30 protein-coding genes and 1 tRNA gene are annotated in these 41,828 nt (G+C 51.8%); 8 read left to right on the top strand and 23 right to left on the bottom strand.

Annotated elements, in window-relative coordinates:
• Nucleotides 1–1,112: 1,112 nt before the first annotated feature.
• On the top strand, nt 1,113–1,925 hold the full coding sequence (locus AC5FXY_RS20625) for a hypothetical protein (RefSeq protein WP_493558615.1): 813 nt from the start codon (nt 1,113–1,115) through the stop codon (nt 1,923–1,925).
• A 103-nt stretch (nt 1,926–2,028) separates the two neighbouring features.
• On the opposite strand, the gene AC5FXY_RS20620 is transcribed toward AC5FXY_RS20625, so the two are convergent.
• The 20 genes from AC5FXY_RS20620 to asnB all read right to left on the bottom strand — a co-directional run bounded on the left by AC5FXY_RS20620 (nt 2,029) and on the right by asnB (nt 25,546).
• The gene (locus AC5FXY_RS20620; protein ID WP_493558614.1) at nt 2,029–3,165 is read right to left on the bottom strand and encodes a glycosyltransferase family 61 protein; all 1,137 of its coding nucleotides are present in this window, start codon (nt 3,163–3,165) and stop codon (nt 2,029–2,031) included.
• Nucleotides 3,166–3,230: 65 nt separating this feature from the next.
• A complete protein-coding gene (locus AC5FXY_RS20615) occupies nt 3,231–4,349 on the bottom strand; it encodes a glycosyltransferase (RefSeq protein WP_493558613.1) in 1,119 nt (372 codons plus the stop codon).
• Nucleotides 4,350–4,376: 27 nt separating this feature from the next.
• Nucleotides 4,377–5,501: a glycosyltransferase family 4 protein gene (locus AC5FXY_RS20610; protein WP_493558612.1), complete on the bottom strand. Its 1,125-nt coding sequence runs from the start codon at nt 5,499–5,501 to the stop codon at nt 4,377–4,379.
• 36 nt (nt 5,502–5,537) lie between these two features.
• On the bottom strand, nt 5,538–6,299 hold the full coding sequence (locus AC5FXY_RS20605) for a glycosyltransferase family 2 protein (RefSeq protein WP_493558611.1): 762 nt from the start codon (nt 6,297–6,299) through the stop codon (nt 5,538–5,540).
• A 44-nt stretch (nt 6,300–6,343) separates the two neighbouring features.
• Complete coding sequence (locus AC5FXY_RS20600; protein ID WP_493558610.1) at nt 6,344–7,144, bottom strand: DUF5672 family protein; 801 nt, start codon at nt 7,142–7,144, stop codon at nt 6,344–6,346.
• 33 nt (nt 7,145–7,177) lie between these two features.
• Nucleotides 7,178–8,059: a glycosyltransferase gene (locus AC5FXY_RS20595; RefSeq protein ID WP_493558609.1), complete on the bottom strand. Its 882-nt coding sequence runs from the start codon at nt 8,057–8,059 to the stop codon at nt 7,178–7,180.
• A gap of 38 nt (nt 8,060–8,097) precedes the next feature.
• Nucleotides 8,098–8,694, bottom strand: coding sequence for a class I SAM-dependent methyltransferase (locus tag AC5FXY_RS20590; protein WP_493558608.1), 597 nt, complete (start codon nt 8,692–8,694; stop codon nt 8,098–8,100).
• Between the two features lie 36 nt (nt 8,695–8,730).
• Complete coding sequence (locus tag AC5FXY_RS20585; protein ID WP_493558607.1) at nt 8,731–9,963, bottom strand: ABC transporter ATP-binding protein; 1,233 nt, start codon at nt 9,961–9,963, stop codon at nt 8,731–8,733.
• 84 nt (nt 9,964–10,047) lie between these two features.
• Nucleotides 10,048–10,938, bottom strand: coding sequence for an ABC transporter permease (locus AC5FXY_RS20580; RefSeq protein WP_493558606.1), 891 nt, complete (start codon nt 10,936–10,938; stop codon nt 10,048–10,050).
• Between the two features lie 231 nt (nt 10,939–11,169).
• On the bottom strand, nt 11,170–12,123 hold the full coding sequence (fcl, locus tag AC5FXY_RS20575; protein WP_493558605.1) for a GDP-L-fucose synthase: 954 nt from the start codon (nt 12,121–12,123) through the stop codon (nt 11,170–11,172).
• A gap of 71 nt (nt 12,124–12,194) precedes the next feature.
• Nucleotides 12,195–13,172 (bottom strand): glycosyltransferase family 2 protein, encoded by a 978-nt coding sequence (locus tag AC5FXY_RS20570; protein WP_493558604.1) that lies wholly within the window; start codon nt 13,170–13,172, stop codon nt 12,195–12,197.
• Nucleotides 13,172–14,185 (bottom strand): STELLO glycosyltransferase family protein, encoded by a 1,014-nt coding sequence (locus AC5FXY_RS20565; RefSeq protein ID WP_493558603.1) that lies wholly within the window; start codon nt 14,183–14,185, stop codon nt 13,172–13,174. Before AC5FXY_RS20565 ends, AC5FXY_RS20570 begins: the two co-directional genes overlap by 1 nt.
• A gap of 100 nt (nt 14,186–14,285) precedes the next feature.
• A complete protein-coding gene (locus tag AC5FXY_RS20560) occupies nt 14,286–15,482 on the bottom strand; it encodes a glycosyltransferase (RefSeq protein ID WP_493558602.1) in 1,197 nt (398 codons plus the stop codon).
• Nucleotides 15,483–15,912: 430 nt separating this feature from the next.
• A complete protein-coding gene (locus tag AC5FXY_RS20555) occupies nt 15,913–17,931 on the bottom strand; it encodes a hypothetical protein (RefSeq protein ID WP_493558601.1) in 2,019 nt (672 codons plus the stop codon).
• Between the two features lie 46 nt (nt 17,932–17,977).
• Nucleotides 17,978–18,949 (bottom strand): glycosyltransferase family 2 protein, encoded by a 972-nt coding sequence (locus tag AC5FXY_RS20550; RefSeq protein ID WP_493558600.1) that lies wholly within the window; start codon nt 18,947–18,949, stop codon nt 17,978–17,980.
• Nucleotides 18,942–20,066, bottom strand: a complete 1,125-nt coding sequence (locus tag AC5FXY_RS20545; RefSeq protein WP_493558599.1) for a DegT/DnrJ/EryC1/StrS family aminotransferase — start codon at nt 20,064–20,066, stop codon at nt 18,942–18,944. Before AC5FXY_RS20545 ends, AC5FXY_RS20550 begins: the two co-directional genes overlap by 8 nt.
• 561 nt (nt 20,067–20,627) lie before the next feature.
• Entirely contained in the window at nt 20,628–21,038 is a 411-nt protein-coding gene (locus AC5FXY_RS20540) for a sugar 3,4-ketoisomerase (RefSeq protein WP_493558598.1), read from the bottom strand.
• A 221-nt stretch (nt 21,039–21,259) separates the two neighbouring features.
• Complete coding sequence (locus AC5FXY_RS20535; protein ID WP_493558597.1) at nt 21,260–22,201, bottom strand: UDP-glucuronic acid decarboxylase family protein; 942 nt, start codon at nt 22,199–22,201, stop codon at nt 21,260–21,262.
• Nucleotides 22,201–23,556 carry a UDP-glucose dehydrogenase family protein gene (locus AC5FXY_RS20530; protein WP_493558596.1) on the bottom strand — a complete coding sequence of 452 codons (1,356 nt, stop codon included), beginning with the start codon at nt 23,554–23,556 and terminating at the stop codon, nt 22,201–22,203. Before AC5FXY_RS20530 ends, AC5FXY_RS20535 begins: the two co-directional genes overlap by 1 nt.
• Before the next feature lie 28 nt (nt 23,557–23,584).
• Complete coding sequence (gene asnB / locus AC5FXY_RS20525; protein ID WP_493558595.1) at nt 23,585–25,546, bottom strand: asparagine synthase (glutamine-hydrolyzing); 1,962 nt, start codon at nt 25,544–25,546, stop codon at nt 23,585–23,587.
• A 148-nt stretch (nt 25,547–25,694) separates the two neighbouring features.
• Between asnB and AC5FXY_RS20520 the strand changes: the two genes are divergently transcribed.
• Nucleotides 25,695–26,222, top strand: a complete 528-nt coding sequence (locus AC5FXY_RS20520; RefSeq protein WP_493558594.1) for an acyl-CoA-binding protein — start codon at nt 25,695–25,697, stop codon at nt 26,220–26,222.
• 71 nt (nt 26,223–26,293) lie between these two features.
• Here AC5FXY_RS20520 and AC5FXY_RS20515 read toward each other — a convergent pair whose 3' ends face one another.
• Nucleotides 26,294–27,724, bottom strand: coding sequence for an FAD-binding oxidoreductase (locus AC5FXY_RS20515; protein ID WP_493558593.1), 1,431 nt, complete (start codon nt 27,722–27,724; stop codon nt 26,294–26,296).
• Between the two features lie 18 nt (nt 27,725–27,742).
• Here AC5FXY_RS20515 and AC5FXY_RS20510 point away from each other — a divergent pair, with 18 nt between their 5' ends.
• The 4 genes from AC5FXY_RS20510 to AC5FXY_RS20495 all read left to right on the top strand — a co-directional run bounded on the left by AC5FXY_RS20510 (nt 27,743) and on the right by AC5FXY_RS20495 (nt 36,066).
• Nucleotides 27,743–28,411, top strand: a complete 669-nt coding sequence (locus AC5FXY_RS20510) for a C40 family peptidase (RefSeq protein ID WP_493558592.1) — start codon at nt 27,743–27,745, stop codon at nt 28,409–28,411.
• Nucleotides 28,412–28,651: 240 nt separating this feature from the next.
• A complete protein-coding gene (locus AC5FXY_RS20505) occupies nt 28,652–32,080 on the top strand; it encodes a TonB-dependent receptor (protein WP_493558591.1) in 3,429 nt (1,142 codons plus the stop codon).
• Between the two features lie 229 nt (nt 32,081–32,309).
• Nucleotides 32,310–35,837 (top strand): TonB-dependent receptor, encoded by a 3,528-nt coding sequence (locus AC5FXY_RS20500; RefSeq protein ID WP_493558590.1) that lies wholly within the window; start codon nt 32,310–32,312, stop codon nt 35,835–35,837.
• Between the two features lie 155 nt (nt 35,838–35,992).
• Nucleotides 35,993–36,066: transfer RNA gene (locus AC5FXY_RS20495), tRNA-Ala, on the top strand.
• Between the two features lie 194 nt (nt 36,067–36,260).
• On the opposite strand, the gene cysK is transcribed toward AC5FXY_RS20495, so the two are convergent.
• The gene (gene cysK / locus AC5FXY_RS20490) at nt 36,261–37,181 is read right to left on the bottom strand and encodes a cysteine synthase A (RefSeq protein WP_493558589.1); all 921 of its coding nucleotides are present in this window, start codon (nt 37,179–37,181) and stop codon (nt 36,261–36,263) included.
• Nucleotides 37,182–37,275: 94 nt separating this feature from the next.
• The gene (epsC, locus tag AC5FXY_RS20485) at nt 37,276–38,106 is read right to left on the bottom strand and encodes a serine O-acetyltransferase EpsC (RefSeq protein WP_493558588.1); all 831 of its coding nucleotides are present in this window, start codon (nt 38,104–38,106) and stop codon (nt 37,276–37,278) included.
• A 161-nt stretch (nt 38,107–38,267) separates the two neighbouring features.
• On the opposite strand from epsC, the gene AC5FXY_RS20480 reads away from it, so the two are divergent.
• Complete coding sequence (locus AC5FXY_RS20480) at nt 38,268–38,606, top strand: cupin domain-containing protein (protein WP_493558587.1); 339 nt, start codon at nt 38,268–38,270, stop codon at nt 38,604–38,606.
• Nucleotides 38,607–38,868: 262 nt separating this feature from the next.
• Nucleotides 38,869–41,805 (top strand): right-handed parallel beta-helix repeat-containing protein, encoded by a 2,937-nt coding sequence (locus AC5FXY_RS20475; protein WP_493558586.1) that lies wholly within the window; start codon nt 38,869–38,871, stop codon nt 41,803–41,805.
• The last annotated feature ends 23 nt before the right edge of the window (nt 41,806–41,828 follow it).

Here is a 41,828-nt window from a genome sequence, read left to right as displayed (position 1 = left end):
AAGTTCGGCCAAATAGGCGCCGTCTTGACCGGTAATACCCGTGATAAGGGCTACTTTCATGAGTAAAAACGTTTGGTTGATGCTGTTCTTAAGCGACGTGGATAGACTTTCCTCTTGGGCTTAAGTAATTTTCAGCTTGCAAAGTACGGGTAAAAAGACAAGCCTTCCAACTGAGGTCCTTCGCCAACCTGATTGTACTGGTGATAACCGAAGAGCTTTCGGCCTCACGGTAACCGAGAATCCGCCCCTTCCAGCAACATATTACTTATCAATTGTTTACACAAAATTCATTAACAATTAGCATAGGGCTCATAATAGTTGAACCGGGCTTAGGCGTCAGCGGCGTCAAGACCATTTAAGGCGACTAAATCAACGCTTCCAGCATCTAATCCGCGCGGGGTCGGGCTTTGGTATATTAGTTTTCAGTATGCTTCGAGCTTGTTCAGCAGGGGTGAAACCCGGTGAGAGGTACAGCAAGAACAACACGTATACATTACCGGCAGCCAACACCTTGCGCAGCCTACCAAATTTGTGCACGAAAAGATTGTCCAGTTCCAGCAAGCTGCTTGAGCCTATCTGTTGGTCTAGAACCTGGCTCCCGTATTTAAGCAAGCTCCGCTTGCTCAGCGTCCGATCGAGCAGTTGCACGGCCGTCAGCCCGCGCACGTTCCGATCAATGTTAAGCCCCGCTCACGCCGCCCGCAGTGCCGGAGTAATGTAGGCATGAGCGCCTCTCATACGAAAAGTAAAACCAGCCCCTGATTTGCAGTGCGGTGGTTACGGAAGTCTATCTGGCTCAGTCTGACCGCTGTTGATTACTGCTTTGTCGGTTATAAATCTTCCTAACTTTGCAGCAACGCCTAAAACAGCGTTTCACTTTCATGAAGGTTTCAACTATTCTGACAAGTCGTGCTTTTGAAAAACACCCAAGTTTTCATTTGATCTACGAGTGGGAAGATGAATTAGCAAAGAGTCTAGGCGTACCCGTTATCGATGCGAAACCCCTGCATCGGAAGTTGCTGATTAACCGTCATACAAAAAAGGTATACAACGCGTTAGGCAAGAATGTATTCGAATCAGTAAACAATATTGTCGAGTCTAGTAACAAAGCCTTGCGTACTAGTGACGATTACAACCTCGTCTTTGAGTTGTACGTCGAATCGGAGCCCAATTTCACTACTTCGTCGCGGGCTATACCTTTGCTGATTGACTTCTGGAAGAACGATAACCTCCAAGATTTCTACCGCATCTATCGCAACTGCAAGCTGGTATTGATATCCAGCCTGGAAGCGTTTGAATACCTCAAGGCCAACAATTGCCCGCTCAATATTGAGCACTTGGGCCTGAGCCTCTCCGACAAATACCGGATGCACAGTGCTAACAGGTATGAGAAGAAATACGACGTCCTGCTTGCAGGCCGTCTGAATATCCGGACCAACCAGATTCTGCGGAATTACTTAGAAGAATTCGTGGCCAAGTACCCCGATGTGGAGTACTTGTATCAGCAGGAAATTGATGGCGAGTTTTACTACGCTTCCAGCAAAAGTGGTTTGGTAGGCAAGTTCCACTCTCGTGAGGACTACATTAATCTACTACGAGCCAGCAGAATATCTTTTTACAGCACCCCAGGCATAGATGGCGGGGAAAAACGCACCGGAGGCTTCAATCCCGTAACTCCTCGCTACTTGGAGTTGCTTAGCGCCCAGTGCCTGTTGTTGGGCAAATACCCCAAAAACGAGGAAACCGATTTCTACGAGTTGGAACGCGTTTGCCCCAATATCGTGAGCTACGAACATTTTGAGCAAACCATGTTGGGGTACCTGAACAATAGCACGCCGTCGTTCGACGTGCATCAGGAAATCCTAGACAAGCATTACACCTCGTGCCGGGCCACACAACTCACCCAGATTCTGCAGAAGTACTAACCTACGGTATGGCGTACCGCATCTTGGGCTCTTGAACACACAGCGGGGGCAAGCCGGCAGGTAATTCGCTGGCTTGCCCCCGCTGTGTGTTGCGCACTGATACTTATAGCAGCGCCAAGGCCTTCTCCAGACAACAAACGTCCACAGCTATGTCAGAGTAGTTGTCGGCTTGCCCCCCATCTGCATCAGGGCAGGGCACACACAGGTAGCGCTGCCCCAAAACCGCTGCCATACGGTAGTAGATAAAGTTTTCGAAGTCGCGGTTTTGGTGCTGCACAATCTTGTCTAGGTTCATGAGTTCGATTACCGTCGTGCCCGACTGCATAAACATGATGTTGGTAAGGTTGGCACCATGTACTCCTAGCAGTACGCTGGCTTCCTGTACCATTTTGATTTGCTGGGCAAAAGTTAACTCTTCGAAGTACACCGTCTCGAAGCCGTAAGCCTTCAACACGCCGGCAATCTGCTGCTCATTGCGCAGACGCCGGGAATTCTGGCGGCTTCTGGATACATATAAGCGGCGCCACGGGGTGGTCTTACCCGCCTCAGGTGCTACCGCTGCTACCACCTCAGCGCTGGCTTGACGCAACAATTTTCCGTGCTGAAAGCCAGGCGGAGTAATATGCTCTGGCACGACCAGTTGCTGGGCTTTCAGCACCTCTCGTTCCTTCAGCGGAAATAACCGGGTAAAGCCTAGCGCTGCGGCCGTGATGCGCACAAACTCAGGGGTAGGCTCCGGCATGAGCAGCAGGTAATCAGGATACTTCTGTCGCAGCACCAGCAGGCGGGGCAGTGAATCCACCATCCAGTGGTAATAGTTCTGCCGCGTCCATTGGTCATGCACCAAAGCTACGCCTGGCTCGTTGGGGGGCAAGCTTACACGCTGGCCAAACCACTGCTTCAGCAAGTAAGAATCGGTGAACTGATCTTTAACCCAAGCGTGCGAGAGACTGGGCAGAAAGATGCGCAGATTCTTCAGAATGGTAGTATGCCACGTAACCAAAGCATCCTTGAGTACAAAGACCCGGGTGCTAGGCAGACTGATGGTTTCGTGGAAGTAGCATGCCAACTCCGGGGGGAGTTGGTCAATATTGATAGGCAGCGCGGGTGAAAACGGCGCAGTGGCTTCCACTCCCTCGTGTGAAGGAGCATCTACCCACTGCGGCAACCACAGCGAAATTGCTTTGGTGGAAGAATCCGAAATGCGTTTTACCAACTGGTATAACGTACTAGCCTTCATGCGCTACCTACTCGTATTTGTAAAGACAAGGTATGTCGACAAACTCATATTACACCTTACTGTAGTTAATGCGATGGATAGTTTCCGATTTTGACCTTGAACTCAGCAACGGCTTGGTGGTACTGCTTGACTCGTCGGAAATTGATAACAAAGTCATAAATCACTAGAAACTGTCGCTTTCGCTCCATCAGCTGCAGGGTATCGCCCTGCCAGTGTGCCCGCAGGTACTGGGCCGAGAAGACCTGCCTTACAAATGCTCTGAGCATGTAGACCAAGTCTTTCAGCAAGTTGGTGGTGGCACCGTGATTTTTACCTGGCACGCCTTTCAGGGCGCTGCGGTAGGCGTTCAGGCGTGAAGCAGCCCACACCGTGGCATAAAAAAGTCGGTCGCGGTAGGCTTCGGTAAGCCGCCCGTTAGCCATATGGTGGTGCAGGTGCAACCGCGAGGAATACCAGATTTCGTAGCCGAGCATCTTGGCCACGTAGCACAACTCGTCGTCTTCGCCAGCAGTAAGATTCTTGGTGCCTTGTCGGCCACTAAAAAGGCTTTTGAAACCTACTTGGTGAAGCCTATGCCACACTTCCGTCCGCACAAACATACCCGCGCCCCACAGCACGTTGTAACCCACATTTCCGTCGGGTAAAGGCCGAAACTGCTGCCCTTCGTGGTCAATTTGCGGGCCTACGGCGTAGAGGTGCTGAAAGGCCGAAAACCACGCCGGCGGAGTCTGGTCGAATGTCCCGGTATTGGGACTGCCCAGCAGCGCTATCTTAGTATTGGTTTGGAGCAGGGCATAGCCCGTGCGGAGGTAATCCGGGGCGAGGCGGTTATCGTCATCAACGATGCAAGCGTAGGTGTAACGGGCTTGGCTGAAGGCTCGCTTCACGGCGAAGTTCTTGCCAGGCGTGGGCTCGAAGTGGATGTGCAGGGGCGCAGGGGCTCCCAGCTGCTCCCATTCCCGACGAGCCACTTCGGCTGTACCATCGGTGCAGGCATTATCGACGAGCACAATCTCCCACTGCACACCGGCTGGCACCTCCTGCCGGGCCAGGCAAGCCAGCGTTTCGCCAATGCGCTCCGCACTGTTGTAAGTACAGATCAGAAAGGATACACCAGCCACCGCAGAAGGAACCTTGGACGTGGAGCTTAGCGAATCAGGTGAGGGCGTGTTAACCAGCTGCATGGCGCATGCTTTACGGTGAGCCTAAGCCTATAGAGCTTCGATGGCTCTGAGTAGTGTTTGACCAGGATTGAAGTCGGTGATGCGGCTGGCGTGGGCAAAGGCCTCTTCCCCCATTGCCTGCAAGCGGTTCCGATTGGTCCATAGTCTTTCCAGCCCGGCCTCCAGACTTCGAATGGAACCTGGCTCAATGAGAAAGCCCGTTTGGCCTTCCAGCACGTAGCGACTGGAATCACCCACATCAGTAGCCAGCGCTGCCCGGCCGGCGAGCATGGCTTCCACCAACGCCAGCGGCGTGCCTTCGCTCAACGAAGGCAGCGCCAGCACGTGGTTGGTTTCCCAAATGCGGTCCACATCGGCCACGTGCCCTTCAATGGTCACCTTGCCCTGCAATTGATAGAGCCCGATGAGGTGCTGCAGGTGCCCGGCATGGGGACCTGCCCCGTACAGCTGCAGCTGAAAGTCCCGGGTAGCCCACTGGGGCTGGTGCAGCACCTGCAGTAGCAAGTCCTGGCCTTTGTAGTCGCAATCGAAGCGGGCTACGCAGGCCATCCGGAGCTGGCTTGTGGCCACTGGAAAGGGCTTAATTTCAGCTTGCTTGGTATTGATGGGGTTGCTGATGATGGTATGCTTCCCGATGCGGTGGGCCAGCTGGCGCTCGGCCGCTTCGTGGTTGCGCTTCGATACGAAGAAAAACTCCGCAGCGCGCTCGATGATGCCGATAGCAAATTGCCGAAACTCGTCGGCCACGATGTTACCGAACTCGAACCCATGCTGACTGATAAGCACATAAGGCCTGCCCGAGCCCACTATGGCCTCGATTACTTTCCAGTGCTGGAGAAAGTCCCACGTGGTACCGTTGGATATTACATACACATCGGCCGCCACGGCGGGTACCTCATCCAAGATGTAGGGCTTAAGCTTCAGCTTGATGGCCACGCGTTCGGCCAAGCTATACTGCCGCCGCTCGTAGAAGTACGTCTCGGCTCCCAGACTGGTCAACTCTGCTACACGGGCGGGCACGGCAGGCCAGCGTTGCGTGAGCGTGAGCACCGTGTGTCCCTGGCTTAGCGCCTGTTTGGCAGCTTGATACCATAGATCTTCGCTCCCGCCCCACGGAAATACACGCATCAGTGAAACGAAGGCAATCTTCATGGGTAGGCCAGGTTTAATAGAATTCAAAATGCGATATTACCAATATTTTTTTACCGCGTGATAAAGCCGCTTGGCCAGCAAGTAGGGCTGCGAATTCATCAGTTTGTAGTTTTGATTCTTAAGGGCACGTACCTCTTGGATATACCTAACTGCCAATTCCTTATATAAGGGGTCCTCAAAGGGCTTGCTGCTGGTACCAGACACGTTGTTGAACACCACAATGTCGCGCGGTACGTACTGGGTGCCGATGCCGGGGTGACGAAAGCAGCGAATATTCAGGTCCCAGTCGGCTAGCACTGGGTATTTGAGGTTGTACAGACCAATCTTCTCAAACACCGAGCGGCGGTAAAAAACGGCCTGGTGACAGAGGTTGCGCTCAGTATGCAGCGTTAGGACATCAAACTCGCCTCCGTAACGGCGGCCGTCGCTAAGTAGAATAGCATCGCCGTACACTACATCAGCGGTGGTGGTGGAGAGCACCTGAACTACGTCAGCAAGCACATTGGCATCGTGCAGGCAGTCATCGGCTCCCAGGAAAAGTAACCACTCCCCTTTGGCCAAGCCGATGCCTTTATTCATGGCATCGTAAATGCCTTGGTCTGGTTGGGAATGTATCCGAAAACGGCAATCCACCTTAGCAAAACGTTCTGCAATAGCGATGGTATCGTCTGCCGAACAATTGTCAATGCATATAACTTCCCAATCGGCAGACCGTTGCCCACCAATGCTTGCCAACGCAGCTTGCAGAGTACTGGCCGAAAAATAGGTTGGAATAATAATAGTAATGGATGTATTCATCTATTCACCAGCTACGACTAATACTTAGAACATTGACAACTTAGTTACTTCTCAATAAAATTGTTCCAGAATGCAGGGTCATATTTTTCCCAAGCATGAACTGCCATCGGAAGCTTTTTATCGTTTAAAGAGTAAAGCAAGCTTGGGTTTACTTCAAACGCAAATTTGATAGCATCTTCAACAGAAGCCAACTTAAACCATTTAAACAAATGTGGAATCACTAAGCACCAATATGAGTCCTCATACCTACTATTATACCAAGGCAGGCATGACTCAATATTATTACCTTTTTTTATCACCTCACGGTTTATTATTCTAAGAACAGATGGCAAGTTAGCCAATAACAAAGTCGTTTTGTTCAAGTTAACGTCTTTCAGTCTTAAAAACTGAAATATATCCAATATATTAATAAAAGATCTTATACTTCTTAAAGAAAAACCACCATTACCAATACCAATAATCTTGCTATTAATATTGGCAGTATCAAATCCATCAAACCATGGAGCACCAACGTAATCATATCCCTTGCCTATAAAATAATCTAGGTTATCATAAAACAAGTAAACATCAAGTTGACATACCAACATGTATTCATAATTGCTGAAGGCCTGATAAAACATCAAGCTCATTAATAACCTACTATAGCTGTTCTGATCAACGAAGTAATTCTTGTCGAATACTTTTTTTTCTATTTGTTTTTCAACTATTAGCCGATTGTAGGCATCAACATCGATTCCGCTGTGACAAGCAAATACTATATCATATTTACCAAGAATCTGACAGATACGGTGCAGAGCCAATAACTCTGAACTAGTAAGTTCAGTGCTCTGCTTGTAAACGGGCACGACAACAACTAACCTCTTCATCGCAGATTACCGCTACCCCAGCAATGCTTTTTTAATTAAAACAGCTTGAGCCATCGTAAATTTTTTGGTTCCTAGCAGATGCATAACTGTTTTGTTCATAATTTCTTTGATTAAGGCAACTGCTAGCAGACGATTATGCGATACTAAAGGCAATAAGTTATCAAAGGCAGCACGCTCTTCTATTTGTTGTTCGTTGATACAAAGCTCAGCGCGGTTAACGGGAAGCTTGTTACGCCATTTCTTATGTAGTTTAAAAGTTTCTTTCAACCAAGTTTGATCGAAGCTCCCCTCCGAAAAATGGTTAATTAATATTTCATAAGTAACAGCAACCTCATATTGTTGGTAGACACTTAACGAAAAATCAACATCATAGCAGTGAAATTTATTAAAAGTAACCTCGTCAAACTTTATTGAACTCGCTACAGGCTTCGTGGTACAAAACCAAACTCCGTCAACAGAGACCACACGAGACAACTTTTCACCACGCGGGTTATTGACATGATGAGCATTAGGCCGTTTGTCTTTGAACGATTGAACGATGTTAACATACATCGTTCTGCTGTTTGCAAGGGCAAATGACCAACCCGATGGCACAGCTGGCTTATAATCGCTGCCTGCTACGCCCAATAACCCTAACTCCTTATTGTTGCTGAATATTTCTAGCACTTTGCTCCCCCAGTGCTTCGTCAAAAAGCAAATATCTTCATGCAGGAAGCACAGAATATCATACTGAGCCCTACCAATGCCAATATTGTAAGCTTGACACAGGCTATACTGTCCGGAAGCATTATTGATGGCAATTACCTCATATTCGACGCCTATTGTTTCAGCCACATTTAACTGCAACTGATTAAGCATACTAGTACTGCGAGAGCAGACGATCAGTGAAATCATTGTCGTGTATGAACGAAGCTTAAGCGAAAGACTATGTCTTACACTATAATACCAAGCCCATAGTGCTCTGGATAATTATAAAATCGCTTATTTGTTTTCTTAGCAATATCTGCAACAGCTTTTTTCACATCAGGAAAGCTTTCTGTATCATGAAATATAGCACACTTGCTATGCATAGCACTCCAAAGTCCACATTTATATGTATCCTCATAAGTATGAACTATATCAACATGTATAAGATCATAATGATTTTTATCCTTCATAATCCATTCCTTGTAATCCATCTTCACCAGCTCAATATTAGCATAAGGAGACAAACGTTTAGATGTTTCTTGATAATGCTCTCCTTTATGATCGGTATGAATGTCACCAACGAATATATCTACGCCAGTCACTTTCTCGAAATAGTTTGAAAATACAACAGAGGAGTAACCAAATTCTACACCAAACTCTAAGCAGGACTTATTATCAATATCAAACCGCTCCATTATATCCTTTATCACCTTCTCATGTCCAGCCCATGCAGACACAATATCTGTAAGCATATTTTTAGGCTGGTAATAATTAGTGGGCACATAGTTGTGCACAGTGCCATACTTAAACTTGTCAAAAAGGGTGTTCAATGAGTTCTTCATATGAGAGGAATGAAAAGATTCATTCAGAGAAAAAAGTTACAACCAGGTGTATTTACCAAATACATTTCCATAATCATAGCCACCATGCTTTGCCATTATGGAACCAGAATCAATTACCTTAAAACTACACACATCCTCAGCAACATCAAGCTGCGCTACTTTAGGCAAGTTAACAAAAGCATGAATGGAATAATCTCCTCGTACTAAAAACTCCTTTTCAATCGACAGTGTCATTACCTCAGATATCGACACAGATTCACACGCAAACACAGGCCGTTTCCTAGAATCCAAAACCATAACAAACAAATTTTCATTTTTTATTTCAACGCTAATCTCGATTAGAAATTCTATTATTATATTATCAGTATAATTAAAATCACCAGAAACAACCCCATCAATATCCTTGACCCGTATTTCTTTTATGTATATTTTTTTTGTCCCAATAGGGCTAGGATTTACGTATACAGCAGCTTTCTTCCCGTAAGCCAGATAATTGGAAACTGCTTCGGAAGTACTCCCGTCGAAGGTGACTCCTCCCCTTTCAAGCATTAGACCATGTGTGCAAAGCTGAGATACAGCGTTTAGGTCGTGACTAACGAAGAGAACTGTGCGCCCGTCATTGACGCTAACATCCTTCATACGACCTAAACACTTCTTTTGGAACTCGGCGTCGCCCACGGCCAGCACTTCATCCACAATGAGTATTTCAGGCTCCAAAAACGCTGCCACTGCAAAAGCTAAGCGCACATACATGCCACTGCTGTAGCGCTTCACGGGAGTATCGATGTAGCGTTCGACGCCGGAGAAATCGACAATCTCATCAAACTTGCTACGTATCTCGGTTTTGCTCATCCCCAAGATGGCGCCGTTCAGGAAGATGTTTTCCCGCCCAGTCAATTCTGGGTGAAAGCCAGTGCCCACTTCCAGCAGTGAGGCTATGCGGCCTTTTACTTTGATGCGCCCCGTGGTGGGGGCCGTAACCTTGGAGAGGATCTTAAGCAGCGTAGACTTGCCGGCGCCGTTGCGGCCGATGATACCCAGTACTTCGCCTTGCTTAACCTCGAAGTTGATGTCTTTCAGCGACCAAACAAAGTCGCTGTTGCCCTTGGCGGTGCGGTCGTTGGCCTCCCCGACTTTGGCAAAAGGATCTTCTTTGCCGCGCATACGGGCCCACCACCGGTTCAGGTCCTGGCTCAGCGTACCTGTGCCTATCTCACCGAGGCGGTAGAGCTTGCCGAGTTCCTCTACTCTGATGGCTACGTCACTCATGAAGGAAAAAGAAAGAGAGAAAAGGCGGTTGGGGCAAGCAGATCAGCAGGCATGTTTACAAGCCAGGATGGCGCCGTTGCACGGCTATACTGTATCGGTAAAGCTTTTTTGCACCCGGTTGAAGGTGATGACTCCGGCAAACAGCACTACCAGAGTAATAGCAGCACTGTAGCCCAGGGCGGCCCAGCTAAACATGCCCGAGCCGAGGAAGGCGTAGCGGAACGACTCCACAATAGGTGCCATGGGATTAATTTGCACTATCCAGCGGTACTGCTCATCGATGCTCGACAGCGGATAAATAATAGGCGTGGCGTACATGAACAGTTGCACCCCAAAAGTCAGCAGGATTGACAAGTCGCGGTACTTCGTGGTCATGGCACTGAAGATCATTCCTAAGCCCAAAGAAAGCAGCCCCATAATCGCTACCAGCGCGGGCGTAAGCAGCATCACCCAATTGGGCTGCAGGCTGTTGCTGGTAAGCAGGTAGTACGCCCACACGGCCATAAACAAACCGAATTGGATGCCAAACCGCACTAAGTTGGAAATGACAATGGACAGCGGCATGGTCAGGCGGGGGAAATACACCTTGCCGAAAATGTGAGCATTGTCGCGAAAGACAGTTGCTGTAGCCGTTAGCGTCTGGGCGAAGTAATTCCAGACTGTAACGCCCGCCAAGTAAAACACCAGCATGGGCAGGCCATCGGTGGAAAGCTTGGCTACCCGCCCAAACACGACGAGAAAGGTAATGGTGGTGAGCAGCGGCTGGATAAAAAACCAGATGGGGCCCAACACGGTTTGCTTGTACGTAGACACGAAGTCGCGGCGCACAAATAGCATAACCAGGTCGCGGTAGCGCCAAACTTCGCCAAGACCCACTTCCAACAACCCCGTTCGCGGCTCGATAACTTCGGTCCACTCCTGCTCTGGTGCTACTACGCGTGGTGCAGGCACCTCCAATACTTCCGCTGTTTTCATGTGTTATTGTTTCCCGCTACGAGACGATCAGTCAGCGGCGGGGGCTAGCTACTTTAGCTCAAGCATTCTACCCCCGCAATATACTGCCGATTTAGCACTTAACTTCTGCGGAAGGTCGACTAGGGGCTACCAGCGTAAGTCTTTGAAGTCAGCTAAAGAGGCCATATCTGCTTGAAATAAGCAAATATGGCCTCCATAAGCGGAAATAATCAGTTGAGCAGGATGGCTGGCCTAGGCCGGCACCTTGCTCAAATTCTTCTGATCGTTAACGAGAAAGTCTTCGTACACTGCCTTCAAGCCGTCGGCCAGCTTGATGCGGTACCGCCACCCGAAGCTGGCAAGCTTGCTCACGTCCATGAGCTTGCGCGGGGTGCCGTCGGGATATTCGGAGTTGAAGCGAATGCTGCCTTCGTAACCCACGGTGCGGCTTACCAGTTCGGCCAGCTCGCCGATGCTCAGGTCCTCACCGGTGCCCACGTTTACCAAGCCCGGCTCGTTGTAGTTTTCCAGTAAGTAAAAGCAGGCATCGGCCAAATCATCTACGTGCAGAAACTCGCGTAGCGGCTTGCCCGTGCCCCACACTTCTACTTCTGGCGCCCCCTGCACTTTGGCCTCGTGAAACTTCCGAATCAGAGCAGGCAGTACATGAGAGTTTTTCAGGTCGTAGTTGTCGTGCGGGCCATAGAGGTTAGTAGGCATGGCCGAGATGAAATTGCAACCGTACTGGCTGCGGTAGGCATCGCACATTTTGATGCCCGCAATCTTGGCAATGGCATACGGTTCGTTGGTAGGCTCCAACAAGCCGGTGAGCAGCGCATCTTCCTTCAGCGGCTGAGGAGCCATTTTGGGATAGATGCACGACGAGCCTAGGAACAACAGCTTCTTCACGCCATTCGCATAGCTCTGATGAATCACGTTGTTCTGAATCATCAGGTTATCGTACAGAAACTCCGCCCGGTAGATGTTGTTGGCATTGATGCCGCCCACTTTGGCTGCAGCCAGCACCACGTAATCAGGCTTTTCTGCCGCGAAAAACTCCGCAACGGCAGCCTGGTTGCGCAGGTCTAGCTCTGCTGAGGTGCGTGTCACAATGTTGTGGACCCCAGCCTGCTGGAGGCGGCGTACCATGGCCGAGCCTACCATACCACGGTGCCCGGCTACATATACTTTGGCGTTCGTATCCATAGGAAAAGTGCCGTTGGGGGCACAGAAAGAAGCTAATTAGTAAGCGACAAAACGAGCTCTTCGCGAGCTGCTCAGTTTTTCCACCAGTTCAGGTCGACGTCAGGCGCGGCTGCCGGGGTGGCAGCTGCGGGCCGCAGCCGCTGCGTAAGGCCCGAGGGAAGCACGCTCTTAATGAGCGGGTTGATGGTAGCACCCATGATGACACGGCGCGTACGGGGGCTGTAGCTGAGCAGGCTTGGCAGCTTGCGCATGGCGATGGGCCGGGCCGCCGCCATATCGCGCTTACCAGTCCAGTTCACCTCCCAATACGTGTACAAGTCACGGCGCTCCTGTTCGTTGAGCCGGAACTGCTGACCGTAGTATGGGTGCTGCTCACAGGTTTCCACCATTTTCACCAGGTTGCTGTACCACTTCGGTGAAGTGGCCGTGCGCTGGTCGGGGTGCAGTTGGTACACCGCCAGAAAATCGGGAATGAATCGGCCGGGGGCGTAATGTGAGACGCGGTACCACAGGTCGATATCGGCGCACATATCAACTTCCACGCGCATTCCTTCCGTTTTCTCTAGCAACTCACGCTTCACGAAAGTGGCGTGCTGCGGCGGAATGTACTCAAAGAGAATGGAGCGAGGAGTAATACGGCCTTCGTTCGTGTTGGCGTAGATAATATTGTCCTGTAGATCAATACCATATTCTCCGCCCGACACGAAGCCTGCCTCGGGATACTGCTGAAAGGCAGCCGCCATCTTGCGGAAAGCGCCGGGCAAGTAATAATCGTCGCTGCTCTGGATGGCCAGAATCTCGCCCGTTGCCTTGGCCAGTCCTTTGGTTACGGCATCCACAAAGCCCTTATCCCGCGCCGACCACCACTCGATCCGGTCTTCGTATTTCTTAAGCACCTCCACGGTTTCATCCGTAGAGCCACCGTCTGAAACGATGACCTGAACCTTACCCGGATAATCCTGGCGCAAGATGCTCAGCAGCGTACGCTCGATAAAGCGGCCCTGGTTCCAGGACGGAATAACGATGGAAAGCGACGGAAATTCCTGCATTAGGCGTCCTGCTTAACGGTGGCGAGCTTCTCTACGTCCTGCAACCACAGGTTCAGCAGTTCCAGCTCTTGCGACGACACAATGCCCACTTCCTGCAAGCCTTCATAAGCACGGCGCAGATTTTCGCTCACGGTATTCTCCGAGCTGATGCGGCTCTTTACTACCTCAATCACCTTGTTTGGGTGCAGGTAGCAGGGAATCTCCGATTCGAAGTCCTTCACGTAATCGTGCGGGTTGCGCTCCTGGATTACCGTAGCTTCGGTGAAGCCCAAGCGGTAACCGTGCGCCCACATGATGGGCTGGGCTACCAAACCACGCAGAATATCGGTAAAGCGGAACGTTACATAAGCCGGCAGATACAGCAGCGGAAACAGCTCGCGACGCACAGCGGTGTTTTGCGAGTTGAAGGGGCACAGGGTGCCTTCGGCCAGTACGATGGGGCTGCGCTTATCGAAGTACACCTCGGTGTTGTCAACGAGGCGGTAGATGGCATCCACGTCCGGGTCGCTGTCGGCCAAGCCCTGCCAGATACCGATTTTGGCTGGCTGAGTGGTTAGCTCTTCTTCCTTGAGATTGTGCTCCTTGTTCAGGATGAGGTCCAGCGGATAGCCGCGGGGCCAAATGTGGTGGCTGGTGAAGTTCTTGTAGATGTTCACAAAGCCCTGATCAGCCGGCGAGGTTTGCCACTCACCTTCCATACCCGGGAACGTCCAGTCGTCGTACGGGATGTTGTCGTCGTCGGTGTCGATGATAACCTCGGCGCCTTGCTGCATGGCGTACAGGTAGCCCATCATCTTGCGACCATAGTGGTTGAAGGGCAGTTTATCGGCCATGCTCATGCCCATTTCCTCCTGCGCCTGCACCGAGAGGTAAACTACGTTATCGGCTTCCCACTGCGCTGGGGACTTCTTGTCGCCCGCTACAATGAGTTGATAATCGGGCAAACCCGCAAATTTGGTTACCGCCTTCGTGGGGGCGAAAATAGACGTGATGACAATGCAAGAAGTCGCCATGCTCAGGTTAAAGAGTACAAAAAAGGCCACCCATCCGGTTTGGAATAAGGCGGTGCAAAATTAAGAATAATTTGACAGCTACTGAGAAGTAGTACTGTGGCTACACAGCCAACTGATCCAACAGGCGCGAAAAACTAGCGGCATACGCTGGGCGCGTGTGCACTTGCTTGGCAAAGTCCATGGCTGCCACCGAACGCTCGCGCAGCTCAGTGGTGCTCAGGCCCATCAGATGCTGCACGTGCGTCTGAATTTGCGCAATGATTTCAAGGGGTTGAGTAGACTTTATTTCATAGCCCAAGTGGGCCCCCCTAATGGCTGTTGTTTCGGTAACAATGGGTACTAGCCCAAAATGCATTAGCTGAGCCACGGAGCCGCCACCGCCTTCAGAGGCACTGGGGTACACTTGCCCAATACAGTTGCGGGCAATCTTGCTAAACCCTGGGGATGCAACATCCACCCACCCTAAGTAATGCAGGTTGGGGTGCTTGGCCAGTAAGGGCTCCAACCAGCGCCAGAAGCGGGTTTCGCGTTCGATGTTGCCAGCAATGTACAAATGCGCGTTTGGCATCTTTACAAACGCCTCGACGGCCAGATCCAACCCCTTCAACAAGGCGCCACCGCTCCCCAACCATAGAAAGTTGGGCCGCGCCGAATCAACGTCCTTCAGGTGCGCAGCAGGCTCCTTGGCTACGGAAATATCAAGCTGATACTTGTGTGGTCGGGGGCTATAAAGCTTGGTTTGGAAAGATGCGCCGAAGTAGGTCATATAATCGGCGTACTCATCGGCAAAATTGAAGCGCGCTTGCCTCTCGGGCGCTACCCAGATACCGGAACGCTCTTGAAAAAACTGAATACGAGCTAATTCCGATGTACTTTGGAAATGCCAATAGTTCTCGGTGCAATAGAAGACCTTCTTGATGGCCAAGTCCTGCGGGCATGTTGTCAACCGGTTATTCTGCACGAATACGATATCGTACCGGGCCCAGTCGATATAATCCTTGGAATCCACATCGTAAAAGTCTACCACATAGCCCCTTTCATTGAGCTGCCGTACCATCTCGGCGGTTTCCCAATACATCGAATGCTCATTGAGCATCGGGCAGTCCGTGAGCTTGCCACTAACATAATAGGGAATGGCATAAACGATGTACACGATCAGGGCGCGTTTGCTTTTGGCACCGAGTCGCTCCTGCCCAATGTCAAATACTGTCTCTCCTTCCGGCGATACAAACAACCGGTTAGCGGTTGCATGTAAAGCCTTAGATAGGCGATACCGGACACCGCGAATTGTAGGCATGAAGTAAAGTTTAAGCAAAAAACTGAGCTAATTACCGCTTGCTCAGTCGAATGGAGTCATTGACGTGCTATTGAGGTCAGTCCTGTAGGCTGTACCCTCAGTGTCCTCACTGATGCAAAAGTAATTCAACTCATCGCAACGCTCCACATCATTTGAAAGTGGGCTGTATACGGCAAGTACCCCAAAAAGTTAATTTAACAGGAATAATTATATTAAACATAATATTGTTTCAACTAAACCCTTAACATCTCGCGTTATCAAGCTTTACCTTGTCAGTAGCACTGAGACAGAGGACAAGCCAGTATTTTCGCTTCAGGCAAGCGGAACACTGTTCCGCTTGCCTGAGTAATGCGTGAAGGCATATTTATTTAGTATGCCTCTGCAAAAAGGAAAGCACCCACTTACCTACGGCCGGCAAAATTTCCCCTTGTCACTCTTGCAACTCCGGTGTACTGCTGCTTCTAGGCATGGTGGAAGTGCCATCGGCTAAATTTGAGCGCATGACGTAGAGCTTTTCACCAGACAGCGCGTCTGTGTATGAAGCCGCAACAAGCTGCTCCAATGTCGGTGGCAACTCCCCCTTAGCCGAAACACAGATAAAGTGAATACCCTTATCCACTACGAAGTGATATTTGAGGCTATCCAAGCTTTTACCCAAGTTGTGTTTGCCATCCAACTGGGTGTAGCGGTAGAAAGAAGAGGTATGCAGCCTCTGTCTGGCTTGTGATGAGTCTCTTGCGTAGCGTGGATCGGTAGTGAGACTATCTACGTCGAGCGCCGATAAAGACGCGAAAGCATAGTTGTTTTTAAAATTGGAGACATAGGTACCCGCTGTGTACGTATCCTGAGACATCATGTAAGAATTGCCATAGTCCGTTTCGGCAAAGACGTAAGCGCCTTTGTTTCCTATACTCGGCAGCAAGGACTGCATTTGTCGAAGAAAGGGCTCCGAAAAACGCGTGGTAACATGCATTACATGGTTACCAGTTAATAATGGATAATGGTTGATAACGCTAAACACTAATAAACCAGCAGCAACAACTACCTTCTGCGTATTGCTAACAAATTTAAAAGCTACGCCCAGTAACAACGCTAAGAGAATTGGAATGAGTGGGGCATAAATATTGGACCCAAACTGAAAACCATCAATAAAGTGAGTGGCAGCCGTGCGTGCTGCAGCCGCAATTACTATTGTTACTGTTGCCCAAGTCAAAATATCAACAAGAGACCGGTAGTGCGCAAGGAACTCCCGTTTCCTAACTCCGAATGCTGCACTTAACCACAATGCAAAATAAGGGACATAATATAAAGCCAAAGTGAGAAATACTCCAATAAATATATTTATTAACGTTCGTGTTTCGCTTAATTTAGGCATTATCGACTGGATATTTCCTCCAGCATGAGGCAATTCATAAGCTTTGTGGCCTAGCACGTAAAACAACCCGATGTATATAGAAGCTAGCGTTACAGGTGCAGCAATAGCCAAAGCATTGCTTATAGATATGCGTTTGAATAATACCCCAATACTAGCTGTGACTACAATGCCTGCTGCAATAGATGGTGCAGTGGATACAAATACGAGGGGAAGAGCAGCCAGGGCCACGCCCGCAGCTACATACCTTTTGTGTAACATCATTAGGACGCCTAACTGCATAAAAATATACACAGGAGCCAGTTTGGGTTGAATCAGCAGCAAGCTGCTTGCTACCAGTTGCCCATTGAATGCAAAAGGAATTCGTTCAAAAAATGGCCAAAACAAACCATTAGTTGCCAATAACAATCCAGCAAGGCAAATGACCCAGCGCGTATTTATACCAAAATACGCCAGAATTGCTCTGAATCCGAAGAATACAACAACAACTTGCACTGTATAAGCGCTGAGATATAAGCACCAAACTGCTGGCCAGCCCGTCACCTTTACTTGTAATGCATTTAACCACAGCTCGTAGTAATGGTAAGGCTGTGGGCTTATAAAATTTGGATATAATACTTCTAAAGAATTAGTCTCTATCCCCATCTGATTTAGGGGCATACTGATTCTAGCATAGTATATATAATCTTGAAAGGGAGTTTGCAGAAAATTGGATTCAACATCATAAACCATCAAATACCGAATACCATAGACAAATAATGAAGCACTCAAGATCAATAACACCTCCTTTATGTAGATCTTATTAAAATGGTATGTATTGCTAGCAACATCCCGTTTCAACAAAACGACAATAAAACTCAATCCTAACAAAATTGGCAACAATACTGTCACCCCTTTTGTCAACATCATTGCATATCCAACCACCAATATACTTAAGCCAAATATTAATGACAAAAAAGTATTAAGTGGGGAAGAATTAATAGGAACTCTAAATATCCTGAGCAACAGGAGCCCTATGGTGTAAGAAAGAATTAGCGTTACTGCTGTTAGCAGAAAATACGAAAGAAAAAAAACCATGAAAAGGAAGTCAAGACTTTATTAGGCAGGCTTAAAAGTAACTTACTCAAGTCAAACTGTGCTCTTTCTTCACTTTTGTATGTATATCTGCTCCATACACTTCTTTAACAACGTATAGAGGACGATTGCGTGCCGCATCCAAGCTTCGCCAAACGTATTCTCCGATTACACCTAAGGCAATCATTTGAAAGGCAGCGACAAACAATATTACTACCATAAGCGCGGTCCATCCCTCAGGCTCTTCCGCACCAAACAAACGCAGCAACATTATGTATATACCGTATATAAGTGCGGCAAAACCAAATAGCAGACCGATTACCGAAATTGCACGAATTGGAAAGAAAGAGAAGGAAAGAAACGAATCAATAAAGAGCTTGATTTTTTTCTGCAAAGTCCAACGTGATTTTCCAATCTCCCTTTTCCTGCGGACATACGGGATATTTACGTAAGGGTAACCGAGCCACGCCATCAAATAAAATACATTACTATTCCTCTCCTTCATGCCCAAGACCGTGTCCATTACCTGTCGGTCGAAGAACACGAAGTCAAAGCCCCCGTCAGGAATGTTGGGCAAGGCAAAACGCTTCATCAGTGCATGAAAGGAGTTTGAAAAAAATTTCTGTAAAGCTCCTTCTTCCCGATCGTGCCGGTTGCCGATGACCAATCGAAAGCCCTGCTTCCAGTAGGCATACATCTGCTCAATCAACTCCGGCGGATCTTGTAAATCGGCAGTGAATACTACGGCACAATCCCCGGTAGCGTATTCCATGCCAGCAACAATAGCATTGTAAGATCCTACGTTGCCTGCCAACTCAAGCACGCGGACCCGCTTAGGATACATTTGCTGAAATGCCAGCAAGGTTTCGAGCGTTTTGTCCTTGGAACCATCATTCACGAGCACATATTCGACTTCCACATCTGCAGGCAACTTGCTTTCGTGCGAAATCAGCTCCTGAGTAGTTACGGGAATATTGTCCTCGTTGTAATAACAGGGAATGATGATGGAGAGCTTAGGCATGTGAAATAGTTTGGTCCGCAAAAAAAGTTCGGATGGCCTGACTTACCACTTCAACATTTGCCGACGTCATGCCCGGCCACATGGGCAGACTGAGACAGGTTTGAGCAAGCTCTTCCGCAATGGGAAATGCGCCGCTCTCGAAATTTAATGAAGCATAGGCTTGTTGCAGGTGCGGAGGTACTGGATAGTGTATCAGAGTACCGATGCCTTGTTCTGCCAGGAAGCCTTGCAGCGCATCACGCTCTGGTGTACGCACCACATAGAGGTGATATACATGAGTAGCTCCAGCCGCCACTTTGGGCAAAATTAGCTGCGGAATATCTCCCAATGCTTCGTTATAAAGCTTTGCTATCTGCCGCCGTTGTTCAGTCCACATCATCAGATATGGCAGTTTTACGCTAAGGATGGCAGCCTGAAGCTCATCGAGTCGCGAGTTGTACCCGATAACTTCATTATAATATTTTTTCTGTGAGCCGTAGTTACGCAGCGTGCGGGCTTTCTCACCTAGGGTAGCATCATCAGTAGTTATGGCCCCGGCATCTCCGAGTGCGCCTAGGTTTTTTCCTGGATAAAAACTGGTGCCATTTATATCCCCAAAACTACCCGTAGGCACATCCTCCCAAGTGGCACCTTGAGCCTGTGCATTGTCTTCAACAACGTAGATGCCATGCTTACGAGCAATAGCCATAATGGCCTGCATTTCGCAAGCCTGCCCGTACAAGTGCACGGGCATTATAACTTTCGTTTTATCGGTAATGGCCGCCTCAATATTTGCCGGATCGATGTTGTAAGTGTCTGGGTTTGGCTCCACGGGCACCGGAACTGCTCCCACGAAAGATGCAGCCAACCACGTAGCTATATAGGTGTTGGAAGGCACAATAATCTCATCGCCTTCTTTTATTCCCAACGCAAGTAAAGCTAAGTGAAGTGCGTCCAAACCATTGGCCACGCCCACGCATTCAGACACTTGATTGAAGGTGGCGTACTCTTCCTCAAATTGCTTAACAGCACTACCGAGGATGTACCATTGAGAGTCAAAAACACGCGCTACTGCTTCGAGTACGTTTGTGCGAATGAGTTCATTTTGTGGCTGAAACGAGAGGAAGGGAACTTTCATGGGCGAAAAGAATCAACAAGAGGCAGTGCCGCACCTGCCCATCAGGTCATTTATTATGCAAGAAACTTAAGCAAGTTACTACGAATGGAACCCAATGAGCCACTAAAGCCAACTCTTACAACAAATCCGAGGCTTTGTTGATAACAATTAATTGGATTGCACCGGCTGCTCAGAGGCCTCTCTTAGGGCAATTAACAAAGAGAAGCTTCTTATTGAAACTATCGTCATTATAGCTCCCTCAAACTTCGTAGGCTGCCTATCTGCTCAGTACCGGCGAAAAAACTTAGTTGCACACTATTGCTTGAGCAATCTGCATAAGTACATTACTAAGAGTTCATGAAAGTTGGGTTATTCGTACCTTAAGATTAATATCTTAGTAGGCTACGTTCTAAAAACCAAATTTATAGCATATACTAAACCTATTCATCTAAGTCTTTAAAGACTTTAATAAGTTTTAAATAACCAATCACAGATTCAAAACACAATTAATTACAGTTATAATAAGACTAGAACAACACTTGCTCTAATAAATTTATTCAAATACAAGAACTTACATCAACACTAAACATCACCCCATATTTTCTTAAAATCATCATAGCTTCTAATATAATCCGACTCATTATAAATTTGTGACGCAAACACTACCTGCACGGCTGTATGCGAGTATTGCATGGTATGCCATGCATTTGGGGGAATGTACACTCCGTGATGAGGATCCTCCAATTTAAATGTCATTATTTCACCATTGGGCATCTCAGTAGTGACAATGATACGTCCAGCGACAGCAACTAGAACCTGTTCAGTCTTATAATGAGCATGCCGACCTCTTACTATGCTTTCCGGGGTATAGTAAGTCCAAAATATCCTTTCTACTGAAAAAGGTAATACCCTAGCTTGTTCGACCACGGAGATGTAGCCAATCTCAGGTGCCCCTAATTTGGGAAATTCAATCAGGTGAGGCTTAAGCATCATACTTCGAGGTTGTCTGAATGAAAATACATAGCAAAATCTACACTGACTACTACAATATCGAGCCAACACGCTAGATCAAATAGCCTTGAGACTGTTGCGTTGTCATTACTTATGTTGATAAAGGATGCACATAACAAAACCGGTGAGTTCGCGCCGTTATATGCAGCACGAACTCACCAGTTTAATTGGAAGAACAGCAGTTTTTAACCTAGTGCGTAAGCTTATCTTACATGCTCTTGAAAGTACTCCAGCGTTCGGCGCAGGCCTTCGGCACGGTCTACCTTAGGTTCCCACCCAAGTATCTCCCGAGCTTTGGTGATATCTGGGCGGCGCTTCATGGGGTCATTCTCAGGTAGCGGGTGGAATGTTGGCTTGAATTCGACACCGGCCAGTTTAGCAATTTCTTCGCCGAATTCCCGGATGGTGATTTCCGCTGGGTTGCCAATGTTGACGGGTAAATGATAGTCCGACAGCAACAGGCGGTAAATGCCTTCCACAAGGTCGTCGACGTAGCAAAACGAACGCGTCTGGGAGCCATCGCCGAATACGGTGAGAGCCTCCCCTTTCAGGGCTTGGCTCAGGAAGGCGGGCAGTACGCGGCCGTCGTCGAGGCGCATACGTGGCCCGTAGGTGTTGAAGATGCGGATGATGCGCGTCTCCACGTTGTGCACGTTGTGGTAAGCCATGGTAATGGCTTCCTGGAAACGCTTAGCTTCATCGTAGCAGCCACGGGGGCCAACGGGATTTACATTGCCATGATACTCCTCCACCTGCGGGTGCACATCCGGGTCGCCGTATACCTCGGACGTACTCGCAATGAGCACGCGAGCTTTCTTGACGCGTGCCAAGCCCAGCAGATTGTGTGTACCTAGTGAGCCTACCTTCAAGGTTTGAATGGGAATCTTCAGGTAGTCGATGGGCGAAGCAGGCGAGGCAAAGTGCAGAATGTAATGGAGTTCACCCGGCACGTGCACGTACTTCGATACGTCGTGGTGATAAAACTCAAAGTCTTCTTTGCCAAAGAGGTGCTCAATGTTGGCGAGGTTGCCCGTCACCAAATTGTCCATGGCAATTACGTGGTAGCCTTCAGCCAAAAAACGGTCGCAGAGGTGCGAGCCCAGGAAGCCGGCACCACCGGTAATCAGTATGCGTTTTTTTTCCATTACACTTGAGCCGCTTTGGCTACTGGTTCGAGATGATTGGTACGGACGCCGATGCAGTGGTAGGCAAATCCCGCTTCTTCCATTTCCTGGGCATCGTAAATGTTACGCCCGTCGAAAACAACGCGCTGCTTCATCAGGCGGCTTACCACTTCGAAGTTAGGCGAGCGGAACTGGGGCCATTCCGTTACAACCAACAGGGCATCGGCATCGATCAGTGCCGCAAACTGATCCTTAGCGTACGCGATACGGTCGCCGAGAATGTGCTCGGCTTCTTTCATAGCAACCGGGTCATAGGCCGTGACAGTGCAGCCGGCATCCAGCAACTTATCGATAACCACGAGCGAGGGAGCCTCGCGCATGTCGTCGGTTTTAGGCTTGAATGAAAGGCCCCAAATGGCAATCTTCTTACCGCTTAGCTCACCGCCGAAGTGCTGCTGCACTTTGTTGAAGAGCACTGACTTCTGGTTGTCGTTGACGCTTTCCACGGCTTTGAGGACTTGCATCTCGTAGCCGTTTTCAGAAGCCGTTTTGATGAGCGCCTTTACATCCTTGGGGAAGCAGGAACCGCCGTAGCCAATGCCTGGGTAGATGAACTTGTTGCCGATGCGAGCATCCGAGCCAATGCCAAGGCGCACCTTGTTCACATCGGCTCCCATGATTTCGCACAGGTTGGCAATGTCATTCATAAACGAAATCTTCGTCGCTAACATCGAGTTGGCGGCGTACTTCGTCATTTCAGCCGACGGGATATCCATGAAGATGATCGGGTGCCCATTCAGCAAAAACGGCTTGTAGAGTTTGGTCATCACGTCTTCAGCCCGTTCCGAAGCCACGCCTACTACGATGCGGTCGGGCTTGAGGAAGTCGTCAATCGCGGCTCCTTCCTTCAGGAACTCTGGGTTAGAGGCAACGTCAAACTCGATATCAGCGCCCCGCTTTGCCAGTGCATCCTCCAGTTCCTTGCGCACCTTGGCAGCCGTTCCTACCGGCACTGTGCTCTTGGTCACAACCACCGTATAGTTATTCATATGCTCGCCAATGCCACGGGCTACTGCCAGCACATATTTCAGGTCGGCGGAGCCATCTTCGCCTGGAGGAGTACCCACGGCAATGAAAGCGACATCTGCATCCTGAATACTCTCGGCCAGGTTGGTGGAAAAGTGCAGACGGCCGGCCGACACATTTCGTGTCACCATTTCCTCGAGGCCTGGCTCGTAAATGGGCAGGATTCCCTGCTTCAGATTGTCGATTTTACGTTGATCGATATCAATGCAGGTAACGTCAATGCCTACTTCGGCAAAACACGTTCCCGTCACGAGGCCCACATAGCCAGTCCCAACGACTGCAATTTTCATAAGCTCAGGATGAAAGCGGTGTGTATGGTTAAGATTGTACAGTCCGGTAAGCAGTAGACTTATCAGTAGCAGCATGGTTACCGGGCATCATGTACCGCTTCCACCAATGCTGGAAGACGATAAGGGCCCAGATTCTAGCGTGCACATCGCCTGGACTGCGCGAAAATAGCTGTTGCTTCAATGTGCGAACTGCATCGACAGAAAATAAGCCCTGCGCCTCGATGAATTCATCTTTCAGCAGGTCGTCTTCGATGAGAGGCCGCAATTCGTTACGAAACCACTTCAGCAAGGGCACCTCAAAGCCATGCTTGGGACGCTTGTATAGCTCCTCGGGCAGCATTGGCCGGAACGCATCTTGCACAATACGCTTCTTTATCTGCCCATTGATTTTACTTTCGACGGGCAGTGAGAAGGCAAAGTTGACCACCTTGTAATCAAGGAACGGGCTGCGAACTTCCAAGGAATTGGCCATGCTCATCAGGTCCACCTTGGTGTTCATGTCGTAAGGCAACACCAACTTCATATCGGTGAGCAGTACTTCATTCAAGTCGCCGTCGGCGTGCAAGTGCTCAAGAATGTCTTTGCGGCGCTTGTCGGCCAGTTTTTTATTGACCTTGCGGCGCGCATCGTGGCTGAGCAAAGCGCGCGCATCCTTTTCGTTAACGAAGGTAGCCCAGTCCCAATACCGGTCCTTAGGGCCGGCGAGCATGCCGCGCGAGAAGCGCTGAAATTGCCGGACCTTATTGCCGATAAAGGAGTTGCGCGACTTGGGCAGTGCATCCCACAGCAGGTTCAACCCCGTTACGGCTTCCGCCTTCCAATCGGGGTTGCGGACTTGCCACTCACCCATGTGCTTGTTGTAGCCGGCAAACATTTCGTCGGCACCATCGCCGGAAAGGGCTACGGTTACTTTTTGACGAGTACGCTGGCTAAGGATGGAGACTGCCAAGGCCGATGAGTCGGCGAAGGGTTCATCGATGTAGTCGAGCACATTATAAAGGTGCTCATACATATCGTTGTTGGTCAGCGAAAAGACCGTATGGTTGGTCTTGTGCATTTTCGCTACCAAGTTGGCATACTTCGTTTCGTCAAAGAACGGCTCGTCCTTGAAACCAACGCTAAACGTGTTTAGGTGAGGCGTGTGACGAGCGGCCAAGGCTGTCACTACCGACGAGTCGATACCCCCGCTCAAAAAAGAGCCCAAAGGCACATCGGCCACGAGGCGCCGGGCGACGGCAGCGTCCATGAGGTCGACCAGCTTCTTCTGCTGCTGCTCGTAGCTCATGCGGTTTTTGGCCACCTTCTTCGGGTCGTATGGAATCTTGTACCAACGCTTGCCCACCACCTTGCCATCGGGGCGGATGAAGAGGTAGTGCCCCGGGAGCAGTTTCTTGACACCTTTGAAGATGGTCGCTGGTCCTGGGATATAGTTCAGCTGTAGGTAGTGCGACAGCGCTACGTAGTCGAGCTTGCGCGGAACGCCGAGGGCCAGCAGCGACTTCATCTCGGAAGCAAACATCAGCTTGTCTTCGTCGCGATAAACCAGCAAGGGCTTCACGCCCATTCGGTCGCGGGCGATAAACAGCGTGTTTTCTTCGCGGTCGTAGATGGCCAAGCCAAAGAACCCGTTCAGCTTCTTCAAGAAGTTGCGGCCTTCGGTGATGTACAGCTTCAGAATAACCTCTGTGTCGGTATGCGACTTAAAGGTGTAGCCCTTACGCTGCAGCTTAGCGCGCAACTCACGGAAGTTGAAAATCTCGCCGTTGAAGACGATGGTATACCGCCCTGATTCGTCGGTCATGGGCTGATTGCCACACGGCGACAAATCGAGGATGGCCAGGCGGCGGAAGCCGAGCCCGACAGCGTCGTATACGTAATGCCCTTGCGAGTCAGGGCCGCGGCTCACAATGGCGTCGGTGGCAGCTTGTAAGCCGGCCAACGAGGCACGTCCAGAGTCGGTAAAGGCGAAGAGTCCGGTGATTCCACACATAGCTAGCGGGCAAAGGTACGAAGCTTCGGCATTTGCGTTTGAGTTTTAAAGCCGATGGGGTGCCGCAACCAAAGCCGAGCCACCACAGTAAATCTAGAAAGCTTGGCTCCATGGTGGGAGCCGGGCTTCAACTGCAAACGATGCTCCCATGAATCTGCAAAACCAAATGGACTTGCAGCAGCAATTTGAAGCTGCCGTATCCCGCGTAAATAATCTGCCTGGCGACCAAGCAGCCGCTCACATGACCGAGCTTTATGGCTTGTACAAGCAGGCAACTCAGGGCGACCATGACACCTCCGGCCAAGAAGTAGGCGACGACACGCCGGACAATCCAAGTGGGCAAGAGGGCATGTCCCAGGCCCAATGGGAATCGTGGAGCAAGTTCAAGGGCGTCAGCCAGGATGATGCCAAACGGCAGTACGTGCAAAAGGTTGAAGAAATTGACGGCTCAGCAGGAGAAGCTACTACAGCTACAACCGGTATTGGTCAGCCAGCCACCGCCTCGCAATTGGAAGCGGGCAGCCGTCCGGAGTCAAACCCCAATGAAGCCGCAGCCCCTGGAACAGCTAAGGCACCCTTTGAAAACGAGGGAGGCATCTCGGCTGGGGGCCTCAGAGGCGACATCAACGATGGTGCTCCTTATGGTGGCGAAGACCGCCTCAAGACGCAACAATAAGAATTCGTTAAGTTTAAAATAAGAAGGCCACGGCGTATACCGTGGCCTTCTTATTTTGGTGAAATGACAGCTTAGAAGATCTTGCCCGGATTCATAATTCCGTACGGGTCAAACACCTGTTTGATACCGCGCATCAGCGCTAGATTGGTTTCCGGAAGGGCTATACCGATGTAAGGCTTCTGCACCAAGCCAATGCCATGCTCACCGGATATGGTGCCGCCGAGTTTCACACAGAGCTGAAACAAACGACGGATGGGCTCTTGCAAGCCATGCGTCCACATTTCGTCGGATAGTTCACCGCGAATGATGTTAACGTGCAGGTTGCCGTCGCCGGCGTGGCCGTAACACACGCTCTTGAAACCATATTCATCGCCCAAGTCTTTGACGCCCTTTAGCAACGTTGGTAGTTCGGCGCGGGGTACTACGGTGTCTTCCTCCTTATAAACAGAATTATAACGCACGGCATTGCCGATGTTGCGGCGAATTTTCCACAGCTCGTCTTTCTGAGCGGCGGTATCGGCAATCAAAATTTCGCCCACGTCATACTTTTCCAGCACACTATAGACTTGCTCGGCTTCTTTATAGAGCTGATCTAAGTCTTGGCCGTCGAGTTCAATAAGCAAGTGGGCACGAATATCCTCGGGAAGCGTGAGCGGGATTTGGAGGTAATCAGACGACCAGACAATGGCCTCGCGCTCCATGAACTCCATCCCCGACGGAATCACTCCGGCGCGAAACACAGCCGAAACCGCTTCGGCCGCTTGTTCTTCTTGCCGGAAAGGCACCAGCATCAATATGTTTTGCTGCGGATAAGGCAGCAGACGGAATACCACTTTGGTGATAATACCTAGGGTGCCCTCCGAACCCACCATCAGTTGGGTCAGATTATAACCAGTGGAATTTTTGAGCGTATTGGCCGCCGTCCAGATTATCTCGCCATTTGGCAGCACCACCTGCAGGTTCAGGACATAGTCGCGGGTGGTGCCGTATTTCACTGCTTTAGGGCCACCGCTGCTGTGAGCCAGGTTGCCACCCAAGAAGCAGCTCCCTTTACTGGCCGGATCGGGCGGATAAAATAGCCCAACCTCCTTCACCGCGTTCTGAAAAACCTCATTCACTACACCCGGCTCTACAGTCGCTTGCAGGTTACGCTCATCGATTTCGATGATGCGGTTCAGGCGTTCGGTACTCAGCACCACACCCAGATGTGCCGGCAATGCCCCACCCGACAAGCCAGTACCGGCTCCGCGTGGTGTTACGGGCACCCGGTGTTCGTAGCACAAGCGCATAATACCGCTAATCTCTTCTGCGTTTGCAGGCCGAAGTACTACGTCGGGGCTGAAGGTTAAGTCCTCGGTGTGGTCCCGACCGTAGCGGGCGTATTCGTCGGCTTCGAGGCGGGTGGCGGTCAGCACATGCTCCTCCCCTACTATACTTTCGAAAGCAGCCAACAGCTCTGGAGTGAGCTGACCAAACTGAATTTGTTCAAGCAAATGAGCCATTCGCGTATCTTTGTGGCGATGCGGAAAACTTTTCCAAAGGTACGGCATTCACTCCGGCCCATCGACCGGTGGTCGTTATTGCTTCCGCTACTACTGCTGCTGGCCAGCTGTAGCGGTTCCAAGAAGGTGAATTACCGCAATGGCCGTTATTACTCGGCCCAGGAAATGGCGCGTATGAAGGCTGCCGAACGACGCGGGCGCACGGCGTCTCCTTCGCGGGCTAGAGCAGGCATGAGCAGCGGTGGCCGCAAGATTGCTGCCCGCGGCCCCAAACGTCCCAGTAGTCCGGCATCAGTTAACCGCCAACTGGCTACCGTTATCGAAACAGCCCGCTCCTACCGCGGCACTCCTTATAAGTTTGGTGGTACCACCCGCCTAGGCCTTGACTGCTCCGGGCTACTGAATGTATCATTCAACGCCGCCGGCATTCAAATTCCCCGCTCCTCTAACGAGCAAGCTGCTTGGGGTGACCCCATCCGTCCACAGGATTTACAAGCAGGTGATTTGGTATTTTTCGGAGGCAACCCTGGTAGCAGTATTATCACTCATGTTGGACTAGTCACGGACGTTTCCGAGGAAGGAGTGCAGTTCATCCACTCTTCCACGTCATTAGGTGTAGTAGAAAATGCTTTGGAAAGTGATTATTACTTAAGCCGTTTTATCAAAGCGGTACGCCCAAAGTTGTGAATTTCCGTCGTAGCTTTGCGCCGTAATTCAGTGCGTTCAAGCTCATAAGTAGCCAAAACTTAATCAAGAGGTAGCGCTGACTTGCGACGGCTAAGCAGTACTTTTGCGGCGTTTTTCGCTGACTTGATCCATGACCTTTCTCATTTCCAGGTTGCTATCTGGTAACTGAGTACCTGAGGTGTTTGACCTTCCACTTTTTCAGTGCAGCCCGAAACTGCACACCGTTTCCAACACTCACCCATGAAACAAAAGTTTATCCATCATCTCTTAGCTCCGGCGATGGTAGTAGTTGCTGCCGCACCGAGTTGGGGACAAGGCGTAACTACCTCGTCTATGAGCGGTGTTATCACCGACAAAGGCGGAGAGGGGCTGCCAGGGGCAACGGTAATCGCCGTGCACACGCCAACCAACACACAGTACGTAGCTCCGACCAACTCGGAAGGCCGCTATAACCTGTCTGGTATGCGCGTGGGTGGTCCTTACCTAGTACGAGTAACCTTCGTGGGTTATGAAGAAGCTACTCGGGAGGGGATCTTTCTGAGCTTGGGCCAAAACCTGCGCTTGGATGTAAATCTGAGCGAGACAACTCAGACGCTGGCTGGTGTAGAAATTTCGGGCCGACGTGACCCGGTTATCAATACGGACCGCACTGGTGCTGCCACTAATATCCAGCGCGAACAAATCGAGCGCCTGCCCACACTGAGCCGCTCGTTCAACGATTTCACCCGTCTGACCCCTCAGTCGAACGGCGGTCAAAGCTTCGGAGGCCGCAGCACCGGCTTCAACAACATTACTATTGACGGTGCACTGTTCAACAACGCTTTCGGTCTGTCGTCGACGGTAGGTGGCCAAACTAACTCGCAGCCAATTTCGCTTGATGCCATCGAGGAAATTCAGGTAAACATCGCGCCTTACGACGTACGCCAAGGCTCATTTACCGGTGCCGGCATCAACGCTGTTACGCGTTCAGGCACCAACAAATTCTCGGGTTCAGTTTACGCTTTCCGGCGTAATAATAAGCTGATTGCTGACCAAGTCCGCGATGTCAAGCAGCCTTTTGCTGACTTCAGCCTTTGGCAGATAGGCGCCCGCGTAGGCGGTCCAATCATCAAAGACAAAGTCTTCTTCTTTATCAGCGCTGAAGCCGAGCGCCGTGACGATCCACCCGGTAGCTTTGTTCCTTTCCGCCCAGGCCAAAACACCCCCGGTCCAGGAGTGTCTTCGGCCCGTGCCGATGAATTGAGCGTCCTGAGCAACTTCCTGCAAACACAGTATGGGTACAATCCCGGTCCGTTTGAGAACTACCAACTGCAGACTTACAGCGACAAGCTAACTGCTAAGGTTGACTGGAACATCACGCCGCAGAACCGCTTTAGCTTCAAGTACAACTACCTGAAGTCGTACCGCGACATTCCGCCGAGCAGCTCCGGTGCTCCTGGTACGCGTAGCTTAAGTGCTACTAGCTTGCCTTTCTTGGCTGCATTCTATCGCCAGAACAATAACCTGAACTCATTTATCGGCGAACTTAACTCGACCATTTCTAGTCGTTTGTCGAACACTTTCCAAGCTGGTTACACTGCTCAGCGTGACTTCCGGGAAAGCACGGGCGGTATTTTCCCACTGGTGGATATCGAGAATGGTTCCGGCAACGCTTTTACCTCGTTTGGCTACGAACCTTTCTCGGCTAACAACATCCTGAACTCGGACGTTTACCAGCTGTCGGATAACCTGACTTACAGCGCCGGAAAGCATTTACTGACCCTGGGTACTTATAACGAGTTCTACAAGTTCAGCAACGGTTTCGCCCAGTACTTCTATGGTCGTTACCGCTTCCCGTCGCTAACGTCTTTCTACCAGTCTGCGGGCTACGACTACAACACGACCACGCTCGCGCTGACTCCGCGCGCTGGCGGTCCGGTTCACTCAGCTATCAGCGACTACGAACTTCGTTACTCGGCCTTGCCTGACCGCAGCTTCCCCTTTGCTGAGTTTAACGCCCTGCAGCTTGGTTTCTACGCGCAGGATGAATTCTCACCTCTGTCGAACCTGAAGATTACGGCTGGTATCCGCGCTGACATTCCAATGATCAACGCTGACCTGCCCCGCAACGAAGCAGTAGTAGCGCAAACCTTCCGCAACGGCGAAAAGCTGTACACGGATCAGGTACAGCAGGATCGTATCATGTGGTCGCCGCGTGTAGGCTTCAACTGGGATGCGTTCAACAATCAGAAGACGCAGGTGCGCGGTGGTACGGGTATTTTCTCAGGCCGCGTACCGTATGTACAGATTGGTAACCAAGCATCGAACAACGGGGTGTACTTCGGCTCATACCGCTCGCTCGTAATTCCGGGTTCTGTAACGCCTACCAATCCCAGTGGTACGCCGGTTGTATTCTCGCCGGACATCAACGCCAACCTGCCTATCAACGCAGCGGCATCGTCAAGCTACAATTTGGCTCTGACTGACCGCAACTTCAAGTTTCCGCAGGTATACCGTAGCAACTTCGCCGTTGACCAGCGCCTACCCGGTGACGTAGTCCTCACTTTGGAAGGTATCTATACCAAAGATCTGAACGCCGGTAACTACGAGAACGTGAACCTCCCGAACTCGGCAGCTACTGCAGCTGGCGCTGACAATCGCCCGCTGTTCCGCGACCCAGCTAACCTGAACAACCGTCGGGACCGGATCAACTCCAACATCACCGACGCCATTGTGCTCCGCAACACGGATAAGGGTTATTCTTATACCCTGACGGCACAATTGCAAAAGTCGTTCTCCAACGGTTTTTATGCCAGCTTGGCTTACAACTATGCTGATTCCCGCTCGGTAATTGATGGTATTGGTCAGGCAGCTTCGTCGTGGCGTGACCGTCAGATTTCCGGCGACCCAAATGCTGACGCGCTGAGCTACTCCAACTTCTTGCAGCAACACCGCGTGGTCGGTTCGGCCTCTTACCGCAAGGAGTGGCTGGGCCACTTGGCCACGAGCGTATCTGCCTTCCTTGATTTTGGCCCGGGCTTCCGCTACTCGTACATCTACAATGGCGACCTGAACGGCGACAACAACCTGAACAATGATCTGATCTACGTACCTCGTGACCAGAGCGAAATTGTTCTACGTGATATCCCCTTCTTCGGCAATACCCCCCAAGCCTTCACTTACACCGCTGCTCAGCAGTGGAACGACCTGAATGCTTACATCGAGCAAGATAAGTACCTGAGCAAGCGTCGTGGTCAGTATGCTGAACGCAACGGTGCCACTTCACCGTGGGTTGGCTTTATCGATGCTCGCTTGCTGCAAGATGTATTTACCAACATCGGTGAAAACAAGAATACCTTGCAATTCAGTGTGGATGTTTTCAACGTCGCCAATCTGGTCAATAAAAACTGGGGTATATCGCAGAGCACAAACCGTAATCAGTTGTTGACTTTCTCGGACTTTGATACGCGTGCCACCGTCAATGGCGCCCCGAATCCCGATTACAACAAGCCGCGGTTCACGTATCCCTACCTGAACAACCCGATCCGCACCGTGGATCCGGCTGCTCCCAACGACCCAACCCGGGCCACGGTTACCCCTGGTCAGCCGCTGACGGAAAGCTTCCGCTTCAGCACGGGCGAAGGTTCGCGGTGGCGCATTCAACTGGGCTTGCGTTACATCTTCAACTAAGCTAAATCAAGCTTGAGCAAAAAAAGGCGGAGACTTCTCCGCCTTTTTTTGCTCAAATTTCAATAAACCCTTGTGCAATAGCTCAAATATGACTTCCTGTTTATTTAAGAAATGGTATTTAAATAACTGCAATACAAATAATTACAAACCCAACTCTTTTCTTAATCTTAACGTAAAGTTGCGCGCACAATGGGGGGTTAGTTTTGCACCGTTTTTCACAAACGTCTTTATGAAACATCTTTTCACACACCTACTGTTGTGGTTGCTCACGCTGGCAACCATACAACAGGGCTTAGCGCAGGGCACTACGACGTCGGCCATGAATGGCACGATTACCGACAAAACCGGTGAAGGCCTACCTGGTGCCACTGTAATTGCTGTACACACCCCCACAAACACCCAGTATGTAGCACCCACAAACTCAGATGGACGCTACAACATTCAAAACATGCGGGTAGGAGGACCTTATTCCGTGCGCGTCACTTTCGTAGGCTATCAGGAATCAGCTCGTGAAGGTATTTTCCTGTCGCTGGGCCAGAACCTGCGTCTGGATGTAAACCTGAGCGAAACGACTACCGAACTGACGGGCGTAACAGTAACGGGCCGTCAGGACCCGGTAATCAATGCGGGCCGTACGGGTGCTGCCACCACGGTACAGCGCGAGCAGATTGAGCGTTTGCCCACACTGAACCGTTCGCTAAACGATTTCACCCGTCTCACGCCGCAAGCCAACGGCCAGAGCTTCGGGGGCCGCAGCAGTGGCTTCAACAACATCACTGTGGATGGCGCCATTTTCAACAACGCTTTTGGCTTGTCGTCGACGGTGGGTGGCCAAGCAGGTGCTCAGCCCATTTCGCTTGACGCTATTGACCAAATTCAAGTAAGCATTGCGCCTTACGACGTGCGTCAAGGCTCTTTTACCGGTGCTGGTATCAACGTAGTAACCCGCTCGGGCACCAACAAATTCACGGGCTCGGTCTACGGCTTTTACCGCAATCAAGACTTGGTAGGTAACCGAGTGGGCGACTTCAAGCAAGACTACCCCAACTTCAACCTAAAGAACTTTGGTTTCCGGGTGGGTGGCCCAATCATTAAGGACAAGTTGTTCTTCTTCGTCAACGCCGAGCGGGAACGCCGCATCGACCCACCAAACGGCAACTTTATTGCTAACCGCGACGGTGTACCCGCTCCGGGCGTAGGTTCGCAGACTTCACAGGCCACGGCACGCGAACTGGACATCCTGAGCAACTTCCTGGTGACGCAGTACGGTTACAATCCCGGCGCGTACGAAAACTACGACCTACGTTCCGACAGCGACAAGGCCACGGTGAAGCTTGATTGGAACATCAGCCAAAATCACCGGTTCAACGTCAAGTACAACATTCTGCGCTCTTTCGCCGACATCAATCCCAGCACTTCGGGGGCAATTGGAGGCAACCGCGCTCAGTCGCAGTTTGGCTTGCCGTTCCTCTCTTCGTACTACCGGATCAACAACAACTTGGATTCGTGGATTGCGGAACTGAACAGCACCTTCGGAAGCCGCTTTTCCAACAACTTCACGGCGGGCTATTCCCGCTTCCGTGACTTCCGCGAGAGCCCGGCCGGCGGTATTTTCCCGCTCGTTGATATCGGCAACGGAACTGGCCGCAGCACCACTGCCGCCAGCTTGGCGGGTATCACTGCTCCCAACACGCTCACGTCATTTGGTTACGAGCCCTTCTCAGCATTCAACATCCTGAATTCGGACGTTTACCAGATCGGTGACAACTTCACGGCCTACCTCGGCAAGCACAACGTGACGGTGGGTACTTACAACGAGTACTACAAATTCCGGAACGGCTTTGCTCCGAACTACTACGGCAACTACTCTTACAACTCTCTGGAGGACTTTTACGCCTCAGCAGGTTTTGATTACAACCGTTCGACCGGTACCCTGACGCCTTTGGCTGCCGGCACCACGCGCCCGGGGCCGCAGCGCTACAACCTGCAGTACTCGGCTTTGCCCGGCGGTGATTTCCCGTACGCCGACATCGAAGCCATGCAGTTGGGCTTGTATGCCCAGGACGAATGGTCGCCCATGAGCAACCTGCGCATCACTGCTGGTATCCGCGGTGACCTGCCCTTCCTTACTTCGGATCTGCTCCAAAACGCCAACGCCGCTAACCTGACGTTCCGGGATGGTGTACAAATCAACACAAGCCAGCTTCCTAAAAAGCGGGTTCTGATGTCGCCCCGTGTTGGCTTTAACTGGGACGTGAACGACGATAAGAAAACTCAGCTGCGCGGTGGTACCGGTATTTTCACCGGTCGTGTACCGTTCGTATGGCTTTCAAACCAAGCTAGCAACAACGGTGTGCAGTTTGGGTCCTTTAGCACGGCTGGTGCTGTAGCCACCGGCAACAACCCCAACGCATCGATTTATCCGTTCAGCCCGGATGTAAACGCCTACCGTCCGCAAAACGCATCTGCGAATACGGCTTATAACCTTGCTGTTACGGATAGAGACTTCAAGTTCCCGCAAATTTGGCGCACCAACTTGGCCGTAGACCAAGAACTGCCAGGTGGTGTCATTGCCACGGTGGAAGCTTTCTACACCCGGGACCTCAACTCGGTGTATCACCAGAACGTGAACCTGCCCGGCAGCGAATCAGCGCCATTCAACCGCGCCAATGGTGCCGATAACCGCCCGATTTTCTACTCGTTCGGGGCTCCGCAGACCGGCGCCAACGCTGGTTTGATTGCCACGACCCGCAACGAGCGCATTTACGGTCCAATACCGGCTGCTCAAGGTGGCAACACGGCTGCCCGCCCGAACATTTCGGATGCCATTTTGATGAAGAATACCAACAAAGGCTATTCTTACGCTGTCACGGGTCAGCTTCAGAAGACCTTCGACGTAGGACTGTACGCTAGCTTAGCTTACACCTACTCCGATGCTCGCTCGGTAAACGATGGTGGCTCGATTGCTCAATCCATCTGGCGTGACCGTCAGATTTCTGGCGACCCGAACGCCAACGTGCTCAGCTATTCCAACTTCTTGCAGCAGCACCGCATCATCGCCTCGGCCTCTTACCGCAGAGAGTACCTGAACCACTTGGGCACCACTATCTCGCTGTTCTACGAAGCTGCTCCGGCGGGTCGCTTCTCGTACGTGTACTCCGGTGACATGAACGGCGACAACCAAACCTCAAACGACTTGATGTACGTGCCGCGCAACCAGAACGAAATCAACCTGCGCGACATCAACTTCTTTGCTGGTACGCCTCAGGCCTTCACCTACTCAGCCGCTGAGCAGTGGAATGACCTGAATGCCTACATTCAGCAGGACAAGTACCTAAGCAAGCGCCGCGGTGAGTATGCCGAGCGTAACGGAGGCGTGCGTCCGTGGCAGAACCGCCTTGACGCCCGCCTGCTGCAGGACATCTTTACCAACATCGGCGAGAGCCGCAATACCCTGCAGCTTAGCATCGATATCTTCAATATCGGTAACCTGATCAACAGCAATTGGGGGGTATTCCAAACCACGACCCGCAACAACCCACTGACGTTTGCTGGTTATAACACGCAAGGTCAGCCGGTATTTGAGTACCGCTACCTGACCAACCCGATCCGGACGGTAAACCCAGCCGCTCCCGGCGACCCTGCCCAGGCAACGGTAACACCGGGCGTGAAGCTGACCGAAACCTTCCGCAACGATACCGGCGGTATTGGCTCGCGTTGGCAGGGCCAGATTGGCCTGCGCTACATCTTCAACTAAACCAATCGGTTAGTTAAAGCAAAAGAGGCTGGCACCTGTGCCAGCCTCTTTTTTATTGTCTTGAAGACAAATTTTTCCTTTGAATTACTTGCTCTTTTCAAAACGCGCCGTACTTTTGTCCCACCAAACGCAACCGGCGAGCGGTACTTAAAAACGGGGGATTAGCTCAGCTGGCTAGAGCGCTTGCATGGCATGCAAGAGGTCATCGGTTCGACTCCGATATTCTCCACTCCTGTTTTTATTTTAGCCCCAGGAAGCCCAGCCCTCAAAGCTGGGTTTTTTGTTTTAGGCAAGCCCTTTCTTTTACCCATTGGAAACGGGTTCAACCGGCTGGCTTATGCCAGCCCCAAACCAACAGCAAGGCCCAGGCTTGGGTAAGCCTGGGCCTTGCTGTTGGGGGCAAGCGAATGAGCCGTCGGATCCTTATACGAACAGCCCGTCGACAGACAGATACCGTTCGCCGGTATCGTAGCAGAAGGTGAGCACACGTCCGCCTTGGGGTACTTCATCCAGCTTCTTGGCCACAGCGGCAAGGGAAGCGCCCGACGACACACCCACAAATACACCTTCCTCGCGAGCCGCACGGCGGGCCATTTCAAAGGCTTCGGCTTGGCTGATCTGGATGACGCCATCGAGCACGTCGCGGTGCAGATTGTTGGGAATGAAGCCGGCACCAATACCTTGAATGGGATGCGGGCCCGGCTGCCCACCGCTGATGACGGGGGAAAGCTCTGGCTCCACGGCGAAAACTTTCATCTTTGGAAACAAGGGCTTAAGCACCTCCGCTACCGCGGTAATGTGCCCCCCCGTACCTACGCCGGTAATATAGAAATCGAAGCCATCGGGGACATCGTGCAGGATTTCCTGCGCTGTGGTGTCGATGTGCACCTGGATGTTGGCTGGGTTATCGAACTGCATGGGAATCCAAGCGCCAGGCGTATCGCGCACGATTTCATGGGCCCGCTCGATGGCACCTTTCATTCCTTTTTCGCGGGGTGTCAGTTCCAAATGAGCGCCGTAAGCCGCCATCAGGCGACGGCGCTCAATAGACATGGATTCGGGCATCACGAGGGTGAGGCGGTACCCCTTCACGGCGGCCACCATGGCCAGGCCTACTCCGGTGTTGCCAGAAGTTGGCTCCACTATCAGGCTATCGGCAGTAAGGATGCCATCCTTTTCCGCCTGTTCGATCATCGACAGGGCGATGCGGTCTTTAATGCTGCCGCCAGGGTTAGCGCGTTCCAGCTTCATCCACACTTCCACGTCGGGCCGGGATTGAAACAGACGATTCAGGCGCAAAAGCGGCGTGTTGCCGATGGTATCAAGAATGCTTTGAGCTTTCATAAAGTGAGAAGGTTGAACGATGACACGGACAGAAGAACCCCATGGCTCGGCAGGCAAGCCGACCCTGTGGCCATTCAGCCATTCAGGCTATGAATTAAATGGAAAAAGTCAGGTCAGCGGTGGGGTCCTCCACGCGGGTGACGTAGAGTTGGGCGCGGTGGTATACCCGCGAGTGCGAGGGCACGCTTTCCGTCAGCCAAACATTGCCGCCGATAATGCTGTGCCTGCCGACCACAGTGCTACCTCCCAGGATGGTAGCGCCAGCGTAGATAACCACGTGGTCTTCGATAGTGGGATGCCGTTTCTGATGGGCCAGCTCTTTGGCTACACTGAGGGCACCCAGCGTGACGCCCTGGAATAATCGCACGTGATTGCCGAGTACGGCCGTTTCACCAATGACAATGCCCGTGCCGTGGTCGATGCTGCAGGCTTGCCCAATGCGGGCTCCCGGGTGAATATCGACACCGGTGCGCTGGTGTGCATACTCACTCAGCAGCCTGGGCAAGAGCGGTACCTGCCGTTGGTACAGGGCATGAGCTACCCGGTGCAGCGCCAAGGCATAAAAGCCCGGATAAGTACATATGACCTCGGCTAAATCTTGGGCGGCGGGGTCGGCCGCTAAAATGGCTTGGGCATCAAACACCAACAACTCGTGCAGGCGTGGAAGCTGCTGAAACAAATCGGCAGCGAGTACGGCAGGGGCCACCGGCAGCCCGGACACGGCGTGCAATACTGCCTGGAGCTGCTGCTGCAAATCGTTTAGCACCATCGCTACGGCCTCGGGTCCGCCAACGCGCTGATCGGTACGCTCCGGAAACAGCAGCGCCAGCAACGAATCTGCCAGGTGCCAGAGTTGCGGTCCGGGCAACGGCGGTGGCGCCGACCGGTGCATTTCGGCCAAGCCGTGGATGAAAGAATCAGTCATACAGGGAAGGAAGCCACTACACGGCTGCAACTGGCCACAGCGGTAGTAAACCATAAATTCGACCAAAAGTTATGGCGACAAATGCAGGCAACCGCTAAGCTTGGGCATGCGTTAGCAGTGCTTACACTTGTTCCTATTCATCGCCTAAACACCACACTACCATGCAGGACACCACAGTCACCAAAATCGATTCGCGTCATTCACCTAAAGGACCGGAAGGTCAGAAATACCTCGCTTCAGGCATCAACGTATCCATGCGCCTGTGGGAAGATGAGCAACCAAGCGATGCTAAAGAGCCGGTTAGCCGCGACTACGAAACCGTTGGATTCGTTATCAGCGGTCGGGCCGAGCTCCATCTGGAAGGCCAGATGGTGCTGCTGGAACCCGGCAACTCGTGGGTAGTGCCTAAGGGCGCTGAGCATGCCTACCGCATTCTGGAAGCCTTTACGGCCGTAGAAGCCACCACCCCCCCTGCACACGCACACAGCCGTGACGCCTAACCGGCGACTCAAGCTAACCTAATACTAAACTGCCAGGATGAAAGTCCTGGCAGTTTTTGTTTGCGTGCAAAATTTTACAAGTAAATTACAATCATATAGTTAAACAAATTTTCTCACTCATCATTTTCTAGAATGCGCTACCGGGCCCTGGCATAAATTGCAGGGCGTGCACCCGATCAGTGGAGCCGCAAACTACGTGCGCGCACTCCAACCTACGGTGCCTTGCCTACGTTCAGACAAATCGACTTAGACTCTGCCACCTATGAAAACAATAATACGCTTGGCGTGCGCAGCTCTTCCGCTAATCACGCTTCCGGCCACCACGTGGGCGCAGGCAGCCTTGTATGTCAATGACGCCTCGACTGCAGGTGACATCTATACTTCAGCCCCGGGCAATGACGCTAGTGGCAATGGCTCCGCTGCTGCGCCCTTTGCTACGGTGGGACGAGCTTTGGAGGCGGCTTCGGCAGGTGCCACCATTTTCATCGATGCGGGCATCTATCAGGAAAGCATGGTGCTCAACAAAGTGGTGAGCCTGCAAGGAGCCGGCGACTCCCTTAGCAGCCCGAGCAGTGCCACTATTTTCCGGGACGGACCACGTACGCCTGATAACGTGTATGACGGAATAGCCGCGCTGCAGTTAAGCGTGAGCGGTACACCAGCCCAGCCCATTCGCATTTCGCGCATGAGCCTGCGCCGTTATGACACGGCCATTGCGGCTGGCTTTTCGCCAGGCTTCCTATCAAATGTGACGTTTGAAGACCTCGACATCTTCAAGTGCTACCGTCAGGGCATTGAGTTGGCCGGCAATGTGAGTGACTTGACGTTTCGCCGGGTGAGCATTCGGATGACGCGCATTCAAGGCTCGCCTCCTATTGCCAACAATAACTATGGGCGGGGCCTGTTTTTCAATGGTACCGACGCCGGGGCCGATAAGCGGAATCTGCTGATCGAAAACTGCGCATTCGAGCAAAACCGCCGGGCCGGCATCGATGTGAACGAGCGGGCCACGGCCAATCTCGTGGTACGGGGCTGCCGGTTCTACGGCAACCTAGGACCAGCACTGGCTTTACTCAAAGCCGGCGGCCTACGTGGCTCCGATGGCAACTTCACTACCATCGCAGCGCTCATCGAAGACAACGAAGTGGCCGACAACGCCAGCAACGGTTTCGAGTTCAAATCTTGTACAGGAAATGGCTTGGGCTCGGGTCCGGGAAGCTTCGTGGTACGCAACAACCGCATCACGCGCGGGCTAAACCAACCGACCAACCTTTCCAATGACAACGCCGGTATTGCTTTCGTCGACCGCGACCGGCTGATTGCGGGCCGTCCCAGCTTCAACGATGACCTGAGCACTTCGGGTGCTTGGCTGGAGAACAACTTCGTGCGTGGCTACCGCTCCTCGGCTTTCACGCTGCTGAACCGCAACGGTTTTGGGATAGTGCTGGAAGGCAGCAACCACCAGGTACGTCACAACGTGGTGACGCGCTGCCAGTACGGAATTCAGATTCAGGACCGGCCGGCGACCAGCAGCGAACAATCCACTCCTTACTTTGACATCCCGCGGAACACATTGTTGACTTCCGCCAACGTGAATGTGGAAGAAAACCGCGTGGACAGCTGCGACGTGACCAGCCTACGTGCCATCAACCTCACCAACGTAGTCAACGCCAGCTTGAACTGGCTCGATGGCACTACAGCCGTTGAAATCAGGGGCGCAAGCGGTACGGGCGGCCGCGTACGGACACTTAATGGAAGCTTCTCAGAGGTTTCGTCGCTGGCACCCACGGGTCGTATCGATTACAGCCCTTTTCTGAACAGCGGCTCCGATGTGTCGGCGGCAGCGGGTTTTCAACCCGATCTGAGCTTCCTTAATGCAGCGCCGAACAGCCCGCTGGCGGGCACGGTAGGGCACCTGACCAAGGCATTTAACAATGTTACCGACGGCGGCACGGTAGAAACCATTGCCGGCTTCTTTAACGAAAGCGCTACACTGACCAAGAACGTGACGCTGACGCAGGAAAGTGGCCCCGTCAGCATCCGGGACCTGACGATGAATGGCGCCGGCAAGACCCTGCAACTGGGGGCTTCCTTTACCCTTACCGGAGCGCTTACGCTTACGGCGGGCCTTATCAACACCACCGCGACCAACCTGCTCACGCTGGCCGACAATGCCACGAGTACGGCCGGCAATGCCAGCAGCTACGTAAACGGTCCCCTCCGCAAGGTGGGCAACGAGGCCTTTGAGTTCCCGCTCGGGCGGAACGGCGTATGGGCGCGGCTGGGTATTTCGGCGCCTGGAAGCGCCAGCAGCGCATTCACCGCGGAATACGTGGCCCAAGGCTTCAGCAATCAAGCTGTTCAGCCTCCGCTCACCAACGCCAGCCGGGTTGAGTATTGGAACCTGGAGCGCACCGCCGGCACCGACAACGTAAGCGTGCGGCTATTCTGGGAAGACGGAGGCCGTAGCGGCATCGTGTCGCTACCGCAGCTGCGGGTGGCCCGCAACAACGGCAGCACCTGGGTTAACGAAGGCAACGGCGGCACCACCGGCACGGCGGCCAGCGGTTCCATTGTTTCCTCGAACGCCGTCGGCGCCTACGGGGTGTTTAGCTTTGGTTCGGTTAACCCAATCAACCCGCTACCGGTGGAACTGACCGCCTTCCGGGCTGAGGCAGCCGGAGAAGGCCGTGCGCGGCTTTACTGGACTACAGCGCAGGAACAGAACAACCGCGGGTTTGAAATTGAACGGGCTCTGAACGGCACCCGGTGGCAAACGGTAGGTTTTGTGGCCGGTGCCGGAACCAGCACCCAGCCCCGGCAATACAGCTTCCTGGACGTATCGGGGCTGACGGACGTGGTGTTCTACCGCCTGCGCCAAATCGACAACGACGGTCGGGTCAGCTACTCCCCTATTGCAGCCGTGCGCCTACCAGCTGTGAGCGGCAAGCTCAGCATCTACCCCAACCCCGCCAATCCCAACGCCGAGGTAACCGTCCGGCTGTCGGCCCCGGCTGCTGGTGCCGTCACAGTACAGCTGTTCGATGCTGTGGGCCGCGTGGTCTGGAACCGGGAGGTGGCCGCCAGCGGCCAGAGCTTGCAAGTGCAACTGGCTGATGGCGTAAAGCCGGGCCTGTATCTAATGCGCGTCAGCGGCAAGGGCTTACCCAGCGAAGCTCAACAGCTGATCGTGCGGTAGCAAAGCCTTTGGCTTACCAAGCA

Source organism: Hymenobacter sp. FMD4, from assembly GCF_058932745.1.
Note: the sequence above shows the minus strand (reverse complement) of the source record. Positions and strands in the feature narration are given on the sequence as shown.

What these genes read in the sequence shown, in the direction of transcription:
- AC5FXY_RS20620 (WP_493558614.1), bottom strand. Translation starts at nt 3,165, where the DNA reads ATGAAGGCTAGTACGTTATACCAGTTGGTAAAACGCATTTCGGATTCT.
- AC5FXY_RS20615 (WP_493558613.1), bottom strand. Translation starts at nt 4,349, where the DNA reads ATGCAGCTGGTTAACACGCCCTCACCTGATTCGCTAAGCTCCACGTCC.
- AC5FXY_RS20610 (WP_493558612.1), bottom strand. Translation starts at nt 5,501, where the DNA reads ATGAAGATTGCCTTCGTTTCACTGATGCGTGTATTTCCGTGGGGCGGG.
- AC5FXY_RS20605 (WP_493558611.1), bottom strand. Translation starts at nt 6,299, where the DNA reads ATGAATACATCCATTACTATTATTATTCCAACCTATTTTTCGGCCAGT.
- AC5FXY_RS20595 (WP_493558609.1), bottom strand. Translation starts at nt 8,059, where the DNA reads ATGATTTCACTGATCGTCTGCTCTCGCAGTACTAGTATGCTTAATCAG.
- AC5FXY_RS20590 (WP_493558608.1), bottom strand. Translation starts at nt 8,694, where the DNA reads ATGAAGAACTCATTGAACACCCTTTTTGACAAGTTTAAGTATGGCACT.
- AC5FXY_RS20585 (WP_493558607.1), bottom strand. Translation starts at nt 9,963, where the DNA reads ATGAGTGACGTAGCCATCAGAGTAGAGGAACTCGGCAAGCTCTACCGC.
- AC5FXY_RS20580 (WP_493558606.1), bottom strand. Translation starts at nt 10,938, where the DNA reads ATGAAAACAGCGGAAGTATTGGAGGTGCCTGCACCACGCGTAGTAGCA.
- fcl (WP_493558605.1), bottom strand. Translation starts at nt 12,123, where the DNA reads ATGGATACGAACGCCAAAGTATATGTAGCCGGGCACCGTGGTATGGTA.
- AC5FXY_RS20570 (WP_493558604.1), bottom strand. Translation starts at nt 13,172, where the DNA reads ATGCAGGAATTTCCGTCGCTTTCCATCGTTATTCCGTCCTGGAACCAG.
- AC5FXY_RS20565 (WP_493558603.1), bottom strand. Translation starts at nt 14,185, where the DNA reads ATGGCGACTTCTTGCATTGTCATCACGTCTATTTTCGCCCCCACGAAG.
- AC5FXY_RS20560 (WP_493558602.1), bottom strand. Translation starts at nt 15,482, where the DNA reads ATGCCTACAATTCGCGGTGTCCGGTATCGCCTATCTAAGGCTTTACAT.
- AC5FXY_RS20555 (WP_493558601.1), bottom strand. Translation starts at nt 17,931, where the DNA reads ATGGTTTTTTTTCTTTCGTATTTTCTGCTAACAGCAGTAACGCTAATT.
- AC5FXY_RS20550 (WP_493558600.1), bottom strand. Translation starts at nt 18,949, where the DNA reads ATGCCTAAGCTCTCCATCATCATTCCCTGTTATTACAACGAGGACAAT.
- AC5FXY_RS20545 (WP_493558599.1), bottom strand. Translation starts at nt 20,066, where the DNA reads ATGAAAGTTCCCTTCCTCTCGTTTCAGCCACAAAATGAACTCATTCGC.
- AC5FXY_RS20540 (WP_493558598.1), bottom strand. Translation starts at nt 21,038, where the DNA reads ATGATGCTTAAGCCTCACCTGATTGAATTTCCCAAATTAGGGGCACCT.
- AC5FXY_RS20535 (WP_493558597.1), bottom strand. Translation starts at nt 22,201, where the DNA reads ATGGAAAAAAAACGCATACTGATTACCGGTGGTGCCGGCTTCCTGGGC.
- AC5FXY_RS20530 (WP_493558596.1), bottom strand. Translation starts at nt 23,556, where the DNA reads ATGAAAATTGCAGTCGTTGGGACTGGCTATGTGGGCCTCGTGACGGGA.
- asnB (WP_493558595.1), bottom strand. Translation starts at nt 25,546, where the DNA reads ATGTGTGGAATCACCGGACTCTTCGCCTTTACCGACTCTGGACGTGCC.
- AC5FXY_RS20520 (WP_493558594.1), top strand. Translation starts at nt 25,695, where the DNA reads ATGAATCTGCAAAACCAAATGGACTTGCAGCAGCAATTTGAAGCTGCC.
- AC5FXY_RS20515 (WP_493558593.1), bottom strand. Translation starts at nt 27,724, where the DNA reads ATGGCTCATTTGCTTGAACAAATTCAGTTTGGTCAGCTCACTCCAGAG.
- AC5FXY_RS20510 (WP_493558592.1), top strand. Translation starts at nt 27,743, where the DNA reads ATGCGGAAAACTTTTCCAAAGGTACGGCATTCACTCCGGCCCATCGAC.
- AC5FXY_RS20505 (WP_493558591.1), top strand. Translation starts at nt 28,652, where the DNA reads ATGAAACAAAAGTTTATCCATCATCTCTTAGCTCCGGCGATGGTAGTA.
- AC5FXY_RS20500 (WP_493558590.1), top strand. Translation starts at nt 32,310, where the DNA reads ATGAAACATCTTTTCACACACCTACTGTTGTGGTTGCTCACGCTGGCA.
- cysK (WP_493558589.1), bottom strand. Translation starts at nt 37,181, where the DNA reads ATGAAAGCTCAAAGCATTCTTGATACCATCGGCAACACGCCGCTTTTG.
- epsC (WP_493558588.1), bottom strand. Translation starts at nt 38,106, where the DNA reads ATGACTGATTCTTTCATCCACGGCTTGGCCGAAATGCACCGGTCGGCG.
- AC5FXY_RS20480 (WP_493558587.1), top strand. Translation starts at nt 38,268, where the DNA reads ATGCAGGACACCACAGTCACCAAAATCGATTCGCGTCATTCACCTAAA.
- AC5FXY_RS20475 (WP_493558586.1), top strand. Translation starts at nt 38,869, where the DNA reads ATGAAAACAATAATACGCTTGGCGTGCGCAGCTCTTCCGCTAATCACG.